Origin of the sequence: Albidovulum sediminis (assembly GCF_025380365.1) — a bacterium.
Lineage (GTDB): Bacteria > Pseudomonadota > Alphaproteobacteria > Rhodobacterales > Rhodobacteraceae > Albidovulum > Albidovulum sediminis.
Window position 1 is genome coordinate 1 of sequence record NZ_JAOCQF010000003.1, and the last position, 57,098, is coordinate 57,098.

The 57,098-nt window shown below is 65.8% G+C and carries 50 protein-coding genes and 1 tRNA gene (1 of these 51 running past the window's edge); 15 read left to right on the forward strand and 36 right to left on the reverse strand.

What is annotated here, in order from left to right; genetic code table 11:
* From N5I32_RS14950 to secE, 14 genes are all read right to left on the reverse strand, one after another.
* Positions 1 to 428 (reverse strand): GTP-binding protein (locus N5I32_RS14950; protein WP_261496705.1); only part of this gene is annotated, 428 nt, incomplete at its 3' end.
* 79 nt (positions 429 to 507) lie between these two features.
* A complete protein-coding gene (gene fusA, locus N5I32_RS14955; RefSeq protein ID WP_261496706.1) occupies positions 508 to 2,625 on the reverse strand; it encodes an elongation factor G in 2,118 nt (705 codons plus the stop codon).
* Between the two features lie 24 nt (positions 2,626 to 2,649).
* Entirely contained in the window at positions 2,650 to 3,120 is a 471-nt protein-coding gene (gene rpsG, locus N5I32_RS14960; protein WP_261496707.1) for a 30S ribosomal protein S7, read from the reverse strand.
* A 12-nt stretch (positions 3,121 to 3,132) separates the two neighbouring features.
* Entirely contained in the window at positions 3,133 to 3,504 is a 372-nt protein-coding gene (gene rpsL, locus N5I32_RS14965; RefSeq protein WP_107674699.1) for a 30S ribosomal protein S12, read from the reverse strand.
* Positions 3,505 to 3,808: 304 nt separating this feature from the next.
* Complete coding sequence (locus N5I32_RS14970; protein ID WP_261496708.1) at positions 3,809 to 4,723, reverse strand: DMT family transporter; 915 nt, start codon at positions 4,721 to 4,723, stop codon at positions 3,809 to 3,811.
* A gap of 150 nt (positions 4,724 to 4,873) precedes the next feature.
* The gene (gene rpoC / locus N5I32_RS14975; RefSeq protein ID WP_261496709.1) at positions 4,874 to 9,118 is read right to left on the reverse strand and encodes a DNA-directed RNA polymerase subunit beta'; all 4,245 of its coding nucleotides are present in this window, start codon (positions 9,116 to 9,118) and stop codon (positions 4,874 to 4,876) included.
* 73 nt (positions 9,119 to 9,191) lie between these two features.
* Positions 9,192 to 13,328: a DNA-directed RNA polymerase subunit beta gene (gene rpoB, locus N5I32_RS14980; protein WP_261496710.1), complete on the reverse strand. Its 4,137-nt coding sequence runs from the start codon at positions 13,326 to 13,328 to the stop codon at positions 9,192 to 9,194.
* Between the two features lie 245 nt (positions 13,329 to 13,573).
* A complete protein-coding gene (gene rplL, locus N5I32_RS14985; RefSeq protein WP_261496711.1) occupies positions 13,574 to 13,951 on the reverse strand; it encodes a 50S ribosomal protein L7/L12 in 378 nt (125 codons plus the stop codon).
* A 67-nt stretch (positions 13,952 to 14,018) separates the two neighbouring features.
* A complete protein-coding gene (rplJ, locus tag N5I32_RS14990) occupies positions 14,019 to 14,534 on the reverse strand; it encodes a 50S ribosomal protein L10 (RefSeq protein WP_261496712.1) in 516 nt (171 codons plus the stop codon).
* 427 nt (positions 14,535 to 14,961) lie between these two features.
* Positions 14,962 to 16,116, reverse strand: coding sequence for a glycosyltransferase family 61 protein (locus N5I32_RS14995; protein WP_261496714.1), 1,155 nt, complete (start codon positions 16,114 to 16,116; stop codon positions 14,962 to 14,964).
* 253 nt (positions 16,117 to 16,369) lie between these two features.
* Positions 16,370 to 17,071, reverse strand: a complete 702-nt coding sequence (rplA, locus tag N5I32_RS15000) for a 50S ribosomal protein L1 (RefSeq protein ID WP_261496715.1) — start codon at positions 17,069 to 17,071, stop codon at positions 16,370 to 16,372.
* Between the two features lie 3 nt (positions 17,072 to 17,074).
* Positions 17,075 to 17,527 carry a 50S ribosomal protein L11 gene (gene rplK / locus N5I32_RS15005; protein WP_261496716.1) on the reverse strand — a complete coding sequence of 151 codons (453 nt, stop codon included), beginning with the start codon at positions 17,525 to 17,527 and terminating at the stop codon, positions 17,075 to 17,077.
* Between the two features lie 97 nt (positions 17,528 to 17,624).
* Positions 17,625 to 18,158, reverse strand: a complete 534-nt coding sequence (nusG, locus tag N5I32_RS15010) for a transcription termination/antitermination protein NusG (protein WP_261496717.1) — start codon at positions 18,156 to 18,158, stop codon at positions 17,625 to 17,627.
* A 180-nt stretch (positions 18,159 to 18,338) separates the two neighbouring features.
* Positions 18,339 to 18,527, reverse strand: coding sequence for a preprotein translocase subunit SecE (gene secE, locus N5I32_RS15015; RefSeq protein ID WP_261496718.1), 189 nt, complete (start codon positions 18,525 to 18,527; stop codon positions 18,339 to 18,341).
* Positions 18,528 to 18,699: 172 nt separating this feature from the next.
* On the opposite strand from secE, the gene N5I32_RS15020 reads away from it, so the two are divergent.
* From N5I32_RS15020 to recR, 3 genes are read left to right on the forward strand one after another with little or no spacing between them, the layout of a single operon-like run.
* Positions 18,700 to 20,436, forward strand: coding sequence for a DNA polymerase III subunit gamma/tau (locus N5I32_RS15020; RefSeq protein WP_439648206.1), 1,737 nt, complete (start codon positions 18,700 to 18,702; stop codon positions 20,434 to 20,436).
* A gap of 10 nt (positions 20,437 to 20,446) precedes the next feature.
* Positions 20,447 to 20,791, forward strand: a complete 345-nt coding sequence (locus N5I32_RS15025; protein WP_261496720.1) for a YbaB/EbfC family nucleoid-associated protein — start codon at positions 20,447 to 20,449, stop codon at positions 20,789 to 20,791.
* A 1-nt stretch (position 20,792) separates the two neighbouring features.
* A complete protein-coding gene (gene recR / locus N5I32_RS15030) occupies positions 20,793 to 21,395 on the forward strand; it encodes a recombination mediator RecR (RefSeq protein ID WP_261496721.1) in 603 nt (200 codons plus the stop codon).
* 9 nt (positions 21,396 to 21,404) lie between these two features.
* Here recR and N5I32_RS15035 read toward each other — a convergent pair whose 3' ends face one another.
* Positions 21,405 to 22,172, reverse strand: a complete 768-nt coding sequence (locus N5I32_RS15035) for a hypothetical protein (RefSeq protein WP_261496722.1) — start codon at positions 22,170 to 22,172, stop codon at positions 21,405 to 21,407.
* Positions 22,173 to 22,256: 84 nt separating this feature from the next.
* On the reverse strand, positions 22,257 to 23,018 hold the full coding sequence (locus N5I32_RS15040; RefSeq protein ID WP_261496723.1) for a DUF1013 domain-containing protein: 762 nt from the start codon (positions 23,016 to 23,018) through the stop codon (positions 22,257 to 22,259).
* A 150-nt stretch (positions 23,019 to 23,168) separates the two neighbouring features.
* On the opposite strand from N5I32_RS15040, the gene N5I32_RS15045 reads away from it, so the two are divergent.
* Together N5I32_RS15045 and N5I32_RS15050 are read left to right on the forward strand one after the other, a co-directional pair.
* Positions 23,169 to 23,798 (forward strand): ribonuclease T2 family protein, encoded by a 630-nt coding sequence (locus N5I32_RS15045; RefSeq protein ID WP_261496724.1) that lies wholly within the window; start codon positions 23,169 to 23,171, stop codon positions 23,796 to 23,798.
* 88 nt (positions 23,799 to 23,886) lie between these two features.
* A complete protein-coding gene (locus N5I32_RS15050) occupies positions 23,887 to 24,234 on the forward strand; it encodes a DUF2794 domain-containing protein (RefSeq protein WP_261496726.1) in 348 nt (115 codons plus the stop codon).
* A gap of 7 nt (positions 24,235 to 24,241) precedes the next feature.
* On the opposite strand, the gene N5I32_RS15055 is transcribed toward N5I32_RS15050, so the two are convergent.
* The 3 genes from N5I32_RS15055 to N5I32_RS15065 all read right to left on the reverse strand — a co-directional run bounded on the left by N5I32_RS15055 (position 24,242) and on the right by N5I32_RS15065 (position 26,903).
* Positions 24,242 to 25,078: a C40 family peptidase gene (locus N5I32_RS15055; RefSeq protein ID WP_261496728.1), complete on the reverse strand. Its 837-nt coding sequence runs from the start codon at positions 25,076 to 25,078 to the stop codon at positions 24,242 to 24,244.
* Positions 25,075 to 26,460 (reverse strand): leucyl aminopeptidase family protein, encoded by a 1,386-nt coding sequence (locus N5I32_RS15060; RefSeq protein ID WP_261496730.1) that lies wholly within the window; start codon positions 26,458 to 26,460, stop codon positions 25,075 to 25,077. The genes N5I32_RS15055 and N5I32_RS15060 overlap by 4 nt, the downstream gene beginning before the upstream one ends.
* Before the next feature lie 62 nt (positions 26,461 to 26,522).
* On the reverse strand, positions 26,523 to 26,903 hold the full coding sequence (locus tag N5I32_RS15065) for a hypothetical protein (protein WP_261496732.1): 381 nt from the start codon (positions 26,901 to 26,903) through the stop codon (positions 26,523 to 26,525).
* 146 nt (positions 26,904 to 27,049) lie between these two features.
* Between N5I32_RS15065 and N5I32_RS15070 the strand changes: the two genes are divergently transcribed.
* The 4 genes from N5I32_RS15070 (at position 27,050) to N5I32_RS15085 (ending at position 30,382) form a co-directional block, all read left to right on the forward strand.
* Positions 27,050 to 27,697: a carbonic anhydrase gene (locus N5I32_RS15070; protein WP_261496734.1), complete on the forward strand. Its 648-nt coding sequence runs from the start codon at positions 27,050 to 27,052 to the stop codon at positions 27,695 to 27,697.
* A 74-nt stretch (positions 27,698 to 27,771) separates the two neighbouring features.
* Positions 27,772 to 28,749, forward strand: a complete 978-nt coding sequence (locus N5I32_RS15075) for a sodium-dependent bicarbonate transport family permease (RefSeq protein ID WP_261496735.1) — start codon at positions 27,772 to 27,774, stop codon at positions 28,747 to 28,749.
* Positions 28,750 to 28,751: 2 nt separating this feature from the next.
* Positions 28,752 to 29,063, forward strand: coding sequence for a DUF3240 family protein (locus tag N5I32_RS15080; RefSeq protein WP_261496736.1), 312 nt, complete (start codon positions 28,752 to 28,754; stop codon positions 29,061 to 29,063).
* 65 nt (positions 29,064 to 29,128) lie between these two features.
* On the forward strand, positions 29,129 to 30,382 hold the full coding sequence (locus N5I32_RS15085; RefSeq protein ID WP_261496738.1) for a DNA polymerase IV: 1,254 nt from the start codon (positions 29,129 to 29,131) through the stop codon (positions 30,380 to 30,382).
* Here N5I32_RS15085 and N5I32_RS15090 read toward each other — a convergent pair whose 3' ends face one another.
* Together N5I32_RS15090 and N5I32_RS15095 are read right to left on the reverse strand one after the other, a co-directional pair.
* Positions 30,383 to 31,216: an alpha/beta fold hydrolase gene (locus N5I32_RS15090; RefSeq protein WP_261496739.1), complete on the reverse strand. Its 834-nt coding sequence runs from the start codon at positions 31,214 to 31,216 to the stop codon at positions 30,383 to 30,385.
* 66 nt (positions 31,217 to 31,282) lie between these two features.
* Entirely contained in the window at positions 31,283 to 32,143 is an 861-nt protein-coding gene (locus N5I32_RS15095; protein WP_261496740.1) for an N-formylglutamate amidohydrolase, read from the reverse strand.
* Positions 32,144 to 32,293: 150 nt separating this feature from the next.
* Here N5I32_RS15095 and N5I32_RS15100 point away from each other — a divergent pair.
* The 3 genes from N5I32_RS15100 (at position 32,294) to N5I32_RS15110 (ending at position 33,042) form a co-directional block, all read left to right on the forward strand.
* Positions 32,294 to 32,368: transfer RNA gene (locus tag N5I32_RS15100), tRNA-Val, on the forward strand.
* Positions 32,369 to 32,440: 72 nt separating this feature from the next.
* Positions 32,441 to 32,566, forward strand: coding sequence for a type B 50S ribosomal protein L36 (gene ykgO / locus N5I32_RS15105; RefSeq protein WP_261496741.1), 126 nt, complete (start codon positions 32,441 to 32,443; stop codon positions 32,564 to 32,566).
* Between the two features lie 155 nt (positions 32,567 to 32,721).
* Complete coding sequence (locus N5I32_RS15110) at positions 32,722 to 33,042, forward strand: DMT family transporter (protein ID WP_261496742.1); 321 nt, start codon at positions 32,722 to 32,724, stop codon at positions 33,040 to 33,042.
* A gap of 37 nt (positions 33,043 to 33,079) precedes the next feature.
* On the opposite strand, the gene N5I32_RS15115 is transcribed toward N5I32_RS15110, so the two are convergent.
* From N5I32_RS15115 to N5I32_RS15160, 10 genes are all read right to left on the reverse strand, one after another.
* On the reverse strand, positions 33,080 to 34,708 hold the full coding sequence (locus N5I32_RS15115) for a peptidoglycan-binding protein (protein ID WP_261496743.1): 1,629 nt from the start codon (positions 34,706 to 34,708) through the stop codon (positions 33,080 to 33,082).
* Between the two features lie 96 nt (positions 34,709 to 34,804).
* Positions 34,805 to 35,983, reverse strand: a complete 1,179-nt coding sequence (locus tag N5I32_RS15120; RefSeq protein WP_261496744.1) for a phenylacetate--CoA ligase family protein — start codon at positions 35,981 to 35,983, stop codon at positions 34,805 to 34,807.
* Between the two features lie 72 nt (positions 35,984 to 36,055).
* Positions 36,056 to 36,871 (reverse strand): ABC transporter ATP-binding protein, encoded by an 816-nt coding sequence (locus tag N5I32_RS15125; RefSeq protein ID WP_261496746.1) that lies wholly within the window; start codon positions 36,869 to 36,871, stop codon positions 36,056 to 36,058.
* A gap of 67 nt (positions 36,872 to 36,938) precedes the next feature.
* Positions 36,939 to 38,219, reverse strand: a complete 1,281-nt coding sequence (locus tag N5I32_RS15130; RefSeq protein WP_261496747.1) for an ABC transporter substrate-binding protein — start codon at positions 38,217 to 38,219, stop codon at positions 36,939 to 36,941.
* Between the two features lie 70 nt (positions 38,220 to 38,289).
* Positions 38,290 to 39,366: a branched-chain amino acid ABC transporter permease gene (locus tag N5I32_RS15135; protein WP_261496749.1), complete on the reverse strand. Its 1,077-nt coding sequence runs from the start codon at positions 39,364 to 39,366 to the stop codon at positions 38,290 to 38,292.
* 155 nt (positions 39,367 to 39,521) lie between these two features.
* Complete coding sequence (locus N5I32_RS15140) at positions 39,522 to 40,508, reverse strand: branched-chain amino acid ABC transporter permease (protein ID WP_261496751.1); 987 nt, start codon at positions 40,506 to 40,508, stop codon at positions 39,522 to 39,524.
* A 56-nt stretch (positions 40,509 to 40,564) separates the two neighbouring features.
* A complete protein-coding gene (locus N5I32_RS15145; RefSeq protein ID WP_261496753.1) occupies positions 40,565 to 41,383 on the reverse strand; it encodes an ABC transporter ATP-binding protein in 819 nt (272 codons plus the stop codon).
* A 139-nt stretch (positions 41,384 to 41,522) separates the two neighbouring features.
* A complete protein-coding gene (locus N5I32_RS15150) occupies positions 41,523 to 43,493 on the reverse strand; it encodes a long-chain fatty acid--CoA ligase (protein WP_261496755.1) in 1,971 nt (656 codons plus the stop codon).
* 208 nt (positions 43,494 to 43,701) lie between these two features.
* The gene (locus N5I32_RS15155; protein ID WP_261496758.1) at positions 43,702 to 44,922 is read right to left on the reverse strand and encodes an MFS transporter; all 1,221 of its coding nucleotides are present in this window, start codon (positions 44,920 to 44,922) and stop codon (positions 43,702 to 43,704) included.
* 130 nt (positions 44,923 to 45,052) lie between these two features.
* Positions 45,053 to 45,943: a hydrogen peroxide-inducible genes activator gene (locus tag N5I32_RS15160; protein ID WP_261496759.1), complete on the reverse strand. Its 891-nt coding sequence runs from the start codon at positions 45,941 to 45,943 to the stop codon at positions 45,053 to 45,055.
* 151 nt (positions 45,944 to 46,094) lie between these two features.
* Between N5I32_RS15160 and katG the strand changes: the two genes are divergently transcribed.
* From katG to N5I32_RS15175, 3 genes are all read left to right on the forward strand, one after another.
* On the forward strand, positions 46,095 to 48,257 hold the full coding sequence (gene katG / locus N5I32_RS15165; RefSeq protein ID WP_261496760.1) for a catalase/peroxidase HPI: 2,163 nt from the start codon (positions 46,095 to 46,097) through the stop codon (positions 48,255 to 48,257).
* A 149-nt stretch (positions 48,258 to 48,406) separates the two neighbouring features.
* Positions 48,407 to 50,332: a PAS-domain containing protein gene (locus N5I32_RS15170; protein ID WP_261496761.1), complete on the forward strand. Its 1,926-nt coding sequence runs from the start codon at positions 48,407 to 48,409 to the stop codon at positions 50,330 to 50,332.
* Positions 50,329 to 51,033 carry a response regulator transcription factor gene (locus N5I32_RS15175; RefSeq protein WP_261496762.1) on the forward strand — a complete coding sequence of 235 codons (705 nt, stop codon included), beginning with the start codon at positions 50,329 to 50,331 and terminating at the stop codon, positions 51,031 to 51,033. The genes N5I32_RS15170 and N5I32_RS15175 overlap by 4 nt, the downstream gene beginning before the upstream one ends.
* A gap of 18 nt (positions 51,034 to 51,051) precedes the next feature.
* Here N5I32_RS15175 and N5I32_RS15180 read toward each other — a convergent pair whose 3' ends face one another.
* The 5 genes from N5I32_RS15180 to N5I32_RS15200 form a co-directional block, all read right to left on the reverse strand.
* On the reverse strand, positions 51,052 to 52,218 hold the full coding sequence (locus N5I32_RS15180) for a DNA recombination protein RmuC (protein WP_261496764.1): 1,167 nt from the start codon (positions 52,216 to 52,218) through the stop codon (positions 51,052 to 51,054).
* The gene (mutL, locus tag N5I32_RS15185; RefSeq protein WP_261496765.1) at positions 52,215 to 54,059 is read right to left on the reverse strand and encodes a DNA mismatch repair endonuclease MutL; all 1,845 of its coding nucleotides are present in this window, start codon (positions 54,057 to 54,059) and stop codon (positions 52,215 to 52,217) included. The genes N5I32_RS15180 and mutL overlap by 4 nt, the downstream gene beginning before the upstream one ends.
* A 42-nt stretch (positions 54,060 to 54,101) precedes the next feature.
* Positions 54,102 to 55,415, reverse strand: a complete 1,314-nt coding sequence (locus N5I32_RS15190) for a M16 family metallopeptidase (RefSeq protein ID WP_261496766.1) — start codon at positions 55,413 to 55,415, stop codon at positions 54,102 to 54,104.
* Entirely contained in the window at positions 55,412 to 56,752 is a 1,341-nt protein-coding gene (locus N5I32_RS15195; RefSeq protein ID WP_261496767.1) for a M16 family metallopeptidase, read from the reverse strand. The genes N5I32_RS15190 and N5I32_RS15195 overlap by 4 nt, the downstream gene beginning before the upstream one ends.
* An 83-nt stretch (positions 56,753 to 56,835) precedes the next feature.
* Positions 56,836 to 57,098, reverse strand: partial view of a DUF3035 domain-containing protein gene (locus N5I32_RS15200; RefSeq protein WP_261496768.1) — the 3' portion only. Its footprint extends 259 nt past the window's final position; the window shows 263 of its 522 coding nt (coding positions 260-522); its start codon lies off the right edge, out of view; its stop codon occupies positions 56,836 to 56,838.

Below are 57,098 nucleotides of genomic sequence, written 5' to 3' on the forward strand. Positions count from 1 at the left end.
TCGATCAGCTCCTCGTCGTCGACAAGGTCGATCTTGTTCATGTAGACCACCAGCGCCGGAACGCCCACCTGGCGCGCCAGAAGGATGTGTTCCCGCGTCTGCGGCATCGGGCCGTCAGAGGCCGCGCAAACCAGGATCGCGCCGTCCATCTGCGCCGCACCCGTGATCATGTTCTTCACGTAGTCCGCGTGGCCCGGGCAGTCCACGTGCGCATAGTGCCGAGCAGGCGTCTCGTACTCCACGTGCGCCGTCGAGATCGTGATCCCGCGCGCACGCTCTTCCGGCGCCGCGTCGATCTGGTCATAGGCCTTGAATTCGCCAAAATACTTCGTGATCGCCGCCGTCAGCGTCGTCTTCCCGTGGTCAACGTGGCCAATCGTCCCCACGTTCACATGCGGTTTCGTCCGTTCAAACTTTGCCTTTGCCATCGTGGCCTCCTGTTTCGGGTGGCAGGGTGGCCCCTGCCCTACGGGTTATGGGCAGGGCGGGGTTCACCCCGCCTTCCCGTCATGCGTACTTCTTCTGGATCTCGTCCGAGATGTTCTGCGGAACGGCGTCGTAGTGGTCGAACAGCATCGTGAAGACCGCGCGGCCCGAGGACATCGAGCGCAGGTTGTTGATGTAGCCGAACATGTTGGCCAGCGGCACCATCGCGTTGATGACGTTGGCGTTGCCGCGCGTGTCCTGGCCCTGCACCATGCCCCGGCGCGAGGTCAGGTCGCCGATGATCGAGCCGGTGTATTCCTCCGGCGTCACGACCTCGACCTTCATGATCGGTTCGAGCAGCTTGGCGCCGGCCTTCTTCAGGCCATCGCGCATCGCCGCACGCGCCGCGATCTCGAAGGCGAGAACCGAGGAGTCGACATCGTGGAAGGCACCGTCGATCAGCGCCACCTTGAAGTCGATCACCGGGAAGCCGGCGAGGGGGCCCGAGTCCATGACCGACTTGATGCCCTTCTCGACGCCGGGGATGTATTCCTTCGGCACCGCGCCACCGACGATCTTCGATTCGAACGAATAGCCTTCGCCCGGCTCGGTCGGGGTGATGACAAGCTTGACGCGGGCGAACTGGCCCGTGCCGCCGGTCTGCTTCTTGTGGGTGTAGTCGATCTCCGCCTCGCGCGAGATCGTCTCACGGTAGGCCACCTGCGGCGCGCCGATGTTCGCCTCGACCTTGAACTCGCGCCGCATGCGGTCGACGAGGATGTCGAGGTGAAGTTCGCCCATGCCCTTCATGATCGTCTGGCCCGATTCCAGGTCGGTCTCGACGCGGAACGACGGGTCCTCGGCGGCCAGGCGAGCGAGCGCAAGGCCCATCTTCTCCTGGTCGGCCTTCGACTTCGGTTCCACGGCGATCTCGATCACCGGTTCCGGGAAGGTCATGGTTTCAAGGACGACCTGGTTCGACGGATCGCAGAGCGTGTCGCCGGTGGTGGTTTCCTTCAGGCCCGCCAGCGCGATAATGTCGCCCGCAAAGGCTTCGTCGATTTCCTCGCGGTTGATGGCGTGCATCATCATCATCCGGCCGACGCGTTCCTTGCGGCCCTTGGTCGAGTTGACCATCTGGTCGCCCTTCTTGAGCTGACCCGAATAGATGCGCGTGAACGTGAGCGAGCCCACGAAGGGGTCGTTCATGATCTTGAAGGCCAGCGCCGCGAAGGGTTGCGCGTCATCGGCCGACCGCGGGATGTCGCGGGTTTCGCTTTCGTCACCGGGTTTGAAGCCCATGTAGGCGGGCACGTCGAGCGGCGACGGCAGATAGTCGATGACCGAGTTCAGGACCGGCTGAACGCCCTTGTTCTTGAAGGCGGAGCCGGCAGTCACGGGCACGAAGGCCATGGCGAGCGTGCCCTTGCGGATCAGCGCGCGGAGCTGGTCGACCTCGGGCTCCTGGCCTTCGAGGTAGGCCATCATCGCCTCGTCGTCCTGCTCGACGGCGAGTTCAATGAGCTTGCCGCGCCATTCCTCGGCTTCCGCCTTCAGGCTGTCGCGGATGTCGCGGATTTCCCACGAGGCGCCGAGGTCTTCGCCCTGGTAGACCCATTCCTGCATGGTCACAAGGTCGATGATGCCTTCCAGCTTGTCCTCGGCCCCGATCGGCAGCGCGATCGGCGCGGGGGTCGCACCGGTGCGGTCCTTGATCATGCGCACGCACTTGAAGAAGTCGGCGCCGATCTTGTCCATCTTGTTGACGAAGACGATCCGCGGAACCTTGTAGCGGTCGGCCTGGCGCCAGACGGTTTCGGTCTGCGGTTCGACGCCGGCGTTGGCATCAAGCAGGCAGACGGCGCCGTCGAGCACGGCGAGCGAACGCTCGACCTCGATGGTGAAGTCCACGTGGCCGGGCGTGTCGATGATGTTGAAGCGGTGCTTCGGCGACTGGGCCGTGCTGCCGTCCTCGGTGCGTTCCCAGAAGGTGGTGGTGGCAGCCGAGGTGATCGTGATGCCACGCTCCTGCTCCTGCTCCATCCAGTCCATCGTCGCGGCGCCGTCATGCACCTCGCCGATCTTGTGGGACTTGCCGGTGTAGTAGAGAATCCGTTCGGTCGTCGTGGTCTTGCCCGCGTCAATGTGGGCCATGATCCCGAAGTTGCGATACAGATTCAGCGGATACTCGCGTGCCATTTTTCTGATCCTCGGCTGGCCGGATTACCAGCGGTAATGGCTGAACGCCTTGTTCGCGTCGGCCATCTTGTGGGTGTCTTCGCGCTTCTTCACCGCAGTGCCGCGGCCGTTGCAGGCATCGGACAGTTCGGCGGCAAGACGCTCTTCCATCGTGTTCTCGTTGCGGTTCTTCGCGGCCGTGATCAGCCAGCGGATCGCCAGCGCCTCGCGGCGCTCGGGGCGAACCTCGACAGGAACCTGGTAGGTCGCACCGCCCACACGGCGGGAACGCACCTCGAGCGAGGGCTTCACGTTGTCGAGCGCTTCGTGGAACGCCTCGACCGGCGGGCGCTTGAGGCGGGTTTCGACCCGGTCGAGCGCGTTGTAGACGATGCGTTCGGCAACCGATTTCTTGCCGTCGACCATCAGGTTGTTCATGAACTTCGTGATCACCCGGTCGCCGAATTTGGCATCGGGCAGAACTTCGCGCTTCTCAGCGGCGTGACGACGCGACATGGCGCTCTCTCCTTATTTCGGACGCTTCGCGCCGTACTTCGAACGGCGCTGACGACGATCTTTGACGCCCTGGGTATCCAGAACGCCGCGCAGGATGTGGTAGCGCACACCCGGAAGGTCCTTCACCCGGCCGCCACGGATCAGGACCACGGAGTGTTCCTGAAGGTTGTGCTTTTCGCCGGGGATGTAGCTGATCACCTCGAAGCCGTTGGTCAGACGGACTTTCGCCACCTTCCGCATCGCCGAGTTCGGCTTCTTCGGGGTCGTTGTGTAGACCCGCGTGCAGACGCCGCGCTTCTGCGGGCAGCTTTCCAAGTGCTGCGACTTGGACTTTCTTGCGTTGGCTTCCCGGGGCTTCCGGATCAGCTGTTGAATCGTCGGCATTAATCTCGCCCTATGTTGCGACCCGATCGACGTTCGCCCGTCAGCGACGTTCCCGGGGGCATTTCACCGTTGCCGTGCCCTGCGCGTCCGCAAAACACCAAAACCGCATGCGCCCCCTTTGCGCGGGGACGACGCGGTGGAATTCCAGAGGATCGGGGCCGTTCGATGACCCGGATCGTGACCACTTCAGTTGTTGATACCGGCGCGGACAGGGATTCCCGACCGCACAGGTGCGCGCCGTATAGGGGGAGTCGCGGGGGTTGTCAACATCGCCCGCCGTCCCGCTTCGGACGTGCCCCGCCGGTCAGGACGGCGTGCGACGGAGAGGATGGGCCGCGGCAATCGGATCGCGCGTGCCTGCCGTGCGCTCCCGGTGGAAGGTGTAAAGACCGGTCGCGACGATGACGCCCGCGCCGGTCAGGGTCAGCGCGTCGGGGATCTCGGCAAACACGAGCCATCCGAGGATGAGCGCGGCGACCAGCGCGGTGTAGCGGAACGGCGCCACGAAGGCGATCTCGCCCACGCGCATGGCCATGACCACGAAGAGGTATCCGGCGATGAGACAGATCGAGGCCATGGCGATCAGCGCCCACTGATGCAGCGTGACCGGCTGCCAGCCCGTGAAGGGAACGACCGCGGCACCGGTCAGCGCGACCGAAAGCGCGGCGAGGAAGGCAACCGTGACCGAGGAGACCTCGGTCGACAGGCGGCGGGTGGCCAGATCGCGTACCACGACGCAGATCACCGATAGGAGTCCCAGGAGCGACCAGACATCGAACCCCGACAGGCCCGGCCGGACGATCAGCATCACGCCGCCGAACCCCACCGCGATGGCCGTCAGTCGCCGCCACCCGATCGGGGCGCCGAACGCCAGCGCCGCTCCCAGCGTCACCGCCAGCGGCAGTGCCTGCATGATTGCCGAAAGGTTGGCAAAGGGCATCTTCGTCAGCGCGGTCAGGAAGAACACCGTTCCGAGAATCTCGCCGGCCGTCCGCCACCAGAGCGCGGCGCGATCCCCGCGGGCAAAGCGCAGCTTCAGCCCGCCAAGTCGCGGGGCAATGACGACAAGCGCGGCGAGCGTCAGCAGCCCACGCAGCATGATCGTCTGGTAAAGCGGCAATCCGACCGTGACGGCCTTCATGCAGGCATCGTTCAGCGTGAAGGCACACATTGCCGTGGCCATCATCACCGATCCGCGCAGGTTGTCCGAAACGCCCATGCGCGACGGGTATCAGTGCGCCAAATCCTCCGCCAGAGCCTTTGCGCCGTCGCCCGCAAATTCCCGCAAGCGCACCTGCATGGCAGTGGATGGGATGAAAGCGGAACGGCCCCGGGGGTGCCGGGGCCGTTCCTGAATCTGTTCAGTCCGTCAATCGCGGCTTTCGGGCGTATCGACAAGACCGAGTTCGTCATCGGCCACCATGTCGTCGATCGGGGCAGCCAGGGCCGCGGCGTGTTCCGCCTCGTTCCTGCGCGCCTCGATCACCTCCAGGTCGCGTTCGTGGGCGATGCGGCGTACGCGCTGGGTGGCGCCACCCGTGCCCGCCGGAATCAGGCGGCCGACGATGACGTTTTCCTTCAACCCGACCAACCGGTCGCGCTTGCCCTGCACGGCCGCCTCAGTCAGCACGCGCGTGGTTTCCTGGAACGACGCCGCCGAGATGAACGACCGGGTCTGGAGCGAGGCCTTGGTAATGCCGAGCAGCACCGGCTCGCCCACAGCCGGGCGTCCGCCACGGCCGATGACCTTCTCGTTCTCCTCGTCGAACTCCGACTTGTCGACGTGCTCTCCCTTCAGCAGGGTCGTCTCGCCGGAGTCGAGGATCTCGATCTTCTGCAGCATCTGGCGAACGATCACCTCGATGTGCTTGTCGTTGATCTTCACGCCCTGAAGCCGGTAGACGTCCTGCACCTCGTCGATGAGGTAGTCGGCCAGCGCCTCGATCCCCATGATCCGCAGGATGTCGTGCGGCGCCGGGTTGCCGTCCATGATGTAGTCGCCCTTCTGGACGAAGTCACCTTCCTGGACCGGAATGTGCTTGCCCTTCGGCACCATGTATTCGACCGATTGCAGGGAATCGTCGGTCGGCTCGATCGTGATCCGGCGCTTGTTCTTGTAGTCCTTGCCAAAGCGGACGTAGCCGTCGATCTCGGCGATGATGGCGTGGTCCTTCGGACGGCGGGCTTCGAAAAGTTCCGCCACGCGGGGAAGACCCCCGGTGATGTCCTTGGTCTTCGCACCTTCGCGCGGGATACGGGCGATCACGTCGCCGGCGCGGATTTCCTGGCCGTCCTCGACCGAAAGGATCGCGTCGACCGACATCTGGTAGCTGACCGGGTTGCCCTGGTCGTTGCGCACCGGTTCGCCCGAGGCCGGGTCCATCACGATGATCTCGGGCTTGAGGTCGTTGCCGCGCGGCGCGCTGCGCCAGTCGGTCACGATCTTCTGGGTCATGCCGGTCGCATCGTCGGTATCCTCGCGCACCGAGATGCCCGAGATAAGGTCGACGAACCGGGCCTGGCCCGCCTTCTCGGCGATGATCGGCAGCGTGTACGGGTCCCACTCGAACAGCTTCGCGCCCCGCTTGACCGCCTGGCCGTCCTTGGCGTGGACCTTGGCGCCGTAGCTGACCTTGTAGCTTGCCCGTTCCTGGCCCGCCTCGTCGATGATGGCGATCTGCATGGACCGCCCCATGACGATCTGTTCGCCGCTCGCGTTTTCCAGCAGCATCGCGTTGCGGAACTCGACCTTGCCCTCGTGGCTGGCCTCCTGGAAGGACTGCTGGCCACCCTGGGCAATGCCGCCGATGTGGAATGTCCGCATCGTCAGCTGCGTGCCAGGCTCCCCGATCGACTGCGCGGCGATGATGCCGACAGCCTCGCCGATGTTGACCATGGTGCCGCGGGCAAGATCGCGACCGTAGCACATGGCGCAGACGCCCTCTTCGGCCTCGCAGGTCAGGGCCGAGCGGATGCGGACGGACACGACACCGGCGGTCTCGACCGCGTCGGCCTTGCGCTCGTCGATCAGCTCGTTCTTGCGAACGATGACCTCGTCGGTTCCCGGCACCATCACGTCATCCGCGGCGACGCGGCCAAGGATGCGCTCGGACAGAGGCGACACGACCTCGCCGTCGTTGACCGCGGCCGAGGCCGTGATCGCGCGTTCGGTGCCGCAGTCCCTGGTCCGCACGATGCAGTCCTGCGCCACGTCGACAAGGCGGCGGGTCAGGTAGCCCGAGTTCGCGGTCTTGAGCGCGGTGTCGGCCAGACCCTTCCGTGCGCCGTGGGTCGAGTTGAAGTACTCGAGCACGGTCAGGCCTTCCTTGAAGTTCGAGATGATCGGCGTCTCGATGATCTCGCCCGACGGCTTGGCCATCAGGCCGCGCATCCCGCCAAGCTGCTTCATCTGCGCGGGCGAGCCCCGCGCACCGGAGTGCGACATCATGTAGACCGAGTTCGGCTCGAACTCCGCCCCGGCGTCGTCCTTCCGGACGGCCGAGATTTCCGACATCATCGCCGCGGCGACCGCATCGGAGCACTTCGACCAGGCATCGACCACCTTGTTGTACTTTTCGCCCTGGGTGATCAGGCCGTCCATGTACTGCTGTTCGAACTCCTTGACCTGCTCGCGCACGTCATTGACGATCGTCCACTTCTTGTCCGGGATCACCATGTCGTCCTTGCCGAACGAGATGCCGGCCTTGAACGCCTCGCGGAAGCCCATGGTCATGATCTGGTCGCAGAAGATCACCGATTCCTTCTGGCCGCAGTAGCGGTAGACGGTGTCGATGACGGTCTGCACGTCCTTCTTGCGCAGAAGCCGGTTGACCAGTTCGAACGGCGCCTTCGCGTTCTTCGGCAGAAGCGCGCCAAGCCGCACGCGGCCCGGCGTCGTCTCGAAGCGGCGGAAGACCTCGTTGCCCTCTTCGTCGATCTGCGACACGCGGCACTGAATCTTCGCGTGCAGGTGCACGGCGCCGGCTTCCAGCGCGTGCTGCACCTCCTCGACCGAGGAGAAGATCATGCCTTCGCCCTGCATGCCGTCGCGCGCCATCGAGACGTAGTAGAGGCCAAGGACCATGTCCTGCGACGGAACGATGATCGGTGCGCCGTTGGCGGGTGACAGGACGTTGTTCGTCGACATCATCAGGACGCGGGCCTCAAGCTGGGCTTCCAGCGAGAGGGGGACGTGCACGGCCATCTGGTCGCCGTCGAAGTCGGCGTTGAAGGCCGAGCAGACCAGCGGGTGAAGCTGGATCGCCTTGCCCTCGATCAGGATCGGCTCGAACGCCTGGATGCCCAGGCGGTGCAGCGTCGGCGCGCGGTTCAGAAGGACCGGATGCTCGCGGATCACCTCGTCGAGGATGTCCCAGACCTCCGGGCGTTCCTTCTCGACCAGCTTCTTCGCCTGCTTGACGGTCGAGGACAGACCCTTCGCCTCAAGCCGCGAGTAGATGAACGGCTTGAACAGTTCGAGCGCCATCTTCTTCGGCAGGCCGCACTGGTGGAGCTTCAGCTCCGGCCCGGTCACGATCACCGAGCGGCCCGAGAAGTCCACCCGCTTGCCGAGCAGGTTCTGCCGGAACCGGCCCTGCTTGCCCTTCAGCATGTCGGAGAGCGATTTCAGCGGCCGCTTGTTGGCCCCCGTGATGACGCGGCCGCGGCGGCCGTTGTCAAACAGCGCATCGACCGATTCCTGCAGCATCCGCTTTTCGTTGCGCACGATGATGTCGGGCGCGCGCAGCTCGATCAGCCGCTTCAGGCGGTTGTTCCGGTTGATGACCCGGCGGTAAAGGTCGTTCAGGTCGGACGTCGCGAAGCGGCCGCCGTCAAGGGGGACCAGCGGACGCAGTTCCGGCGGGATGACCGGAACGACGGTCAGGACCATCCATTCCGGACGGTTGCCGGATTCCAGGAAGTTCTCGACGATCTTCAGCCGCTTGATGATCTTCTTCGGCTTCAGTTCGCCAGTGGCTTCCTTCAGCTCCTCGCGCAGCTGTTCCGCGGTCGCCTCGAGGTCGATCGCGGCAAGCATTTCGCGGATCGCCTCGGCACCGATATTGGCGGTGAAGGCGTCGGCGCCGTACTGGTCCTGCGCGTCAAGGAATTCCTCTTCGGTCAGAAGCTGGCCGTAGGAGAGGTCGGTCAGGCCCGGTTCGATGACGACGTAGTTCTCGAAGTAGAGGATGCGTTCCAGGTCGCGCAGCGTCATGTCGAGCATCAGGCCGATCCGGCTCGGCAGCGACTTGAGGAACCAGATGTGCGCGACCGGCGCGGCCAGTTCGATATGGCCCATCCGCTCACGCCGCACTTTCTGGAGCGTGACTTCAACGCCGCATTTCTCGCAGACAACGCCGCGATACTTCATGCGCTTGTACTTGCCGCAAAGGCATTCGTAGTCCTTGATCGGCCCGAAGATGCGCGCACAGAACAGGCCGTCGCGCTCCGGCTTGAAGGTCCGGTAGTTGATCGTCTCGGGCTTCTTGATCTCCCCGTAGGACCACGACAGGATCCGCTCCGGCGAGGCGAGCGAGATCTTGATCTCGTCGAACTGCTTCGGTGCGGCCAGCGGGTTGAACGGGTTGTGGCTGTGGGCGATTTCCTGGTTCATTTCCAAATCCTTGAAAGGGGGCGTCGGGGTGCGGGACGGGTGTTGAGACCCATCCCGCGGTGTGGAGTGGAGCTCACTCCTCACCCTCCGCATCCAGGAGTTCCATGTTGAGGCCGAGGCCCCGCACTTCCTTGACGAGCACATTGAACGATTCCGGCACGCCGGCCTCGAAGTTGTCCTCGCCCTTGACGATCGACTCGTAGACCTTGGTCCGGCCCGCCACGTCGTCCGACTTCACCGTCAGCATTTCCTGCAAGGTGTAGGCGGCGCCGTAGGCTTCGAGCGCCCAGACCTCCATCTCGCCCAGACGCTGGCCACCGAACTGCGCCTTGCCGCCCAGCGGTTGCTGGGTGACGAGGCTGTAGGGGCCGGTCGAGCGGGCGTGGAGCTTGTCGTCGACAAGGTGGTGGAGCTTCAGCATGTACTTCACGCCGACCGTGACCTTGCGCTGGAACTTCTCGCCCGTGCGGCCGTCGAACACGTCGGACTGGCCCGAGGTGTCAAAGCCCGCACGACGCAGCGCGTCGTTCACGTCCGCTTCCTTGGCGCCGTCGAAGACCGGGGTCGCGATCGGCACGCCGCCGGTCACCAGCCCGGCCTTCTCGACCAGCTCGCCCTCGTCCATGCCGACGAAGATACCCTCATAGGTGTCGTCGCCGTAGCCGTGGCGCATGGCGTCGCGCACCGGCGTCAGGTCGCCGGACCGGCGGTATTCCCGCAGCGCCTCGTCGATCTTGATGCCAAGCGCGCGGGCCGCCCATCCCATGTGCGTCTCGAGGATCTGGCCGACGTTCATCCGCGACGGCACGCCGAGCGGGTTCAGCACCATGTCGACGGGGGTGCCGTCGGCCAGGAACGGCATGTCCTCGACCGGAACGACCTTGGAGATGACGCCCTTGTTGCCGTGACGGCCAGCCATCTTGTCGCCCGGCTGAAGCTTGCGCTTAACCGCGACGAAGACCTTGACCATCTTCATCACGCCCGGCGGCAGGTCGTCGCCACGGCGCACCTTCTCAACCTTGTCATCGAACCGATGCTCGAGCGCGCGCTTCTGCGCGTCGAACTGGGCGTTCAGCGCCTCGACCTCCTGCGCGTCCTTCTCCTCGGCCAGCGCAAGCTGCCACCACTGGCCACGCGACAGCGAGCTCAGCAGTTCCTCGTCGATGACCGCGTTCGGCTTGATCCCCTTCGGGCCCTTCACCGCGGTCTTGCCCATGATCAGGGTCTTGAGGCGCGCGTAGATGTTGCGCTCGAGAATCGCCTGTTCGTCGTCGCGGTCGCGCGCGAGCCGTTCGATCTCCTCACGCTCGATCTGCAGCGCACGTTCGTCCTTGTCGACGCCGTAGCGGTTGAAAACCCGCACTTCCACCACCGTGCCATAGGCCCCCGGCGGCAGGCGGAGCGAGGTGTCGCGCACGTCGGACGCCTTTTCCCCGAAGATGGCGCGGAGAAGCTTTTCCTCCGGCGTCATCGGGCTTTCGCCCTTGGGCGTGATCTTGCCCACGAGGATGTCGCCCGGCCCCACTTCGGCGCCGATGTAGACGATGCCTGCCTCGTCGAGGTTGCGCAGCGCTTCCTCGCCCACGTTCGGGATGTCGCGGGTGATCTCCTCGGGCCCGAGCTTGGTGTCGCGGGCGGCGACTTCATATTCCTCGATGTGGATCGAGGTGAAGACGTCGTCGCGCAGGATGCGCTCGGAAATCACAATGGAGTCTTCGTAGTTGTAGCCGTTCCACGGCATGAAGGCCACGACCACGTTCCGGCCGAGCGCCAGTTCGCCCTGATCGGTGCAGGGGCCGTCGGCCACCACCTCGCCGCGCCGGACCACGTCGCCCACCTTCACCAGCGGGCGTTGGTTGATGCAGGACGACTGGTTCGACCGCTTGAACTTGCGCAGCCTGTAGATGTCCACGCCGGCATCGCCGATCTCCAGGCTTTCGGTCGCGCGGATAACGATCCGGGTCGCGTCCACCTGGTCGATCACGCCGCCGCGCCGCGCAACGATCGCAGCGCCGGAATCGAGCGCCACCTTCTCCTCGATGCCGGTGCCGACGAAGGGCGCATCGGCCTGCAGGAGCGGCACCGCCTGACGCTGCATGTTCGAGCCCATCAGCGCGCGGTTGGCGTCGTCGTTCTCAAGGAACGGGATCAGCGCGGCAGCGACAGACACAAGCTGCTTCGGCGACACGTCGATCAGGTCCACGGCGTCAGGCGGGTTCAGCATGAACTCGCCCGACTGGCGGGTGGAGACGAGGTCGTTGCGGAACCGGCCGTCTTCGTCAAGCTGCGCGTTGGCCTGCGCAACCGTGTGGCGCATCTCCTCGGTCGCCGACATGTAGACGACCTCGTCGGTCACCTGGCCGTCGCTGACCTTGCGGTAGGGGGTTTCGATGAAGCCGTACTTGTTCACGCGGGCGAAGGTCGCCAGCGAGTTGATCAGGCCGATGTTCTGGCCTTCCGGCGTCTCGATCGGGCACATCCGGCCATAGTGGGTCGGGTGCACGTCGCGCACCTCGAAGCCCGCGCGTTCGCGGGTCAGACCGCCCGGCCCCAGGGCCGAGAGACGCCGCTTGTGCGTCACTTCCGACAGCGGGTTGGTCTGGTCCATGAACTGCGACAGCTGCGAGGACCCGAAGAACTCGCGCACCGCGGCCGCCGCGGGTTTAGCGTTGATCAGGTCCTGCGGCATCACCGTGTCGATCTCGACCGAGGACATGCGTTCCTTGATCGCCCGCTCCATCCGCAGAAGGCCGACGCGGTACTGGTTCTCCATCAGCTCGCCGACGGACCGCACCCGGCGGTTGCCGAGGTGGTCGATGTCGTCGATCTCGCCCTTGCCGTCGCGCAGTTCGCACAGCGCCTTGATGCAGGCGACGATATCCCCGCGATCGAGCGTGCGCTGGGTATCCGGCCGGCCAAGGTCGAGCCGCATGTTCATCTTGACCCGGCCGACGGCCGAAAGGTCATAGCGTTCCTTGTCGAAGAACAGCGTGTCGAAGAGCGCCGATGCGGCCTCGACGGTGGGCGGCTCGCCCGGACGCATGACGCGGTAGATGTCCATCAGCGCCGAGTCGCGGTTCCAGTTCTTGTCCGCGGCCATGGTGTTGCGGATGTAGGGGCCGACGTTGACGTTGTCGATGTCGAGCACCGGAATCGTGGTGATTCCGTTGTCGAGAAGCACCTTCAGCGTGCCGCCCGAAACCTCGCCGTCGCGGTCGAGCGTCTGGGTGATCTCGTCCCCTGCCTCGACATAGATGGCGCCGGTCTGTTCGTTGATGATGTCCTTGGCGACGAAGCGGCCGAGGATGTGGTCGAACGGAACCAGAAGTTCCGTCACCTTGCCCTCGTCGATCAGCTTCTTGACCATCCGCGGCGTGACCTTGTCGCCCGCCTTGCAGATCACCTCGCCGGTGGCCGCGTCGACGAGGTCATAGGTCGGACGCGTGCCGCGCACGCGCTCGGGGAAGAACCGGGTCACCCAGCCCTTGTTCTTGACCAGCTTGAAGTCGACCGTGTTGTAGTAGGCATCCATGATGCCTTCCTGATCGAGGCCGAGCGCATAGAGCAGCGTCGTCACCGGCAGCTTCCGGCGACGGTCGATGCGGGCAAAAACGATGTCCTTTGCGTCGAACTCGAAATCGAGCCAGGAGCCGCGATAGGGAATGATCCGGCAGGCAAACAGCAGCTTGCCCGAGGAATGGGTCTTGCCCTTGTCGTGGTCGAAGAACACGCCGGGGGAGCGGTGCATCTGCGAGACGATGACCCGCTCCGTCCCGTTGACGATGAAGGTGCCGTTCGGCGTCATCAGGGGCATGTCGCCCATGTAGACGTCCTGTTCCTTGATGTCCTTCACCGACCGGGCGCCGGTATCCTCGTCGACATCGAACACGATCAGGCGCAGCGTGACCTTCAGCGGCGCTGCATAGGTCATGTCGCGCGACTGGCATTCGTCCACGTCGTACTTCGGCTTTTCAAGCTCGTACTTCACGAACTCGAGGATCGCATGCTCGTTGAAGTCCTTGATCGGGAAAACCGACTGGAACACGCCCTGGATGCCCTCGCCATCCGCAGGCTTGGGACCGTCTCCCGATTTCAGGAAAAGGTCGTAGGAGGATTTCTGAACCTCGATGAGGTTCGGCATCTCCAGGACTTCGCGGATCTTGCCGTAGTATCTGCGGATGCGCTTCTGGCCAACGGTCGCTTGCGACATGCTCGTCGTCACCTTTCGTCTCTTCGCGCGGGTCGCGTCGCGTCGGGGTCACGCGTGCGTCCGCTTGCGAGTAGGGGGTCGGTTCCATTCATGCCTGCCGTCCCACCGGCGGGCTCCCGAACCGAACCCGGCCTGGGAAGGGACAGCTTCGTGCCGATGCCCCTTCCAAGACGGGTTCGGCTGGGCCCGGCTTTCGCCGGACCCAGCCTGATATTCTGGGGGAGCCTGAGTGGCCCCCGACCGGATTACTTGAGCTCGACCTTCGCGCCAGCGGCTTCGAGCTTCTTCTTGATTTCCTCGGCTTCGGCCTTCGGCGCGGCTTCCTTCACCTTGCCGCCGGCTTCCACGAGGTCCTTGGCTTCCTTCAGGCCAAGGCCGGTGATCGCGCGGACTTCCTTGATCACGTTGATCTTGTTCGCGCCGGCATCAACCAGAACGACGTCGAAGTCGGTCTTTTCTTCCGCGGCTTCGGCAGCAGCGCCCGCAGCGGGGCCAGCCATCATGACGGCGCCGCCGGCGGCGGGCTCGATGCCGTATTCGTCCTTGAGGATTTGCTTCAGTTCCTGGGCCTGGAGCAGCGTGAGGTTCACGATCTCTTCGGCGAGTTTTTTCAGATCAGCCATTTCTCTCATCCGTTCATAAGTTGGGTTCCAACGTCAGGGCAAGCGACCCCACGAAGGCACTGATTGCTCACGCGGCTTCCCGCTCTTCGAGAGTGGAAAGGATGCCCGCGATGTTCGAAGCAGGTGCGCCAATGGCCCCGGCGATGTTCGAAGCAGGCGCGCCGATGCAGGACACGATCTGAGCGATCAGCTCTTCACGCGACGGCATCGAGGCGACGGCTTTCACACCGGCCGGATCCAGGGCCGTGTTGCCCATCGCGCCACCAAGGATCACGAACTTGTCGTTCTTCTTGGCATAGGCGTCCGCGACCTTGGCTGCAGCCACAGGGTCTTCGGAGTAGGCGAGCACGGTCATGCCCGTCAGGAGAGAGCCGATGCTTGCGCAGGGCTTGTCCTCAAGGGCGATCTTGGCGAGCCTGTTCTTGGCGACGCGGACGGACCCGCCGGCGGAACGCATGTCCGCACGAAGATCCTGCATCTGAGCAACCGTCATGCCTTCGTAGTGGGCAACCACCACGACGCCAGAGCTTTCGAAGATCTGGCCGAGTTCCTCGACCACTTTCTCTTTCTGGGCTCTATCCACGGTTTAACTCCAAGATTGGGGGTTTCCCCCCGGCTCACTTGTGTCCCGGACTGGGGTCCGGAACGTTCGGGTCCGTGATGGTCCCGAGGCCAGATCGCCCGAGGTAGCCCCCGGAAACTGTCTCGTTTCCCATCTCAGGAAGGATTTATGGGGTCGCCCCCGCCCTCCGTCTCGGACAGAATCCGACCACAGATCGACGAATCGACCTGCAAGCCGGAGCCCCCCACCTAGTCCGGTTTCGTCCGGTTGCCAAGTGAGGAAGCCACTTCACGCCGCAAGAACTGGGAAATGCCGAGCGATCGGCCCATCGGCGCCAAGCGGAAAGCCGAATTCTTTTGACAAGGTCACACCCGCCGCTCCACCGATGGCCAAAGCCCGACCGCTCAAGAAACAAGCCGTTGAAGGTCGGGCATCTCGCCGGATCACATCACGCCACATCGCTGAACCGGAAGTCCACAAACTCATAGCCCGCGCCAATCCGGATCGCGGCCTCATCAAGTTGCGACTGTATTTCTTCGCTGCTTGGAAAATGCAGTTCAGAAGTGGTGTCAAGAAAACCACCGGCGACAAGACCTTGGTAAACCTTCTCAAAATCCAGGACAGCGATGTGCGGGCTGGCCTTTGCAGTCTCAACCGGACGCCATTCTCCGTTTATGCAGTCGATATCGGTCGGGGCGGTTCCCGTAGCCGCCTCGAACTGCCCTGCAAAGTCAACCCCATCGAGGTTCTGGCTCTTTGCGAAGCGTCGCCTGATGATGGCAATCTTCGCGTCCGTCGGGCAGACAGAAGGAATAAGATGGAAGGGAGTCCCATCCAATCCTACGATAGCATCTGCCGTCTGGTATTTTGCGATTTGTTCAGACAAAGGGAGCTTCTCGGGCGCGACGACCTCGTATCCCGCAGCGGCAAAGGTGCGGTCGATCGCCGCCTCACCCACAATCCCTCGTCGTTGCACTTGAAGCTGGGAGCGAGTGATATAGAGTTTCGTACGGGCCTTCTTGCCAAGTTCTTCGTCCGACAACGAGAGTCGTTGACGCATAAATCGATGATAATAGGACGATCCACGGGCCAATTTGTAAGAGCCAATGCCTTTTTCAGCCAATATGAGCCGATCAACCTGGGTTGGCTGTCGAACTGTGAATATCGGCAAATGAATACCCAAACTTCTAAGGATCTCCGCAACCGCCGCCTCATTTCTATCTTCGACTTGGCGGGGTGAGGCCGTAATCCTGAAAGAAACTATCCCGTCGATCTGCCCTTCCAACTGGGACAGCGGCCAAAGCGAAGAGATCGTCCCCACCAGACAATGTCCAAGATGAGCGGAGAGGTATCCGGCAAGAATATAGGTCCCGCGCAGCCGTTCGCGCGGTCCATTCAGGCTTCTGGCCGCGTATTCGTTTTGTGGCAGATCACACAGGTTGATGTGCCGGAAGATAAGCCTGCCTGTCTTTGGGTCCGTGACATGACAGATCTGTTGATCCCGATCATCGCCCCATGGAACAAGTAAAGCGTCTTCACAAGATACAATCTGCCCTTTGTAGCCAATCGCCAGATCCATGTCCGTGGGCGCGGGAAACTGCATCAACAAACTCGGTCCAAGCTGCACTTGTCTGCTGGTACATGACCAACGCGATCGTTTCAAGATACTTGGGGTTGACCTGCTCATCACCGGCCGGTCACGACCGACCAAGTTGTCTGAATTGAATTTTTCTTCCTTAATGGCCTGAACAAGAAGAGTTGAACTATGGCAAGACTAGAGACAAAGAAGCGGTCTAAGCGAAAAAAATCCGCCGCAAATTTCTTCGCGGCGGAGAATATCGCAACTGCGCCGGAAATTAGCCGTGCGCAGACGCAGACGCCACGTCGACCGAGACGCCAGGCCCCATGGTCGAGGAGAGCGACACCTTCTTGAGGTAGGCGCCCTTGGCGCCCGATGGCTTCGCCTTCGACACTGCATCGACGAAGGCGCGGACGTTCTCGGCCAGCTTCGCCTCGTCGAACGACACCTTGCCGACGCCCGCGTGGATCACGCCGGCCTTCTCGACCTTGAACTGGACCTCGCCGCCCTTCGCCGCTTCGACGGCCGCTTTCACGTCCATCGTCACGGTGCCGACCTTCGGGTTCGGCATCAGGTTCCGGGGCCCGAGGATCTTGCCGAGGCGACCGACGAGCGGCATCATGTCCGGCGTCGCGATGCAACGGTCGAACTCGATCTTGCCCGACTGGATCGTCTCCATCAGGTCTTCGGCGCCGACGATGTCGGCCCCGGCAGCCTTGGCCTCGTCGGCCTTGGCGGCACGGGCAAAGACCGCGACGCGCACGGTCTTGCCGGTCCCGTTCGGCAGCGTCACGACGCCGCGGACCATCTGGTCGGCGTGGCGCGGATCGACGCCGAGGTTCATGGCGATCTCCACCGTCTCGTCGAATTTCGCCGAGGCGGCACCCTTGATGAGCTTGACGGCGTCCTCGACCGTGAGGTTCGACTTGCCATCGAAGGCGGCGCGGGCTGCCCGGCTGCGTTTACCGATCTTGGCCATGGCTTATCCCTTCACCTCGATGCCGCAGGACTTCGCCGAGCCGAGGATGATCTGCATCGCGGCTTCGACGTCGTTGGCGGACAGGTCCTTCATCTTGGCTTCGGCGATCTGGCGCACCTGGGCGACCGTCACCGTGCCCGCGACTTCGCGGCCCGGCTTCGTCGAACCCTTCGCGCGGTTGCGCTTGCCCACCGGCTTCAGGCCCGCCGCCTTCTTCAGGAAGAAGGACGCCGGCGGCGTCTTCATCTCGAAGGTGAAGGACTTGTCGGCGTAGTAGGTGATGACGACCGGAACGGGCGAACCGGGCTCCATCTCCTGGGTCTTCGCGTTGAAGGCCTTGCAGAATTCCATGATGTTGATCCCGCGCTGACCGAGCGCCGGACCGATGGGGGGAGAGGGGTTGGCCTGTCCCGCCTTCACTTGCAGCTTGAGGCTGCCCATTACCTTCTTGGCCATCTGGCCTGCTCCTTTTCACATACGCTTTCCGAACCATTCGGAAAGGCTGCTTAGTGGTCCGGCCGCGGATCGCGCCGCAGCCTCCCACGGGTTCACGTCAGGCGACTTTCTGCACCTGGGTGAATTCCAGCTCGACCGGCGTCGGCCGGCCGAAGATCGAGACCGTCACCTTCAGACGGTTCGAATGTTCGTCCACTTCCTCGACCATGCCCGAGAAGCCGTCGAAGGGTCCGTCGGTCACCTTCACCTGCTCGCCGATCTCGAAGCGGATCAGGTTGCGCGGCTGGGCCTCGCCCTCTTCGGCGCGCTTGAGGATGCCGTTCACCTCGGCGTCGCGCATCGGCATCGGCTTGCCCTGGGGGCCAAGGAAACCCGTCACCCGGTTGATCGAGGTGATGAGGTGATAGCCGCGGTCGGTCATGTCCATGTGCACAAGCACGTAGCCCGGCATGAAGCGGCGCTCGGAGGTGACTTTCTTGCCGCGGCGGATCTCGATGACTTCTTCAGTCGGAACGAGAACCTCGTCGATCTCGCCCTCAAGGCCCTTCTCGGCCACGGCGTGCCTGATCTGCTCGGCGACCTTCTTCTCGAAGTTCGAGAGAACGCTCACCGAATACCACCGCTTCGCCATTTGCCTCAGACCTCGCTCAACCGGCGGCGAGCCACCGGAAATTCCATGATTTCAGCAGGTTGCCCCACCATACTCCTAACACAAAGCAGCGCGCATACCGAATCGATGCACGCCGGTGTCGGGAAAGTGCGCCCCAACTACAGGCGAAAGACCGTGATTTCAAGGCCGAATGGCCCGCGCTCAGACCCCGAGGACCGCGCCGAGACCCAGCTGGATGATCTTGTCGATCAGAAAGAAGAAGGTGGCGGTCAGGGTCGCCATGATGAAGACCATGACGGTGGTCAGCATCACTTCGCGCCGCGTGGGCCAATGGACCTTGCCCACTTCCGACCGGACTTGCTGGATGAACTGGACGGGGTTGGTGGCCATGTCTGCCTCGGCTTGCCTTGCGCTACCCGGGCCAGATACGCCGCATGGCCTCTGAATTCAAGCCCGAGGCTGCTTTGACGGCGCGCATGCCTGCGGCCGACCTGCCGGGTGGACGCGCCGCGCCGCCACCCCTAGTCTGATCACTGACCGCGAATCCCGTGCCCGAGGCGCCATGACCGACGCTAGCCCCCCCGCCTACCGCGTGCTTGCCCGCAAATACCGGCCTGAGACCTTTGCCGACCTGGTCGGTCAGGACGCGATGGTCCGCACGCTGAAGAACGCCTTCGCCGCAGGACGGATCGCGCAGGCCTTCATCATGACGGGCATCCGGGGTACCGGCAAGACGACGACGGCGCGGATCATCGCCAAGGGCATGAACTGCATCGGACCGGACGGCACCGGGGGCCCCACGACCGACCCGTGCGGGGTCTGCGAACACTGCGTCGCGATCATGGAGGGCCGCCACGTCGACGTGATGGAGATGGACGCGGCATCCCGGACCGGGGTCAATGACATCCGCGAGATCATCGAAAGCGTCCACTATCGCGCCGCCTCGGCCCGCTACAAGATCTACATCATCGACGAAGTCCACATGCTCTCGACCAGCGCTTTCAACGCGCTCCTGAAGACGCTGGAGGAGCCGCCCGCGCACGTGAAGTTCATCTTCGCCACGACCGAGATCCGAAAGGTTCCGGTCACGGTCCTCAGCCGCTGCCAGCGTTTCGACCTGCGCCGGATCGAACCGGAGGTGATGATCGGCCTTCTGAAGAAGATCGCCGCGGCCGAGGGGGCGCAGATCTCGGAAGAGGCGCTCGCGCTCATCACCCGTGCGGCGGAAGGGTCGGCGCGCGACGCCACGTCGCTTCTCGATCAGGCGATATCCCATGGTGCCGGGGAAACCACGGCGGACCAGGTGCGCGCGATGCTGGGTCTTGCCGATCGCGGCCGCGTCATGGACCTGTTCGACCTCATCATGAAGGGGGATGCGGCGACCGCGCTGCACGAGCTTGCGGCGCAGTATTCCGACGGCGCCGACCCGATGGCCGTGCTGCGCGATCTGGCAGAGATCACCCATTGGGTCAGCGTCATCAAGATCACGCCCGAGGCGGCAGAGGATCCGACCGTCACCCCCGACGAACGCGCGCGCGGCCGCGCCCTCGCGGATCGGCTGCCGATGCGGGTTCTCGGCCGGATGTGGCAGATGCTGCTGAAGGCGCTGGAAGAGGTCGCGGCCGCCCCGAACGCGATGATGGCGGCCGAAATGGCGGTGATCCGCCTGACCCACGTGGCAGACCTGCCCGATCCCGAACAGCTTCTGCGACGGATGAAGGATGCCCCGGTCAGCGCGCCCCAGGCCGGCGGGTCCGTGCCCGGCGGCGGGTTGGCCCATGCCGCGCCGCGCGCCATGGCCGGCGTGTCGCCGACCGCTTCGGGCGCGGCGACCGCGCTGGCCCAGGCGCCCGAAGTGGCGCTGGCCCGCTACGCGACCTTTGCCGCGGTGGTGGAACTGATCCGCGCCAATCGGGACGTGAAGCTGCTGATCGAGGTGGAGAACCACCTGCGCCTCGTCCACTACGCGCCGGGGCGGATCGAGTTCGAGCCGGCCGCCGACGCCCCGCGCGATCTGGCCGCCACGCTGGCGCAGCGCCTGCAAGGCTGGACCGGCGCGCGTTGGGGCGTCTCGGTCGTCGGCACCGGGGGCGGCAGGACCATCGCCGAGGACCGCGATGCCGAGCGGCTGGCTGCCGAGGCCGAGATGCGGACGCATCCCGTCGTGCAGGCGGTTTTTGCCGCCTTTCCCGATGCCCGGATCAAGGATATCAGGACCCCAGGCGACACCCGGACCGAGGCGGCCACCGCCGCCCTGCCCGAGGTCGAGGACGAATGGGATCCCTTCGAGGACAACTGAGGAGAGCGGAATGCTGAAAGGATTGGGCGGGCTTGGCGACATGGCCAAGATGATGAAGGCCGCGCAGGACATGCAGGCGAAGATGGCCGAGCTTCAGGAAAGCCTGTCGCGCATGAATGTCGTGGGCGAGTCGGGCGCCGGGCTTGTCACCGCGACCTGCAGCGCCAAGGGCGAACTCCGGGCGCTCGACATCAACCCCTCGATCTTCGATCCGACCCAGAAGGAAGTGGTCGAGGATCTGATCGTCGCCGCGATCAAGGACGCCCAGAAGAAGGCCGCCGACCGTGGCCAGGACGAGATGAAGCGGCTTTACGAAAGCCTCGGCCTGCCGGCCGACATGAAGCTGCCGTTCTGACGTGTCCGATGCCACGCGCGACATCGAGGCTCTGATCGACCTCATGGCCCGCCTGCCGGGCCTTGGCCCGCGCTCGGCGCGGCGCGCGGTGCTGCACCTGATCAAGAAGCGCGGCCAGGTGATGGCGCCGCTCGCGCGCGCCATGGCCGATGTCGCGGCCAGCGCGCGCGAATGCGCCACCTGCGGCAACATCGGCACCGCAGACCTGTGCGACATCTGCCGCGACCCGCGCCGCGCGACCGGCGAGATCTGCGTGGTCGAGGACGTGGCCGACCTCTGGGCGATGGAACGCGGCCAGGCCTTCCGCGGCCGCTATCACGTCTTGGGTGGCACGCTGTCGGCGCTGGACGCCATCGGGCCCGAGGAGCTGCGCATTCCCGCACTTGTCGCCCGCATCCGCGACGAAGGCGTTCGGGAAGTGATCCTGGCGCTGAATGCCACCATCGACGGCCAGACCACCGCCCATTACATCGCCGACGCGCTGGAAGGGACCGGGGTCACGGTTACCTCGCTTGCGCAAGGGGTGCCGATCGGGGGCGAACTGGATTATCTGGACGACGGCACGATCCAGGCGGCGCTGCGCGCGCGCAAGGCCGTGCAGTAGCCGCGGCGGTCAGCCGCCGAACACGGCGGCTTCGGGCACGATGTAGTATTCCCGGCCGCCGATCCCGACATACCAGTTGTCGCCATCCTTGGCCCAGGTCAGTTCGTCGGTTCCCTGCGCCGTGATGCTGCCTTCGGAAAACTCCAGCACCCGTTCGGTCCCGTCAGGCGCCACGACGCGGATGGTCGCCTCTCCCGGCGCGCCGCGCAGGATGGCGGCAGGGCAGGACTGGTCCTGGGTCGGCTCGTCAAGCGAGCAGGGCAGGAAGGCCGTCGCGTCGTACGCATCCGTCGCGTAGGGCATCGCGGCATCTTCGGCAGCGGCCGGTTGCGGATCCGCTGGCCTCACGCTCAGGAAGCGGTCGCCACTCCAGTTCAGTGCCTCGAAGCAGACCTCCGCGCCGGCGCCGCCGCACCAGCCACCATCGCGCCCGACAAGCAGGATGCGCGCCCCGCCCCAGTCGATCGTGCGCCAGCCGGTTGCCTGCCAGCTTGTCACGCTGTCGCCGACCACGGCGTGCAGCATGCAGCCGCCCGATCCGCAATACATCGACGCCGCGCTGCTGCAGGAAAATCGGCCTTCATCGACAAGATGATCGGCCTGCCCGTCCCCGGTCAGGTCCACCTCGGTCACGGCGTCCCCCGGCTCGAACCTCCCACCCTCGAAGCTTTCGCAGGCAGCGCGGGCCTCGGCAAGGATGCCGTCCGTCGCCGTCTGCGCCCCCGCATGCGGCGGCGTCAGGAAAAGAACCGCGACCGCAAACAAGACCCGCTGCATTGCACCCTCCGACCGTGCCCTCCGACGAAAGTTACAACCGAAGGTCGCAAACGAAAACCCCGGCGCGTGGCCGGGGTCTTGCGATCAGTTGTCGTCCTCGTCGTCTTCGTCGTCGTCGCCCTGCGGCAGGTTGAAGAAGCTTTCCGCGTCCGAATAGTCACGCGGCGACTTCCGCTCTTCCTCCTCCTCGGGCTTGGTCAGCGAGAAGTTTTCGAGGCCCGCGATGTTCGAAGGCATGCGCGGCTCGGTCGTCATGCCGAGCGACTGCTCGGTCGAGACGAGCTTGCGGCGTTCGTCGTCCGACATCACCGCACCGTCGACGGCCTTCTTCTTCGCCGCTTTCTGCACCGCGGCGTCGAGTTCGGACTGCCGGCACAGGCCCAGCGCGACCGGGTCGATCGGCGTGATGTTCGAGATGTTCCAGTGCGTCCGCTCGCGGATCGTCGCGATGGTGGGCTTCGTCGTTCCCACCAGCTTGCCGATCTGGGCATCCGTCAGTTCGGGGTGGAACTTCACCAGCCAGAGGATGGCGGCCGGGCGATCCTGGCGCTTCGACAGCGGCGTGTAGCGCGGCCCGCGGCGCTTTTCCTCGCCCTGCGCGGCGGCGTTGTGCTTGAGCTTCAGCTTGTGCAGCGGATCCTTTTCCGCCTTCCCGATCTCGGCGGCGTCAAGCTGGTTGTTGGCGACAGGATCGAAGCCCTTCACCCCGGTTGCGACATCGCCGTCGGCGATACCCTGCACCTCCAGCTCATGCAGCCCGCAGAAATCGGCGATCTGCTTGAAGCTGATCGTGGTGTTGTCGATCAGCCAGACGGCGGTGGCCTTGGCCATCAGGGGTTTCGTCATCGGATCTCTCCTTCGCTTGTCCCCTCGGGGACCGGATAATTCTTTCCCGTGCCGGGAAAACGGCTGCGGCCTTTCCGGGGTCCGCCATTCCACGTTTTCGGGGAAGTCAGCGCGCTATATAGTCGCCCCGGATCGCCAAGGAAAGAGAAAATGCGCCTTCTTGCCGCCGTTCTCCTTGTCGCGACCCCCGCACTGGCCGAGGGGGAGCGTGCGGGGGACTTCGACTACTATATCCTGTCGCTCAGCTGGTCGCCCGGCTGGTGCGCGCGCGAAGGCGACGAACGGCAGGCGCTGGAATGCCGGATCGGCGCGGATCATGGCTTCACGCTGCACGGTCTCTGGCCACAGTACGAATTCGGCTGGCCCAGCCGGTGCGCGGGCGGCGGCGACGGGCCTGACCGCCAGGAGATTGCCCTGATGACCGACATCATGGGCTCGGCGGGGCTTGCCCGTCATGAATGGGAAAAGCACGGCACCTGTTCCGGCCTCGATGCGGCGGACTATTTCGACCTGTCGCGCCGGGCCTTCGACAGCATCATGCGGCCCGATGTGCTTGAGGCGCTTGACCGCGATGTGCGCCTGCCCGCCTCGGTCGTCGAAGACGCCTTCATCGAGGCGAACCCGGGCCTTGAGCGCAACGCCATCACCATCACCTGCAAGGGCGAGATGATCGAGGAAGCGCGCATCTGCCTGACCCGCGACCTTGAACCGCGCCCCTGCGGCCTCGACGCGGCGCGCGACTGCAGGATGCGCGATGCCCTGATGCCGGCGGTACGATGACACCTGCGTCACCGCGAATTGACCCCTTGCGCACCTCCGTTTGAGCGACGGGCTTGATTTGCGGGCTGCCCGGGCTAAGATTCATACCATGACGGTGCAGACGCCGACCCAGTTCACATCTTCCCTGTCCGCGGACGATCAGGTCGCGTTCAACCGCGCCGAGCTTTCGGCAATTCTCGCGCTTTACGGTCGCATGGTCGCCGCCGGCGAATGGCGCGACTACGCGATGTCCTTCCTGCGCGAGATGGCGGTGTTCTCGGTCTTCCGCCGCGCGGCGGAGTTCCCCCTTTATCGGATCGAGAAGCGGCCGAAGCTGCGCGCGCGGCAGGGGATGTATGCCGTCGTCGGCATGGACGGCCAGATCCTGCGGCGCGGGCACGACCTGCCGACCGTGCTTCGGGTGCTGGAACGAAAGCTGATTCGGCCGGTGGACTGAAGCGGCCTCAGGCTGCGCCGATCCGCTTGACGCGCAGCACCGGCCCGCCACCCTGCGCCTCGATGCGCCCGATGGCCTCACTGATGCCCTCGATCACCACCGCCATGAAGTGCCCGGTCGCGTGGATCATCCGTTCGGGGCCCAGCGCGATGGCGACATGGCCTTTCCAGAACAGCAGGTCATTGCGGCGGAAGGGGCCGGAGGTCGCGACATCAACGCCCACCTCGCGCGCCTGCATGTCGCTGTCGCCTGGGCAGGCGATGCCCCCGGCAAGAAGTGCTGCCTGTGCCAGGCCGGAACAATCAATCCCGTCCCGGCTGTTTCCGCCCCAAAGATAAGGCGTGCCCAGGAACAGTTCGGCGACGGAGGCAGGGTCCGCGGCGCGCTCGCCCACGGGGAGAAGGTGGCGTGCGATCACATGCTCGCCCCGCGTGGTGCGGGCAAAGCGTTCGCCGGTCTCGGCGATCGCAAGCCGCGCGCCCAGGGTCAGCAGCGCCTGTTCCTTCGTCTTGATGTCCGGTGCTGCGTAAAGATGCGTGGCAGGTGCTGCGACCCAGTGCGTGGGGGTTTCGGCAGGGCCCAGCGCCGCCTCGTCGAGATAGCCGCAGTAGCCGTCCTTGTCGGACCGGACAAAGGCGAAGCCGCCCTGCCGCTCCAGGACGCAGACCCCGTCGCCGCGCAGAAGCTGCCGGTCCCGCGCGCCACCCGGCGCGGCCAGCAGATCGGCCAGCGGATCCGCGACGCAGGCGGCCTCGCCCTCGACAAAGCGGTCGGCCACCACCTGCCCCCTCAGCGAGGCATGCGCCACGCGGCCGTTCGCGGGGGTCAGGCGCCGGTCGGTCATGGCTTCAGAACCTCGGGCAGGGCCGCCAGCAGCGCGCGGGCACCCTGCCCCACCCCGCCCTTCGGGCGACCGGGCGCGGCCGTGGGTTGCCAGCCATAGATGTCGAAATGGACGTAGCGCGGCGTTTCGGTCACGAAGCGGCGCAGGAAGAGCGCGGCCGTGATCGACCCCGCCATGCCGCCCGATGGAGCATTGTCCAGATCGGCGATCCCGGGTTCGATCAAGGGTTCGTAGCCGTCCCAGAACGGCATCCGCCAGAGCGGGTCGGAAACGCTTCGACCTGCCGCGAACAGCGACTGCGCCACGGCGTCGTCATCGCAGTAGAAGGGCGCGAGGTCCGGCCCCACCGCGACGCGCGCCGCCCCGGTGAGGGTGGCCATGGACACCAGAAGGTCGGGTCGCTCCTCGTCGGCAAGCGCCAGAGCATCGGCCAGGACAAGCCGCCCCTCCGCGTCCGTGTTGTTGATCTCCACCGTCAGTCCCTTGCGGCTTTTCAGGATGTCCTGCGGGCGCATGGCGTTGCCTGACACCGCGTTCTCGACGGCCGGCACCAGGACCCGAAGCTGCACCTTGAGCCCAAGCGCCATGATCATGCGCGCAAGCCCCATCACGGTGGCAGCTCCGCCCAGATCCTTCTTCATCAACCCCATCGAGGATGCCGGCTTGATGTCAAGCCCGCCGGTGTCGAAGCAGACGCCCTTGCCGACCAGCGAAAGACGTGGCCCCTCGGTTCCCCAGCGCAGTTCCAGAAGTCGCGGCGCACGGCTCGAGGCGCGCCCGACGGCGTGGATCATGGGGAAATTGCCCTCCAGAAGATCGTCGCCGCGGATCACCTTGGCCTTTGCCCCGAACTCGGCGGCAAGTGCCAGGAATGCCGTCTCCAGCTCCTCGGGCCCCATGTCGGAGGCGGGCGTGTTGATCAGGTCGCGGGTCAGGTATTCCCCCGCGGCGATCGCGGCGACGCGGTCGGCTTCCACGCCTGCCGGCAGGACCAGTCGCGCCTTCTGCACGCCATCCGCCTTGTAGCGGGTGAAGCGATAGGCCGAAAGGTACCAGCCCAGCGCTGCCTCCTCTGCCTCGGACGCGCTCAGCGGCGTGGCGATCGTCCAGTCGCCCTCGGGCAGCGACGCCGCCGCACGGGCAACGTGAAAGCGACCCCTTCGCCGCTTGGCCGCCGTTCCCATGCCGAAAAGCGCCCCCGCGGGACGCCCGTCTTCGCCCGGCAGGACGCAGACCTGCCCCGGCGCGCCGGTGAAGCCGGTTGCGGCAGCCCAGGCGGACTGGCTGTCGGTCAGAGAACCGGCAAGACCAGGCAGGCCACCCTCCTCGACCAGATGGAGGGGAAGCGCGGATGCGCCGGGTTCGGCGAGGATGGATGTCATGGCGGGTCCGGATCATGGCGTTCGGCGCCAGCCTAGTGGCTTCGGCGCCCGCCGCAAGCCCCTCAGACCGTCATGTCGTGCAGATCCCAGACCGCGGTCAGCGACCTCTGGCCGATCCGCTCAAGCCGCGCCAGGATCGCGGCCTGCCCGGTCGCGTCCCCCGCTTCCGTCGCGCGGATCAGGTCACGCGCCACCCGCGCCACGCTGGTCATGCCGACCTGCGCACCGACCTGCGCCAGCATTCGCGCCGCCCGCACAAGGTCCGTGGCGCGCCCTTCGGCCAGGCTTTGCCGCAGGTCCTGCAACCGCCCGGCCAGATCCTCGGTCGCGCGGCCGATCAGCTTTTCGGCCCCGCGTTCCCCCAACTCGGCATAGATCGCGGACAACGCATCCGGATCCAGCCGCACGCCTTCGTCATGGCGCAACCTGGCAAGCTCTGCCACCCCTTCACCCTCCTTGCCGCACCCCTGCGGATGGGGGAGTCATGAGACCTTGATGTCAAGAAAACCTTGATGCCCGTCGCAGAAACATCTCGAATTCGCACGATCCGATCTGTATGCAGGCGCAGAAACCAACGCGAGGCGACCCCATGAACCACATCCGGCCGCTGCCCTCCTATCTTGTCCACCGTTACCATGGCTGGAAGGCCACCACGTGGACGGAAAACCGCGCCTGGTACCGCCGACTTGCCGACGAAGGCCAGCGCCCGCGCGCGATGGTGATTTCCTGCTGCGACTCGCGCGTTCACGTCACCTCGATCTTCGGTGCGGATTCGGGCGAGTTCTTCATCCACCGCAACATTGCCAACCTGGTTCCGCCCTACAATCCCGACGGTGAGCATCACGGCACCTCGGCCACTGTGGAATACGCGGTCACGACGCTGAAGGTCGCGCATATCATCATCGTCGGCCATTCGCTCTGCGGCGGGGTCAAGGGCTGCCACGACATGTGCACCGGCCACGCGCCGGAACTGGAGGAGAAGTCGAGCTTCGTGGGCCGCTGGATGGACCTTCTGCGCCCCGGCTTTGACCGGGTGAAGGACCGACCCGAGGATCAGCGACTGCGCGCGCTGGAAAAGGAAGCCGTGCTCATCAGCCTCGAGAACCTGATGACCTTCCCGTTCGTCCGCGCGGCGGTCGAGGCGGATGAGATGACGCTGCACGGTCTCTGGACCGACATCGGCGCGGGCGGGCTGGAACAGTACGACCCGGCCAGCGGAACCTTCGTGCCGCTGTGACGGGCCGTTGCCCGACGCGCGGACGGCGTGACAACCTGACGACCTGAAAACCGTCGCAAGCGGATTCGAGGGACATGGACACGATCTTCTCTGTAATGGCGCAGAATCTGGTTTCGCCCATCGTGCTCAGCTTCGCCCTGGGGCTTCTGGCTGCCATGGCGCGGTCAAGCCTTTCGGTGCCCGAAGCGGCAGCCAAGGCGCTGTCGATCTACCTTCTGTTCGCCATCGGCTTCAAAGGCGGCGCAAGCGTCGCCGCGCACGGCTTTGACGGTTCACTGGGGGCGGCGCTCGTATCAGGCGTCGCGCTGAGCCTCGCGATCCCGTTCATCGCGTTCGGGCTCTTGCGCGCGATGACCCGACTTTCGGCCGTCGATGCGGCGGCGGTGGCCGGGCACTACGGCTCGATCTCGATCGTCACCTTCGTCTCGGCCACCGCGATTCTCGCCACCCGTGGCGTAGAATACGAAGGCTACATGGTCGCCGTGGCCGCAGCGATGGAGGCGCCCGCGATCATCGCCGCACTCTGGCTGGCTGCGCGCGCGGGGGCCGGCGCGCGAATGGACCGGGAACTTTGGCGCGAGGTCCTTCTGAACGGGTCGATCGTCCTTCTGATCGGCGCGTTCCTGATCGGCGCCCTCACCGGGGAACGCGGCCTGAAGGAGATCGAGAGCTTCATCGTCTCGCCCTTCAAGGGTGTCCTGTGTCTGTTCCTTCTGGACATGGGGCTGGTGGCGGGACGCGGACTGCGGCAGGCGCGGTCCGTCCTGTCGGCCGGTGCCTTCGCCTTCGCCGTACTCATGCCGCTTGCCGGCGCGGCACTGGCGTTGCCGGTCGCCATCCTTCTTGGCCTGAGCACGGGGGGAGTTGCGCTCCTGATGGTGCTGTCCGCCTCGGCCTCATACATCGCGGTGCCGGCGGCAATGCGCGTCGCGCTGCCCGAAGCCAACCCGTCGATCTACCTAACCCTGTCGCTGGGGGTCACATTCCCGTTCAACCTGGCGCTGGGTATTCCCATCTATGTCGCGCTTGCGGAATTCCTGGGCGGAGCCTGATCATGCAGACGAACGACGCAAAACGCGTGGAAATCATCATCGAAGCGCCCCTTGAAGGCAGACTTCTGGACACGATTTCGCAAGCCGGCGTCACCGGGTTCACGGTGCTTCCCGTGCTGGGCGGGTCCGGCCGGTCTGGTCGCTGGAGCCGGGAAGGCCAGGTCTCTGCTGCGGGGGGGATGGTCGCGGTGGTGTGCATCGTCCGCCCCGAACGGGTCGATCGGTTGCTGGAGGCGGCCTTCGCGGTCGTGGAGCGTCACATCGGAGTCGTTTCGGTCACCGACTGCCAGGTCGTGCGGGCCGAACGGTTCTGAAGCGGACACCGGCGCGCGCGAACAAGCCCCTTGGGACGCCCATGCGCGTACTGTAATCTCGCGTCATGCCCTCCCTTTGCCGCGACTGCCTGACGCAATTCGAGACCGGCACCCGCTGCCCGGCGTGCCGCAGTCCGCGCATCCTGTCGCACCCCGAGTTGTTCAGCCTCTCCATCGCGCACATGGACTGCGACGCCTTCTATGCCTCGGTCGAGAAGCGTGACAATCCGGACCTTCGCGACAAGCCGGTGATCGTGGGCGGCGCGCATCGCGGGGTCGTCTCCACCTGCTGCTATCTCGCGCGGATCAAGGGCGTCAGGTCCGCCATGCCGATGTTCCAGGCGCTGAAACTCTGCCCCGAGGCGGTGGTGGTCAAGCCGCGGGGGGCGCATTACGCCGCCGTTTCCCGCCAGATCCGCGCGCTCATGGACGAGTTGACGCCTGTCATCGAGCCGCTGTCGCTGGACGAGGCGTTCCTCGACCTGACCGGGACGGAGCGTCTGCACCACGCGCCGCCCGCCGTCACGCTCGCCCGGTTGCTGAAGCGGATGGAGGACGACCTGGGCCTGACCGGCTCGATCGGCCTGTCGCACAACAAGTTCCTGGCCAAGATCGCCTCCGACCTCGACAAGCCGCGCGGATTCTCGGTGATCGGGCGCGCCGAAACCGCCGACTTCCTGAAGGGCAAGCCGGTGCGGATGATCTGGGGCGTCGGGCTGGCGACGCAGACGACGCTCGAGGCCGCGGGTATCCGGACCTTCGACGACCTTCTGCGCTGGGACCGCAAGGACCTGACCGGGCGCTTCGGCTCGATCGGCGACAGGCTCTGGCACCTCGCGCGGGGGGAGGACTTCCGCCGCGTGAACCCGAACGAGCCGATGCGCTCGATTTCGGCCGAGACGACCTTCGACGAAGACACAGCGGACCGCGAGTTGCTCGACGGCCACGTCTGGCGGCTCGCGGAACGGGTCGCCGACCGCGCCAAGGCAAAGGATCTGGCCGGGCGCACGGTCACGCTGAAGCTCAAACGCGCCGACTTTACCGCGATCACGCGGCGCCACGCGCTGCGCGAGCCTACACAGACCGCCGACCGCATCTATCGCGAGGCGGCCGACCTGCTGATGCAGGTGCGCGAACCCGGCCCCTACCGGCTGATCGGGGTGGGCATTTCCGATCTGTCGGACGACAGCGGCGCGGACCTGACCGGCGACCTGCTCGACCCGCAGGCCGCGCGCCGGGCGGGGGCGGAACGTGCCGCCGACACGATCCGCGCCCGTTTCGGCAAGGATGCCATCATCAAGGGCCGAAGCCTGCGCTGATCAGCGGTCGATGAAGGCCCGCACCGCGGCGGTGTATTCTTCAGGCGCCTGTAGCATGGCGAAATGGCTGGCATCCGGCAGGATCACCAACTCGGCGCCGGGGATGAGTGCGGCCATCTTCTCGGTATGGGCGCGCAGGATCGCCTCGTCATGGTCGCCCGAGACGATCGCGGTCGGCACCGTGATCGCGGCAACAGCCTCGTCCGTCCAGTTCGGCTGGCTGGCCCACATGCCGGAAATCTGCTCGACGAAGGCGCCGAACTGGTCGGGCGTCGGCGACTTGGCCGCGTATTCCGCGCTCATCCAGTCGATGTAGCTGCCGAAGACCGCGTCGGTCTCGACCGCCGGATCGACGCCATCGGTGGTGATGTTGGCGGCCTGCGCGAACAGGTGCCCCAACCGCTCCGGATGGTTCATAGCGATGTCGAGCCCGATGATCCCGCCATCCGACCAGCCGACGAGATCGGTCTTGTCGATCTTGAGGTGATCAAGCAGCGCCAGGTAGTCCGAGGCCATCAGGTCGTAGCCGAACGGCTCCGCCGTCCGCGTCGACCGTCCATGGCCGCGACTGTCCGCAACGATGACAAGGTGGTCCTTCATCAGGTCGATGACCTGGTTGGCCCAGATGTCGGCATTGCCGAGCCCGCCGTGAATCAGAAGAACCGGATCGCCCGCGCCGAAGGTCGCGTAGTACATCTCGATCCCGTTCACCGGCGCCATGCCGGAACTTGCCGCCTCGGGCATGGCAGGCGGTTTCGGAATGGTCATCCAGCGATCCTCGGCCTGCGCCGACAACCCGACGAGCGAAAACAGAACTGCAAGCACCAGACGCATCACCGCCTCCCTTTGCGACTGCGCGCAGCCTACGATCTTCCATAAGTGGATCAACAGATTCGGCGGCTATTCGGCAGCAAGCCGGTCCTTCGCCTGTCCGATGGCGGCGATCTCGGCCAGGATGCCCGACAGGATGCGCTGGAACCCGGCGAAGTTTCCATTGGGCCGGATCTCGGCCTCGTTCATGTAAAGGGACCGGTCGATCTCGACCTGCACGACATGCTGCCCGCGGGCCGGACGACCGTAGGTCTGCGCGATATAGGCCCCCGCGAAGGGCGCGTTGCGCACGGTCCTGAGCCCTGCGCGGGCGAAGGCCGCGTCCACCGCCTCCACCACCGCGGCAGAGGCCGAGGCGCCGTAGCGATCGCCCAGAACCACTTCGGGCCGCGGCCGCCCCGGCACGGTGACGCTGTCCATCGCCTCGTGCGGCATCGAATGCACGTCGATGAGGATCGCCTGCCCGAAGCGCATCCGCGATTCATCCAGCAGGATCTGAAGCCGGTCGTGATAGGGGTGCCACCAGTCCGAGATGCGGGACCGCACCTCGTGCAGCGGCAACTTGCCGGAATAGATCGCCCGCCCGCCCGAGACGACGCGCGGCACGACGCCAAGCCCGGAGGCCACCCGCGGATTGTGCGCGGGCGCGCGGAAACCTTCGACCAGCGCGGGGTCAAGCTCATCGGAGGCGCGGTTGAGGTCCACGAAGGCGCGCGGGGCCACCGCCGCCAGAAGCGGCGCACCGAAGCCGGGCACGCGTTCCAGAAGCACATCCACGAAGGCATCCTCGGAACTGCGGATCGCCTTTTCGGACAGGACGGACCGGGCCAGGAAATCGCGTGGGTAATGGCTGCCGCTGTGCGGAGAAGCGAATACGACGCCGGTCGTGCGGCGTTCCGGCAAGGTCAGTCGGTAGGGGCCGGGCGTCATGTCTACTCCGTGGCGTCGGGTCGACTATACCGTCAAAACCCGGCCTGTCGAAACCCCTTGAAAGGCCCCGCGACTCCTTCTATAGACCCCGGGACCGACGCGATGCCGACCGCGACCCGGGTGACCGGGGTGGCGGCAGCGTATTCGGACGGGCGCGTAGCTCAGCGGTAGAGCACTACGTTGACATCGTAGTGGCCACAGGTTCGATCCCTGTCGCGCCCACCATCACCGCCCCCGGCAGAACTGCGGGGGCATTCGTATTCGCCGGCGCAGACGCGCCATACTGGGAGAAGACCGATGAAGGTCCGGAACTCGCTCCGCTCGCTCAAGAGCCGGCACCGCGATTGTCAGATCGTGCGCCGCAAGGGCCGCGTCTACGTGATCAACAAGACGCAAAAGCGCTACAAGGCCCGCCAGGGCTGAGACGCGCCGCCTGTTGAAGGCAACCGAACAGGGGCCGCCGGACTTCCGGTGGCCCTTTCGGTTTTGGGGCGCCCCCCGCACCCCGGCAGAGGACGACCTCGAGCCCGACGTGAATTCATCCGGGACGACCCGGCCACTTGCGGGAATCATCAAAAATGGCCTGGACCTGTCTACTGCTTGCCGGCGTTCTCGAAATCGTCTGGGCGGCGGCGATGAAGAAGTCGGACGGCTTCACCGCCCTCACGCCGACGGTCGTTACCCTTGTGGCGATGGTCGCCAGTTTCTCGTTGCTGGCCTTCGCGATGCGGACGCTGCCGCTCGGCGCCGCCTATTCGATCTGGACCGGCATCGGCGCGGCCGGCGCCTTCGTGTTCGGCGTGCTGTTCCTTGGCGAGGCGCTGACCCCCATCCGCGCCCTGGCGGCCATCCTGATCGTCGCCGGCATCCTCCTGATGAAGCTGTCGAGCGGGCATTGACCGCGCCGCGCGGCCTGTGCCGGCCCGGTGCCTCCGATCAAAGCCCCTCGGCCAGAAGCCGGACCACGGCAGCCTGCGTCAGATAGCCCGTGACCTCCATCCCCCGCGCCTCCTGGTAGCGGCGGATCGCGCGCCGGGTGTCGTCGTCGAAGGTTCCATCCACCCGGCCGGGCTTCAGCCCGAGATCGGCAAGCCGCCGTTCGATCGCCCGCCGGAAGAAGTCGTTGAGCCCGAGCGCGTTTTCAGCGGCCTCTGCCTGCGCCCGAGAGGCCTCGGCGGCCTCCGCCGCCTCGGCCGCCTCAAGCGCGGCCCGCGCATCCTCGGCGAAGACCCCGTCGGGGAAAGCGCGCAGGTAGTCGCGATAGCCCTCGGCCGTGTCGGCCGCGGCGGCCTGATCCCAAGCCAGCCGGTCCTCGCCCTGTGCGTCCTGCCGGCGCTCCTCCTCGAAGACGGCAAGCCGTTCCTTCGCCAGGTCGGCGAACAGGCCATCGGGATAGCGCTTGAGATAAGCCCTCAGGCCCGCCTCGTCGCCGGCCGCGCCGGTCTGGTCCCAGTAAAGCCGGTCCTGCCGGTCCAGTTCGGCCTGACGCGCCCGCGCCTCGGCCTCAAGCTCGGCGGCTCGGCGGTCGGCCTGCGCCTGCAGCCGCGTGATCTGGTCGGCATCGAGAAAGCCGGTCGGCTCGATCCGGTTCGCCTTTTGCCAGGCCGCGATGGCCCGGCGCGACCCGGGACCGAACAGCCCGTCGATGCCGCGCGGATCGAAGTCGAGAAGGCTAAGCGCGCGCTGGATCTCCCGCCTGCGGTCGCGGCTGAGGTTCAGCGCCTCCTCGGCCTTCTGCGCCTGAAGCAGAGGCTCGGCGCGGATCGTGGCGATCGCCGCGCGCGCTTCGGCCGCGCGGCGCCCGTCGGGATACTGGCGCAGGAAGCCCTCGTAGGCCGCGATGGTGTCAAGCCGGCGAACGACCTGCCAGGCGGCCTCCTCGCCCGCGCCGTCGCCGGGCACTTCGGTTTCGGCCAGCGGCAGGAAGACCCCGACATCGCCCAGATACCCCGAGACCGCCAGACCCTCCGCCTGTCCGGCAAGCGCGGCAAGCGACTGGCCGCGGTCAACCAGTACATCGGTGACAAACTCCGCAAGCGTCCCGGCATCGCCGGAAACCACCATCACCCCCTGCGGCACGGCCTCCGTGCCGATCCCGGTGGCCAGCCCGTCGCCAAGGGTCAGGGGTTGCGGTTCGGTTCCCAGCAGAACCATCGCGCCCCCCGGACGCTCTGCCGCCACGGCAAACAGCGTGCCGAGCGGCAAGCCCATCGCATCCACAGACCCGAGAGAGGGCACATCCGCCCCGGTCCCCAGAAGCCAGCTTTCCGTGCCCGCATGGACGAAGTGCCCGGCGACCAGGATGACGAGGCGATCGGCGTCCTGCGCATCCTCGTAAAACGCAGCCAACGCCTGGCGAAGCCCCGCCACGTCCAGGTCGCGCCCCTCGTGCACCTCAAACCCCGCGGCCTCCAGCGCGGCGCCTGCGTCCGCGACATCCTCGGCCGAGGAAATGTCCGGCGCGCGACGGTAGTTTTCATTCCCGATGACCAGCGCGAGGTCGCGTGCCGAGGCAGGAACGGCGGCGCAGGTCAGGACAAGGGCGCTTGGCAGCAGTCGGAACATGACGATCCCTCCTTTGGCAACGGAAGGAATGGTAACGCCGGCCACCGTGTTATCCTATGACAAGCGCCCGGCGCCGGCGGATCGCCGCCCGCCGGTTCAGCCGTAGCTGCGCTGGTCGTCGATCACCTTGCCGTCATTGGGCAAGCTGCCGAAAGGCACGATCTCTACCCGGCCCCTCAGCTTGAGCGTCTGTATGATCGAGTCCTCGTAGCCCGCGCCGGCCCCCTCCGGCGCCTCGACCCGAACCGTCATCACGTCCATCTCGCCCTCGCGCGTGGCGATGACACGGGCGCGGAGGATCTCCGAGTGGCGCGCGACGAAGGCCGCGACCTGTTCGGGTCGGACGAACATGCCCTTGATCTTCGTCGTCTGGTCGGCACGCCCCATCCAGCCCCTGATCCGGATGTTGGTGCGCCCGCAAGGGCTTTGCCCCGGCATGATGGTTGAAAGATCGCCAGTGGCGAACCGGATCAGCGGATAGTCGGGGTTGAGCGTCGTCACCACGACCTCTCCCACCTCGCCCTCCGGTACCGGGTCGCCGGTGCCGGGGCGGACGATCTCGACGATCACGCCCTCGTCGACGATCATCCCCTCCATCGCGGCGCTTTCATAGGCGATGCTGCCAAGGTCGGCGGTGGCGTAGCACTGCAGGCAGGTGATCCCCCGGTCCGCGTATTCCCGCCGCAGGCTCGGGAACAGCGCACCACCCCCGACCGCCGCCTTCGCGATCCTCAGCCGCTCGCCCATCTCGTCGGCCTTGTCTAGGATCACCTTCAGGAAATCGGGCGTGCCGGCATAAGCGGTCGTGCCGATGTCGGCGGCGGCACGGACCTGAAGCTCGGTCTGCCCGGTTCCAGCGGGAAGCACCACCGCGCCCACCGCCCTTGCGCCGCTTTCGAAGATCATGCCCGCCGGGGTGAGGTGGTAGCCGAAGCAGTTCTGCACGATGTCGCCGCGCCCGATCCCGGCCGCATGCAGGAAGCGGCCCATGCGCCACCAGTCGTGGCTGACGCCGCCCGGCTCATAGATCGGGCCGGGTGACTGGAAGATGTGGGCGACATTGTTCACGGCGATCCCGCCGAAGGGCGGAGACTTCCGCTGCCGGTCCGACAGGTCAGATTTCCGCAGGACAGGAAGCGCCGCCAGCGCCGCGATGTCTACAACTGGCTCCGATCCGATACGCCGAAGCTGCGCGTTCAGCGCGCTCAATTGCGCGGCGGCGCGTTCGTCCGCCGATCGGGTTTCGAGGCTGTCGTAATGGGTCGTCTCTTGCATGGGGCAGCCCCCCTCTCCCTTCCCCGGGCACATGGCCGGGGATCACTGTCCTTGTCGCGGGTTCCTGTCGCATCACGCCAGCCAGCGTTTCCTGCGGCGATAGCTGCGCACGTCGCGAAAGCTCTTGCGGCCCTTGTCCGACATGCCGAGGTAGAATTCCTTCACGTCCGGGTTTTCACGCAGGTCGGCGGCCGGGCCGTCCATCACGACGCGGCCGTTTTCCAGGATGTAACCGTAATGCGCGTAGCGCAGCGCAACGTTGGTGTTCTGTTCGGCCAGAAGGAAGGTCACGCCTTCCTTCTCGTTCACGGCCCTTACGATCTCGAAGATCTGCTCGACCAGTTGCGGCGCAAGCCCCATAGAGGGCTCATCGAGCAGGATCGTCTCCGGCCGGGACATCAGCGCGCGACCGATGGCGACCATCTGCTGCTCGCCGCCCGAGGTATAGCCGGCCTGGCTTTTCCGCCGCTCCTTCAGGCGCGGGAAATAGTGGTAGACCATTTCCAGATCCTTCGCGACCTCGCGGTCCGTGCGGGTGTAGGCGCCGGTGAGCAGGTTGTCCTCCACCGTCAGGTGTCCGAAGCAGTGGCGCCCCTCCATCACCTGGATCACGCCCTTCTTCACCAGATCGGCCGGGCTCATGTCCTGCACCCGTTCGCCGCGATAGATGATGGAGCCCTTGGTCACCTCGCCGCGTTCGGAGTGCAGCAGGTTCGATATCGCCTTGAGCGTCGTGGTCTTGCCCGCCCCGTTGCCGCCCAGAAGCGCGGTGATCCCGCCCTTGGGCACGGAAAGGCTGACGCCCTTGAGGACAAGGATGACGTGATTGTAGATCACCTCGATGTTGTTGACCTCGAGAAGGCTTTCGGTCTTTGCGGCGTCGAGCATGGGGTGCCCCGCGGGGAAAGTGTGGGGTGCCCCGGCCCGTCATGGGCCGGGGCCGTCGTGATGATGATCAGTTGCAGCGTTCGGCGATGGCGTTTTCCGCCGCGAACGCCGCCGAGTCTTCCATCACCAGGGGAGTCAGAACCTCGTCATCGGGCGCGATGAAGCCGGTGATCAGGTTCCATTTCTTCGCCGCGGCGTCCCATTGCTGGATCAGGGCATGGCCGGGGCCGCCGTGGTCCGCGCAGGACGCGGCGAAGGGCTGGCCGAAGTTCGGCAGGCCGAGTTCGGCCATGCGCGCCTCGGTGATCTCCAGCGCCTCGAACCCGTTGCGCAATTCCGCAGCCGTGATCGCGGAATGGCCGGCCAGTTCCTGCGCCTTGCGGATCGCCTCGGAGATGACGAGCGCGGCATACATGCCCCGCGAGTACAGCACCGAACCCACCTGATCGCCCGCGCCCGACGCCTTGCCGGTATCGTAGACATAGGTCTTGAGATCGCCGTAAACCGGATAGTCCATGCCCGTTCCGTGCATGGCCAGCGACTTGTAGCCGTTGGCGCCATCGCCCACAGGCAGCACGTCATTCTCGGAGCCCGACCACCAGATGCCGATGAAGTTCTCCATCGGATAGCGGATGTTGGCGGCTTCCTGGATCGCCACCGCGTTCATCACGCCCCAGCCCCACATCAGCACATAGTCCGGCTTGTCGCGGCGGATCTGGAGCCACTGGCTTTTCTGCTCCTGCCCCGGATGGTCGACCGGGATCTCGATCAGTTCATAGCCGTGCTTCTTGGACAGTTCCTGCAGCGTCCGGATTGGTTCCTTGCCATAGGCGGAGTTGTGATAGACAAGCGCGATCCTCTTGCCCGACAGATCGCCGCCGTTCTGGTCGAGCAGGTACTTGATCGCCACGCTCGCGCCGTCCCAGTAGTTGGCCGGATAGTTGAAGACCCATTCGAAGATCTTGCCGTTGGCCGCCGAAGTCCGCCCGTAGCCCGGGGTGTAGAGCGGAATGCCGTCGGCGGAGACCTTCGGGATCAGCTGATAGGTGATCCCGGTCGACAGCGGGTTATAGACCAGTGCGCCGGACCCTTTGGTCGCCTCGTAGCACTCCACGCCCTTCTCGGTATTGTAGGCGGTTTCGCATTCCGGGTTCACCACCTTTTCCCCGCCGATGCCGCCGTCACGCTCGTTCAGAAGCGTGAAGTAGTCGTTGAACCCGTCGGCATAGGGAATGCCGCCCGGCGCATAGGGACCGGTCCGGTAGCTGAGGTTCGGCACCACCAGATCGGCCATCGCGGGTGTCGCGACAGCCATGGCCAGTGCAATCGCGGTGATCGTCTTTCTCATATGGGTCTCCTCCCAGGGGTTAATGACTGTGTCAGCCGGCCTTCACCGGTCTTGTCGATTGGGCGGCCCGTCAGTGCGGGAAGGGCCAAAGCCGGAGTTTTTCCTTCGCCAACCGCCACAGCTGCGCCATCCCGTGCGGCTCTGCGATGAGGAAGATCACGATCAGCGCGCCGACGATCATGAGCTCCACATGCGCTGCCAGATCGGTCGCCCAGCCGAACTGGCCGACCAGGATGTTCTTCAGCAGGACCGGCATCAGCACCATGAACGCCGCGCCCGCGAAGCTCCCGAAGATCGAGCCGAGGCCGCCGATGATGATCATGAAGAGGATCAGGAATGACTTCTGGATGCCGAAGGCCTCCCCCACCTCGGCCGCACCGAGGTAGACCGCGAAGAAGAGCGCACCCGCAACCCCGATGTAGAAGGACGAGATCGCGAAGGCCGAAAGCTTGGTCGTCAGGGGATTGACGCCGATGATCTCGGCCGCGATGTCCATGTCCCGGATCGCCATCCATTTCCGCCCGACCGTGCCGCGCGTAAGGTTCCGTGCGAGCCAGGCCAGAGCGAAAAGGATGACCAGACAGAACAGGTACTTGGCAGAGGCCGTCGTCGCCGCGCCGGTGACCGGATGGCCAAGGATCGTGCGTTCCGGCGCCGAGATCTGACCGGAGGCGGAGTAGTTGTAGAACCACGGCACCTTGTTGAAGAGCCAGACAAGGAAGAACTGCGCGGCAAGCGTCGCGACGGCAAGGTAGAAGCCCTTGATCCGGAGCGACGGCAACCCGAAAAGCACCCCGACCATCGCCGTGATGCCGCCCGCAAGCAGGACATGGATCAGGATCGAGACCTCGGGGAAGGCGGTCATCAGCTTGTAGCAGGCATAGGCACCCACCGCCATGAATCCCCCGGTGCCGAGGCTCACCTGCCCGCAGTAACCAGTCAGGATGTTCAACCCGATCGCGGCGATGGCATAGATCAGGAACGGAACGAACACGGCATTCGCCCAGTAGTCGTTGATGACGAAGGGGATGACCCCGAAGGCCACGGCGACGACCGCGTAGTAGCGCAGCCGGTCGAACCGGATCGGGAAGGTCTGGCTGTCGTCGGCGTAGCTTGTCTTGAAGTCGCCGGCCTCGCGATAGAACATCAGGCCCTCCCCCCTGTCGTGGTGCCCCGTCGCGAGCGCCGGGGGCGCTGCCCCCGGACCCCCGGAGTATTTCCCCCAGAATGAAAGGCAGAAGTCTTCATTCTGGCCCAAATACTCCCGCCGGAGGCTTCCGAAGCTTCAACCCTTGCCACGCGTCAGACCCTTTCGATGATCTTCTCGCCGAACAGGCCCTGCGGCCGGAAGACGAGGAAAAGGAGCGCCAGGACATAGGCAAACCAGTTTTCGGTCGCACCTCCGATCATCGGGCCGATGAAAAACTCGAAAAGCTTCTCTCCCATGCCGATGATGAGGCCGCCGACGATGGCGCCGGGGATCGAGGTGAAGCCGCCCAGCATGAGGACCGGCAGCGCCTTGAGCGCGATCAGCGAGAGCGAGAACTGCACCCCGGATTTCGAGCCCCACATGATCCCGGCGACAAGCGCCACGAAACCGGCGATCGACCAGACCAGCACCCAGATGAAGCGGAGCGAGATGCCGACGGAAAGCGCCGCCTGGTGGTCGTCGGCCACGGCACGAAGCGCCCGGCCCTGCTTTGAATACTGCGAGAAGAGCGTGAGCGAGATGACGAGGAGGGCGGCCACGACCGAGGCCACGATGTCGAGATTGTCGATGAAGAAACCGTAGCCGAAGGCCTCGAAGGTGACCGCGTCGATGGTTTCGTTGAGACCCTGAGGGAGCCCGACGTCAAGCTTCTTGATGTCGGCGCCCCACATGATGTCGCCGAAGCCTTCGAGGAAATAGGCCATGCCGATCGTCGCCATGAAGAGGATGATGGGCGGCTGGTTGACGAGGTGCTTGAGGACGTAGCGTTCGATCACGATTGCCAGAGCCACCATCACCCCGGCGGTCAGCACGATCGCCACCAGAGCGGGAAGCTGCCAGCCGAAGTGGTGCAGGTCGGTGCCGAAGACGGCGTTGATGAGATGGGCGAAGGGCACCTGGCCGTTCTGGAAGCCCACAAGCGTCAGCGCCGCGAAGAGCGCGAGCACGCCCTGGGCATAGTTGAATATCCCGCTGGCCTTGAAGATCAGGACGAAGCCCAGCGCCACGAGGGAATAGAGCACCCCGGCCATCAGGCCGTTCAGGGCCGCCTCGGTTGCGTAGAGAAGCTGGTCAGGCATGGCGTGCCTCCGTTCCGCTGCAGCCGGCGTCGAAGAGGCAGCACAGGCGCCAAGTGTCAGTCATGGGCCACCCCCAGGTAGGCGTTGATGACGTCGGGATTGCTGCGTACCTCGTCGGGCGTGCCGTCGCCGATCTTCTTGCCGTAGTCCATCACGACAACCCGGTCAGACAGGTCCATGACCACGCCCATGTCATGTTCGATGAGCACGATGGTGGTGCCGAACTCGTCGTTGACGTCGAGGATGAAGCGGCTCATGTCCTCCTTCTCCTCGACGTTCATGCCGGCCATCGGTTCGTCGAGAAGCAGGAGCTTCGGTTCCGCCGCCAGCGCGCGGGCAAGCTCCACCCGCTTCTTCAGGCCGTAGGGCAGGCGGCCGACGGGTGTCTTGCGGATCGCCTGGATCTCGAGGAAATCGATGATCTTCTCGACCTTTTCGCGATGTTCGGTTTCCTCACGCTCAGCCCGGCCCCACCAGAGCGCCTGGTTCAGCAGCCCCGACTTCATCAGCGTGAGGCGGCCGGTCATGATGTTGTCCAGAACGCTCATCCCGTCGAACAGCGCGATGTTCTGGAACGTCCGCGAGATGCCGAGCCGGGCGACCTGATAGGGCCGCATCGGCCCGCGCCGGTAGCCCTTGAACCAGACCTCGCCCTCCTGCGGGACGTAGAAGCCCGAGATGACGTTGAGCATGGAGGACTTGCCCGCCCCGTTCGGCCCGATGATGGCGCGGATCTCGCCCTCGCGGATGTCGAACGAAATGTCGGTGATCGCCTTCACGCCACCGAAGCGCAGCGTGATGTTCTTCATCTCCATCAGGACGGGGCCGATCCTGCGGCCGTCGGCGGTGGTGTAGCCTTCGGTCATGTCCTTCATGGCTTTGCCTCCGGCATGAGCGGACAGGCCCCCCCTCCCATCCTCCCCCAAGAGGGGAGAGGCGTGGCAGGACAGGGGCGTTCAGCGCTTCCCATAGCCCTGGTGGGGAGGGGATAGGGGTGGGGGGCGACCGTCACGCTCATTCCGCCGCCATCCTCTGCTCGTCCGCCACGACCGCCGCGTCGCGGATGGTGAGCGTGGCCTTGATGAAGCCCTTGCGGCCGTCCTCGTAGGTCACCTCGGTCTCGGTGTAGATCTGGTCCTTGCCGGTGTAGAGCGCCTCGATCAGGTCGGCGAACTTTTCGGCGATGATGTTGCGGCGGACCTTGCGGGTGCGGGTCAGTTCGCCGTCGTCGGCGTCAAGTTCCTTGTGCAGGATCAGGAAGCGGTGGATCTGGCAGCCCGCCAGCATCGGGTCGGCGGCGACGGAGCGGTTCACCTCCTCGACGTGGCCCTGGATCATCTCGTAGACCTTCGGGTGCCCCGCCAGTTCCTGGTAGCTGGCGTAGGCGATGTTGTTCCGTTCTGCCCAGTTGCCGACCGCGGCAAGGTCTATGTTGATGAAGGCCGTGCACATGTCGCGGCCCGAACCGAAGACCACCGCCTCGAGGATGTTGGGGTAGAACTTCAGCTTGTTCTCGACATACTTGGGCGCGAACAGGCGGCCGTCGGCCATGCGGCCCACGTCCTTGGCCCGGTCGATGATGCGCAGATGCCCGGTGCCTTCTTCGAAGAAGCCCGCGTCGCCGGTGGCGACCCAGCCCTCCGCATCCTTGGTCGATGCGGTGGACTCCGGGTTCTTGAAGTATTCGACGAAGGTTCCGGGGGAGCGGTAGAACACCTCCCCGCTTTCGGCGATGCGGACCTCCACGCCCGGCGAGGGGACGCCCACCGTGTCCGATCGGACCTCGCCGTCGGGTTGCTGCGTGATGAAGACGCTCGCCTCGGTCTGGCCGTAGAGCTGCTTGAGGTTGATCCCGAGCGCGCGGTAGAAATCGAAGATCTCCGGCCCGATCGCCTCGCCGGCTGTGTAGCCCACGCGGATGCGGGAATAGCCGAGCGTGTTCTTGAGCGGTCCGTAGACCATGATGTCGCCCAGCCGGTAGCGGAGCCGGTCGACCCAGGACACCGGCTTGCCGTCCAGGATGGCGGGGCCGACGCGGCGGGCGACGGCCATGAAATGGTCGAACATCCGCTTCTTGATCCGGCCGGCGTCCTCCATCCGGATCATGACGTTGGTCAACTGCCCCTCGAACACGCGCGGCGGCGCGAAGAAGTAGGTGGGGCCGATCTCGCGCAGGTCGGTCATCATGGTCGCGGCGTTCTCGGGGCAGTTGACGGTGAAGCCCGTCCACATCGCCTGCCCGATGGAGAAGATGAAATCGCCGACCCAGGCCATCGGCAGATAGGCCAGAACCTCGTCGGAATGGGTCAGACGGTCGAACTCGGAAGAGTTCTTCGAGGTGACGATGATGTTGCGGTTCGATAGGACCACGCCCTTGGGCTTGCCCGTCGTGCCCGAGGTATAAAGCATCACGCAGGGGTGGTCGAAGGTCAGTTCGCCGATGCGCCGGTCAAGCTCCGCACCGACGCGGTGATGCGCCGCGCGTCCCTCCGCGGCGACGTCGGCCAGCGCGTTCATGCGCGAATGGTCGTATTTGCGCATCCCGCGCTTGTCGAGGTAGACGATGTGCCGGATGCCGGGCAGGCGGTCCTGCACCTCGAGCACCTTGTCCACCTGTTCCTGGTCGCCGGTCACGACGAAGCGCGCGCCGCAGTGGTCGAGGACATAAGCCATCTCCTCGGCCACGGCGTCCTGGTAGAGCGGCACGGGCACGGCGCCGCACATCTGCGCGGCGATCATCGACCAGTAGAGCGAAGGGCGGTTGCGGCCGATGATGGCGACGTGATCGCCGCGTTCCATCCCCAGCGTGAGAAAGCCGAGCGCCATGGCTCGGACCTCGGCCTGCGTTTCGGCCCAGGTCCAGCTTTGCCAGATGCCGAACTCCTTCTCGCGGTAGGCCGGCAGCGCCCCCCATGTCGCGGCATTGCGCGCAAGCAGGGCCGGAATGGACTGCAAGTCAGCGCCCGCCGCTGTCTGTCGCTCCAATGTCGTCCTCCCGCGCCGTGTCCGGCGCCCGTTGTTCGCAGGGGTTGATTCCCCCGTGCCCAAGCGTCCCGCGACAAGAAGTGGTCGTCAAAGTTTTCCTGACTTTTTCGGGAATCTTACGAATTGTAACACCGCGCCGCTGCACGGGGATGGAACTCGCGGCAGGCGGACGGGCCGGAAATGAGTGTCCGGCGGGCGGCCCCTGCACCTAGCCCCGCAGAAGCCCGCGCGCACCCCTGCTGCCGATCGCCGCCATCACCGCGGCAACCGCGAAGTAGGCGGCAATCCCCAGCGCCTGATCTGGCATCGGGATGCCGCGGTCGATCAGCCAGCCGCACAGCCCCGGCCCGATGGCGGAACCCAGCACCATGATTGCCCCGATCATGGCCCGGATGCGGCCAAGGTTCGCGGTCCCATAGACCTCGGCCCAGAGCGATGCGCCGACGGTGGATTGCGCCCCGTTGGCCAACCCCATGAGCACGAAGCCAAGGGCCGCAAACGGCAGGCCCTGCGCCACTCCGATCAGGCCGTAGCCCGCGGCCATGGGAAGCAGATGCAGCCCGGTGATCCGGGTGGACCCCAGCCGGTCGACAAGCCAGCCGGCGGCCAGCATGCTTCCCACCCCGGTTGCGGTGTAGACCGGGAACAGCGCGACAAGGTCGATATGGGCCCAGCCCTTCACTTCGGCGAAATGGACCTGGTGAAAGAAGAACGCCGTGTTCCAGGCGCCGGGGCCAAGGATCGCGGGCAGCATCAGCCAGAACAGGCGGTGGCGAACGGCATCCTTGCGACCCCAGGTGCGGCCCAGCATACCGGCGGACCGGGTCTCCTCGGCGAAGGACTGCGGCGTCCGCTCGCGCCGGAGAAGGGCCAGCAGGACGGCCGTGAGCACCAGAAGGGTGACAGACGCGACAAGCCAGAGCGTGCGCCAGCCGATCCAGCCCTTCAGCGCGACGAACAGGATGGGCAGGGCCGCCTCGCCCAGCGCGACACCGAGGCCCGCGAAGGCGATCGCGCGGCCGCGGGTAGCCACGAACCAGCGCGCCATCGCCACCGTCGCGGTATGCCCCATCATCCCCTGCCCGGTGAAGCGCAGCAGGAAGATCGTCAGCCCGAGCGCCCAGACCGCCGATGCCAGGGACATCATCACCGCCGCCGCCGCCAGCCCCAGAAGCACGGCCGATCCGACCAGCCGCACCCGGAAGCTGTCGGTCAGTCCCCCGGCGAACACCATGACGGCCGCCGATGTCATCGTTGCCAAGGCATAGACCCCGCCCCAGCCGGCATGGCTCAGGCCGTATTCGCCGCGGATGTCGCCGGCAAAGATGGCGATGAAGAAGGTCTGCCCGAAGCTAGATGCAAAGGTCAGCAGGAAACCGGCCATGAGCCAGGGCGCGTTGCGGCGGAAGAACTCGATCTGCTGGCGCATGACGCGCGTGACTCTCGGGGATGGGATCGGGTCAGCGGGCCGGACTGACACCCCCTCGGCGCGGCCACGCCCGACGCTTAGCAGAGCGGAACCGGAAGGAAAACCGCCCTTCCCTTCGCCCTCCGCCCGGTCAGGTCATCGCCGTGTCGCGCAGGATGTCGCCCAGGTCTTCGAACCTGCTGCTGAGGGGATTGGTCTTGCGCCAAACAAGCCCGATCGTCCGAGACGGCCGCGGCACGGGAAGGCGCGCGACCGCGACCGGCGCGGTCCGGGTTTCGACCGGAACCGCCATCTGGGGGATTAGCGTGACGCCAATCCCCGCGCCGACCATCTGCACCAGCGTCGACAGCGAGCTGCCTTCCATCAGGTCGCGCGGCACCGAAGAGGACAGCCTGCAGAACGACAACGCCTGGTCACGGAAGCAATGCCCCTCCTCCAGCAGCAGCAGCCGCATGGTGCCGAGCGTTTCGGGATTGGGAACCGGCATGTCCGCATCCGAAGCCGCGCGGACAAGCATGAATTCCTCGCTGAACAGTGGGTGTTCGGTCAGCGACGGCTCCGACACCGGCAGCGCGACGATGGCAACGTCAAGCCGGCCCTCGATCAGGTCGTCGACCAGCTTCTGGGTCACCGCCTCGCGCGGGCGCAGGTCAAGATCGGGGAAACGGGCCGACAGCGACTGGATCACGCCGGGCAGAAGGTAGGGGGCGACTGTCGGGATCACGCCGATCCTGAGTTCGCCCGTCAGCGTGTCCATGGACGCGCGCGCCAGATTGGCAAGTTCATCCACCGCGCGCAGCACGTCGCGCGCCCGCGCCGCGAAATCCTTGCCAAGCGCGGTCAGCCGGATCTGTCGGCTGCCCCGCTCGATCAGCGGCGAGCCGAGGATCTGCTCCAGTTCCTTCATCTGCAACGACAGCGCCGGCTGCGAGATCGCGCAGGCCTCGGCCGCGCGTCCGAAGTGGCCTTGCTGGGCCAGTGCCTCGAAATAGCGAAGATGCCGGATGGTGATCTGATTCATAACCTTAGCATATGGCAGTGATTAGAAAATGAAAATTCCATTAATGACATTGCTGTGCTAACCAAGCCGTGGTTCGAGCCGCCGGGGCCTGCGCAAGCCGCAGGCCTTCGGCGGGATGTTGACGCCACGTGGCCGGAGTTTGGAGGATTAGATGGACGGAAACGACGTGAAATCGGCGGGCAAGTGCCCCGTCATGCATGGTGCGATCACCAGCGTGGGCAGCAACGTCATGGAATGGTGGCCGAATGCGCTGAACCTCGACATCCTGCACCAACACGACAGAAAGACCAACCCGCTCAAGGGCTTCAACTACCGTGAGGAAGTGAAGAAGCTGGACGTGGCGGCGCTGAAGCGCGACCTCGTCGCACTGATGACCGACAGCCAGGACTGGTGGCCGGCCGACTGGGGCCATTACGGCGGCCTGATGATCCGCATGGCCTGGCATTCGGCGGGGTCTTACCGGACCGCCGACGGGCGGGGTGGCGGCAACACGGGCAACCAGCGGTTCGCGCCGCTGAACTCCTGGCCGGACAACGCCAACCTCGACAAGGCGCGCCGGCTTCTGTGGCCGATCAAGCGGAAATACGGCAACCGGATCAGCTGGGCCGACCTGATGCTTCTGGCCGGCAACGTGGCCTACGAGTCGATGGGTCTGAAGACCTTCGGCTTCGCCTTCGGCCGCGAGGACGTTTGGCACCCCGAAAAGGACGTCTACTGGGGTTCGGAAAAGGAGTGGCTGAAGTCGAGCCGCTATGACGGCGACGATCGCGAAAGCCTGGAAAACCCGCTGGCGGCGGTGGTGATGGGGCTCATCTATGTGAACCCCGAAGGGGTGAATGCCCAGCCCGACCCGCTGAAGACCGCGCAGGACATGCGCGTCACCTTCGGCCGCATGGGCATGGACGATGCCGAGACGGTGGCCCTGACCGCGGGCGGGCATACCGTCGGCAAGGCCCACGGCAACGGCAGCGCCGCGAACCTTGGTCCCGAACCGGAGGGCGCGGGGATCGAGGAGCAGGGCTTCGGCTGGGTCAACAACACCAGCCGCGGCATCGGCAACGACACCGTCACCTCTGGCATCGAGGGTGCATGGACGACAAACCCGACCCGCTGGGACGGCGGCTATTTCCAGATGCTGCTTGGCCACGATTGGGAATTGCGCCGCTCGCCCGCAGGTGCCCAGCAGTGGGAACCGGTGAACCTGAAGCCGGAAGAGGCGCCTTCGGATGTCGAGAAGACCGGCGGCAAGACCCGCATCGTGATGACCGATGCCGACATGGCGTTGAAGGTGGATCCGGGCTTCCGCGCGATTTCGGAGAAATTCGCGAAGGACCAGGCGGCCTTCGACGATGCCTTTGCGCGGGCGTGGTTCAAGCTCCTGCACCGCGACATGGGGCCGAAGGCGCGTTACATCGGCCCCGAGGCGCCCGCGGAAGAGCTGATCTGGCAGGATCCGGTTCCGGCCGGCGCTACCGGCTGGGACGTGGCGGCGACGAAGGCAAAGATCGCCGCATCCGGCCTGTCGGTCGCGGAGATGGTCGCCACGGCATGGGATTCGGCCCGCACCTTCCGCCAGTCGGACTATCGCGGCGGCGCGAACGGCGCGCGCATCCGTCTTGCGCCGCAGAAGGACTGGGAAGGCAACGAACCGGCCCGGCTGCAGAAGGTGCTTTCGGTGCTTGAACCCATCGCGTCGGCGGCGGGCGCCTCGGTGGCCGACGTGATCGTGCTGGCGGGCTGCGTCGGCGTGGAACAGGCGGCCAAGGCCGCGGGCTTCGACGTCACGGTTCCCTTCGCACCGGGCCGCGGCGACGCGACCGACGCGATGACCGACGCCGCCTCCTTCGCCGTCCTCGAACCGGTCGCCGACGGCTTCCGCAACTGGCAAAAGAAGGACTATGCCGTCTCGGCCGAGGAACTGATGCTCGACCGCGCGCAACTCATGGGCCTGACCGGCTGCGAGATGACCTGCCTCGTCGGCGGGATGCGGGCGATGGGCACCAACCACGGCGGAACCCGGCATGGCGTCTTCACCGACCGCGAGGGCGCCCTGACCACCGACTTCTTCGTCAACCTGACCGACATGGCGTGGAAATGGGTGCCGACCGGATCGAACACCTATGAGATCGTCGATCGCAAGTCCGGCGCGAAGAAGTGGACGGCGACGCGCGCCGATCTTGTCTTCGGGTCGAACTCGGTCCTGCGCGCCTATGCCGAGGTCTATGCCCAGGACGACAACGCCGGGAAGTTCGTGACCGACTTCGTCGCAGCCTGGACAAAGGTGATGAACGCGGACCGCTACGACCTGGCCTGACCACCGGCCTCCGGCACATCCCGATTGCAACGGCACGGCCCCCCTCCGCGGGGGCCGCATGCATCTGCGGCCACTGTCCCCGGGGCCTTGCATCGCACCGCGCCCCAAGCGACAAGCGGAGGTGGGAACACCGGAACCCGAGGGGAGCTATGCCGGCACCGAACGCCCAGGAAAGGATGCTGCAGGCGGGCCTGAACCTGATCCAGCAGGCGCTCTCGATCTTCGACAGCAACCTTCGGCTGGTGGTGTGCAACCGCAAGTACCAGCAGATGTTCGACCTGCCCGACGACCTCGTGCTTCCGGGCGCGACCTTCGAAGACACGATCCGCCATCTGGTGATGAGGGGCGAGTATGGCGAGGCCGGCGACACGGCCGAAGCGGTGCGGCAGCGTGTCGACCAGGCCCGAACCTTCCAGCCGCACTACATGGAACGCGTCCGATCGAACGGCCGCACCATCAGCGTCGAGGGCGCGCCACTTGCGCAGGGCGGCTGGGTCACCGTCTATACCGACATCACCGAGATCAAGCATCAGGAAGCGCTTCTGCGCGTCCGGTCCGCGGAGCTTTCCGATCAGCTTCTGACCCACGCGGAACGGCTGGCCCAGGCCAACCGCGCCCTCGCCGCAACCAACGCGGCACTTGAGGAGGCCAAGCGGGAACTGACTGAAACCGAGGCGCGCACCCGGCTGGTAACGGGAATGGTTCCCGCGCACATCGCCCACGTGACACCCGATTTCCGCTACACCTTCTCCAACCGCAAGCTGAGCCAGCTGTTTCCCGGCAGCCCGAGCGAGATCATCGGCCTGTCGGTGCCCGAGGCGCTGGGCGAGGCTACCTTCGCCCGGATCGAACCCGGCCTGCGCCGGGCCCTTGCCGGTGAGGCCAACGTGTTCGAGACGACGCACGAAGGCTCCGGCCACCGCATCCGCATCGCGCTGACACCCGATCACGACATCGAGGGGCGCGTGCAGGGCGTCTATGTCCTGTCCGCCGACGTGACCGAAGAAACGCAGGCGCGCGCGGCGCTGGCGCAGACCGCGAAGCGGGAACTGGCGGCGCAACTGACTTCGGGCCTTGCGCATGACTTCGCCAATCTTCTGACGATCATCATGGGGCTTCAGGGGCGGCTGGAGCGTATCGACGGCCTTTCCGAAGAGGCCGCCGGGATCGCCCGCGCCACGCTGGCCGCAGCGCGGCGGGGGGGCACGCTTCTGGATCGCATCGCGCGAATCTCGGGGCCCTCGGCCCTGCATCCCGCGCCGACGGATCTTGTCGCCTGTCTCGCGGACCTCAAGACGATGGCCGGGCCGATCCTGCCCCAGGCCATCGCACTCGATGTGACGGTGCACACGCTGCCCGAACAGGTGCTTCTCGATCCGGGCGCCCTGCAGGATTCGCTGCTCAATCTCATCCTCAATGCCCGCGATGCGATCGGCTCCCGCGTCGGGTGCATCACGTTGTCCGCCCGGCCCGTCCGCGACACCTGGCTCGAGATCGCCGTGACCGACACCGGCCCCGGCTTTTCACCAGAGGCGCTTCAACGCGCGCTTGACCCGTTCTTCTCGACCAAGGGCGGCGAGGGGTCGGGCCTTGGCCTGTCGATGGTTTATGACCAGACCAAACTTGCCGGCGGCAACGTCAAGTTGTCCAACTCCCCCGAGGGTGGCGCGTCGGTGACGCTGCGCCTGCCGCTGCGCCCGGTCAACGCGCGGGCCGCACCCGCACTTGTGCTGCTGGTCGAAGACAACGAGGTGATCCGGACCGACGTGCGGGAGATGCTGCGCGCCATGGGCCACACCGTTGCCGAGGCGGGCAGCGTGGCCGAGGCTCTGGAACTGGCCGACCTGCCGGGACTGGGGCTGGTCCTGTCCGACATCGGCCTGCCCGGGGGCGCGAACGGGGTCGACCTGATGGCGGAGATCGCGAAGCGCAAGCCGGAGCTCAGGCGTGCGCTGATGACATCGCTGCCGCTGGGCGACACGCTGCGGGAAAGCGCCGCCGGGATTCCGGTTCTGACGAAACCCTTTACCTTCGAGGAACTTTCGGCCTTTCTTGCGCAATCGGAGGTTGGATGACGCAGGCCCATGTCGCGATCCTGGACGACGAGCCGGAGATTCGCCGGATGCTGTCCGATGCGCTCGAGGAGGCCGGCTTCCGGACCACCTGCTATGCCCGCGCGACCGAGTTCGAGGCCGCGCTGAAACGAACCGCGCCCGATGTCTGCCTGGTCGACCTGGGCCTTCCCGACCGCGACGGGCTGGCCATCGTGCACCGTCTGGCGCTGGAATCCGGCGCCGCGATCATCATCATCTCGGGCCGTGCGCAGGTGCAGGACCGGGTGACGGGACTTGAACTTGGCGCGGACGACTACATCATCAAGCCCTTCGACCCGGCCGAGGTCGTGGCGCGCATCCGCGCGCGGCTGCGCAAGGCACGGGCCGAGGGCGACAGGTCGACGCAGGTCGCACGCTTTGCCGGCTGGACGGCCGAGTTCGACCGCTATGTGCTGATCGACATGAACGGGAACGAGGTGCCCTTCAGCCACGCCGAGGGCGAGGTGCTGCGCCTTTTTCTCGAAAGCCCCAAGCGGCTCATTTCCCGCGCACAGATGCAGGAAACGCTGGGCGGCGCGGCGGGCGACAGCTTCGACCGGGCGATGGATGTGCGGATATCGCGGCTGCGCACGAAGCTGGGCGAAGACCCCAAGAACCCCCGCCTGATAAAGACGATCTACGGGGCGGGCTACATCTTTCTGGGTGACGTTATCTGGGGCTGAGCGGGTGGTCGGCCGCCCCTAGTCGCGCGTCAGCGGGACCACGCGCGGCACGTCGCTGTCCGGCGCCAGTTCCTCGAAATCGAAATTGTCGAGCCGCTTGGCCCGCCTGCCGGCCTTGTCGGCGGAAATCTTGATGTCCTCGATATCCTTGGCGGCCTGGTGGAAATGCCGGTCCAGGTTCTCGACACGGTTGCCGAGCCGGTCCACGTCGGCGTGCAAGAGCGCCAGTTCCTTGCGGATCGCGCCGGCCTGTTCGCGCATCCGCGCATCCTTCATCACCGCGCGCATCGTGTTCAGCGTCGCCATGCAGGTGGTCGGCGACACGATCCAGACCTTGGCGGCAAACCCCTCGCGCACGATCTCGGGGAAATTCGCGTGGAGTTCGGCGTAGACCGCCTCCGAAGGCAGGAACATCAGCGCCCCGTCCGCGGTTTCGCCTTCGATGATGTAGCGTTCGCCGATCGCCTTGATATGGCCGCGCACCGCGATGCGAAGCATGCGCTGCGCCTCGATCATCTCGGCGTTGTTCGATGCGCGGCGCAGCGCCTCGTAGGCTTCCAGCGGGAACTTGGAGTCGATGACGATGGGGCCCGGCGGGTTCGGAAGCCGAATCAGGCAGTCGGCGCGGCGACCGTTGGACAGGGTCGCCTGCATGGTGAAGGCATCCGCGGGCAAGGCCTTGCGCACGATGTCGTTCAACTGGATTTCCCCGAACGCGCCGCGTGTCTGCTTGTTGGACAGGATGTCCTGAAGCGACAGAACGTCGCCCGACAGCTTTTCGATCTTGGCCTGCGCCTTGTCGATCGTCTCCAGCCGCTGTTGCAGTTCGCCCAGCGACCGGGCCGTGCGGGTGGCACTGCCCTGAAGGCTTTCGCTCATGCCCTTGGCCACCTCGGCCAGGCGGTTTTCCATCAGCGTCAGAAGACGCGCCTGCTGGGCTGCCTGCGCCTCGGACACATGCATGAGGCCACCGGAAAGCTGCTGCTGGCCGTCTGACAGCGACTGCACGCGCGAATCCAGCGCCTGCATCTGCCGCAGCATCGGCTCGGCCATGCGGCCGGACCGCCCGACCGCCCGCAGGGTGACAAGGATCAGGATGACCAGAAGGCCGACCGCCATCGCGCCCAGAACCGCAAGGACGGACGGATCGTCAAGCGCATAGGTCTGGCCGCCAATGGTGATCATGTCCGCCCGAAAAGCCGCTCTATATCGGCAAGCTTCAGCTCCACATAGGTGGGCCGGCCGTGGTTGCACTGGCCCGAAAGCGGCGTCGCCTCCATCTCGCGCAGAAGCGCGTTCATCTCCTCCACCCGCATCCGCCGACCCGAACGGACCGACCCGTGGCAGGCCATACGGCTGAGAACCGCGTCGATCCGCGATTGCAGCGCAAGGCTGGCGCCCTGATCGTGGAGTTCGTCGAGGATGTCGCGCAGGAGCGCCGCCGCATCGACCTCCCCCAGGATCGCGGGGGTTTCGCGCACGGCGACTGCGCTTCCGCCGAAGGGTTCGACGACAAGGCCAAGCCCGGCGAGCGTGGCCGTGTGTTCCAGCAGGAACGCGGCATCCGTGGGCGAAAGATCCACGATCTCGGGGATCAGCAGCGCCTGCGCCGGAATGGGGGCCGCATCGCGCAGACGCTTGAGCCGTTCGTAGACCAGCCGCTCATGCGCGGCATGCTGGTCGACGATGACCATGCCGGTTTCGGTCTGGGCGATGATGTAGTTCTCATGCACCTGCGCGCGCGCCGCGCCGAGCGGGTTGCGCGTGGCGTCATCGTCGCTCAGCGGACTTCGACTGTCAGCCGGGGAATCGAAGCGGGCGGACGCCTCGCCAAAGGCGGGGGAGAGAGGCGCCTGGAATGCCGCCGCCTGCCGCAGGATCAACGGCGCGGGCCTGTCCATCTGATAGACGCGCGGCACCGTCGGTTCCGGTCGGAACGCGCCGAGCGTGGCGCCCGCGACGGTCGTTGCTGCGCGATGCCCGGCCTCGGCCAGCGCATGGCGCAGGGCCGAGACGACAAGCCCGCGCGCCAGCCCCGGTTCGCGGAACCTGACCTCGGCCTTCGCGGGATGGACGTTCACGTCCACGCGTTCGGGCGCGCATGTCAGGAACAAGGCCGCCGCCGGATGCCGGTCGCGCGACAGGACGTCGGCGTAGGCCGCGCGCAGGGCCCCGATCAGCAGCTTGTCGCGGACGGGCCTGCCGTTGACGAACAGGAACTGTTCGACTGCGGCACCGCGCGAATAGGTGGGCAGCGCGGCATAGCCCGTCAGGCCAAGCCCGTCCCTTTCCGCGTCGATGCGGATCGCGTTTTCGGCGAACTCGGCCCCCAGAAGCGTGGACAGCCGGGCAATCGTGGCGTCGAACAGATCGCCCTGACAGCCGTCCGCGCGCAGGATGACGCGCCCGTCGCCACCGCCCGACAGGTCGCGCAGCGTGAAGGACACGTAGGGCTCCGCCATCGCGAGGCGCCGAACCACATCGGCGATCGCCTGCGCCTCGGCCCGGTCGGAGCGCAGGAACTTGAGCCGCGCCGGGGTTGCATGGAACAGGTCACGCAGTTCGACCACCGTGCCGCCGCTGAGCGCGGCAGGTTTCGGCGGGGCCATCCGCCCGCCCGAGACCGAGATCTGCGACGCCTCCGTCCCGGCCGCGCGCGAGGTGATCGTCAGCCGCCCGACCGCGCCGAGCGAGGGCAGCGCCTCGCCCCGGAAACCGAAGCTGCGGATGTCGAGCAGGTCGGACCCGTCAATCTTCGACGTGGCATGGCGGGCAAGCGCCAGCGGCAGATCCCCTGCCGTCATGCCGCAACCGTCGTCGATGACGCGGATCAGCGTCTTGCCACCATCGGCATAGGCCACGTCGATCCGCCGCGCGCCCGCATCAAGCGCGTTTTCCACCAGTTCCTTGACCGCGGAAGCGGGGCGTTCCACCACCTCGCCGGCCGCGATCCGGTTGATCGCGGCTTCATCCAACTGGCGGATGACCGGCCGTTCGGAGCGTATGTTGGGACTTTGGGCGTTCATCCCACAACAGTTAGCACGCGACGACAGATTCGACCATGCCGATCAGTCGCCCTGATCAAGTCCCTGCGGTTGCCCGACGACGACAAACCGCAGGTCGTCCGCGTTCAGGAGTCCGCCTGCAACCCGCTTGATGTCCTCGGCCGTCACCGCCTCGACATAGGAATTGCGGTTGACCAGGTAATCGACCGGCAGCCCGTCAAGCTGCATGCCGACAAGGATATCCGCGATCGGGCCGTTGCCGTCGAAGCGCAACGGGTAGGAGCCGGTCAGATAGGTCTTGGCGGCCTGAAGTTCCGCATCGCTGACGCCTTCGGCCGCGATCCTTGCCCATTCCGTGCGCACCACCCCGATGGCTTCGGCAACCTTTTCGTTGGCCGAAGCGAAGGAACCCTGCCAGGTCTCCGCCAGGTCCATCGGCGCAAGATAGGTGCCGATCCCGTAGGTCAGGCCGCGCTTCTCGCGCACCTCCTCCATCAGGCGGGAGGCAAAGCCCTGCCCGCCGAGGATGTGGTTCAGCACGAACGCCGCGAAGAAATCGGGGTCGTCGCGCCGGATGCCCTCTTGGCCGAACACCACGACCGACTGAGGCGAGTCATAACCGACAACGCTGACGCCGGGCGGCAGCAATAGCTCCGCGCGCGGTGGGATGAGGCCGCCGATTTCCGGCAGTTCGCCCAAGAGGTCGTCCATCAGCGCACCCAGTTCCGCGGCCGTGATGTCGCCGACGGCCGACACATAGACCCGGTCGCGCGCCATGACGCGGTCCTGCGCGTCAAACATGTCCTCACGCGTCAGGGCGGAGACGCTTTCGACCGTTCCATTGCGCGAGGAGCCGTAGGGGTGGTCACCGAAGGCCAGTTCGTCGAACACCCTGCCGGCGATGGCGTCGGGGTCCTTGTCCTCACTCTGGATGATGGAGACGACCTGCGCCCTGACCCGGTCGACCGCATCCTGGTCGAACCGCGTCCGCGTCAGGGCCGATTTCAGAAGCTTCACGGAGGCATCGCGGTTTTCCGTCAGGAACCGGGCCGAGACGGAGAGCGCGTCATCCCAGGCGTCGAAGCTGAATTCGGCGGCCAACGCCTCGCGCGCTTCGGCGAAGGCCTGGGCGTCGAGGTCGCCCGCGCCTTCCTCGATCAGCGCCGCCATCAGGCGCGTTTCGCCGCGCTTGCCGGGCCGGTCAAGGCTGGTGCCGCCGCGAAAGCGGATTTCGAGCGCGGTGAACGGCAGCGCGTGTTCCTCCACCAGCCAGGCATGCAGACCGCGCGGAGAGGTGACCTGCTGAACCTTCACTTCGGCCAGCGCCGGCACGGCGAGAAGAACCACGGCCAGACCTGCGAGGATGGCACGGATCATTGCATCGTCTCCTCTTGCCCGTCGCGCATCAGCCAGCCGGTCACGGCGCGTCGGCGGTCGAAAACCTCGCGCGCGGCGGCCAGGACGTCCTGCGCGGTGACCGCGTCGAGGATCCTTGGCCAGTCCTGCACATCCCCGACCGTCAGCCCGGTCGTCAGCGCCTGGCCATATTCGTTGGCAAGGCCGCGGGTATCGTCTCGCGCATAGATGAGGTCGGCGTGAATCTGCGTCTTGATCCGCTCGAACTGCGCCGCATCGACGCCCGTGTCGAGAAACTCCGCCAGCGCGTCGTCCAGCGCCTTTTCCGCCGCGGCCAGCGTCACGCCCTCTGCCGGGACGACATAAAGGCCGAAGGTCGTATCGTCGAGCGAGGTGCCATCGTAGAAGGCGCCGGCCTGTATCGCCTGGCGGGTGTCGAACAGAAGCTTGCGCCCCAGGACCGAGGTCTGGGAGTTGCCGCCGAGCAGAGCCGCGAGCATCGTCAGCGCCGCCGCCTTGTCCTGCGCGCCCGGATCGCGTTCGGGCGCCAGATAGGTACGCATGAGGACAGGCTGCGACACGCGCGGGTCAGCAAGACTCAGCCGCCGTTCGGCCAGTTGTGGCGGCTCGCTCACGCGCTTGCGTTCCGCGATGCCCGCACTCGGCTCCAGCGGGCCGTAGTGCTTTTCGGCGAGCGCCCTGACTGCGTCGGGCTGCACGTCCCCCGCGACGATCAGCGTCGCGTTGTTCGGGGCATAGAACCTGCGATACCAGTCGAGCGCGTCCTGCCGCGTCAGCCCCTCCATCTCGTGGCGCCAGCCGATCACGGGGATGCCGTAGGGATGGTTGAGATACTGGGCCGCGCGGCGCTGCTCTCCGAAGATGGCGGACGGGTCGCTGTCGGTCCGCTGGTTGCGTTCCTCGATGATGACCTCGCGCTCGGTCTTCCAGTCGTCCTCCGAGAGGATCAGGTTGCGCATCCGGTCCGCCTCCATCTCCATCACCAGATCGAGGCGGTCGGCGGCGACGCGCTGATAATAGGCGGTGTAGTCCCACGAGGTGAAGGCGTTGTCCGATCCGCCATTCGCCTCGACGGTCTTGGAGAACTCCCCCGGGGCGAGCTTGTCCGTCCCCTTGAACATCAGATGCTCGAGGAAATGGGCAACACCGGATACACCCCTCGGCTCGTCCGCCGCCCCGGCCCGGTACCAGACCATCTGAACGACGACAGGGGCGCGGTGATCCTCGATCACCACGATGTCGAGCCCGTTGGGTAGCTTGAAGGTCGAGACCTCCTGGGCATGGGCAGGCAGGCTGAAGGCCAAGGCAACGGCGGCCCAACGCAGAAGATCGATCATGTATTCCGGTCCCGGATTTCGTGTCGCCCCGCAGACTTGCGCAGGACGCCCCCGCCTTCAAGCGCGGACATGCCGCGCGGCGTTCAATTCTCGTAGAGTTCGGCCGGCGGCGCGCCGACGTTGCGAACCCCGCGCTTGCGCCAGAATTCCAGCTCCGCGTACTGGTCCAGCGACATCTCCGCATAGGCCTTGTAGTAGACGTTGACGCTGAAAAGACGCTCCAGCAGGCGGCCATCATGTTCGCGCCGCCATTCCAGATCTTCCGCAGCAAGCTGGCTGCGGATGGCCGCGCTGGTGCCGAAGCGGCCGACATGCGCCATCAGGCCGCCATCACCGCCGGCACCGC

Excerpts from the sequence above, each read along its gene's own strand:
- fusA (WP_261496706.1), bottom strand. The coding sequence starts at position 2,625 with ATGGCACGCGAGTATCCGCTGAATCTGTATCGCAACTTCGGGATCATG.
- rpsG (WP_261496707.1), bottom strand. The coding sequence starts at position 3,120 with ATGTCGCGTCGTCACGCCGCTGAGAAGCGCGAAGTTCTGCCCGATGCC.
- rpsL (WP_107674699.1), bottom strand. The coding sequence starts at position 3,504 with ATGCCGACGATTCAACAGCTGATCCGGAAGCCCCGGGAAGCCAACGCA.
- N5I32_RS14970 (WP_261496708.1), bottom strand. The coding sequence starts at position 4,723 with ATGGGCGTTTCGGACAACCTGCGCGGATCGGTGATGATGGCCACGGCA.
- rpoC (WP_261496709.1), bottom strand. The coding sequence starts at position 9,118 with ATGAACCAGGAAATCGCCCACAGCCACAACCCGTTCAACCCGCTGGCC.
- rpoB (WP_261496710.1), bottom strand. The coding sequence starts at position 13,328 with ATGTCGCAAGCGACCGTTGGCCAGAAGCGCATCCGCAGATACTACGGC.
- rplL (WP_261496711.1), bottom strand. The coding sequence starts at position 13,951 with ATGGCTGATCTGAAAAAACTCGCCGAAGAGATCGTGAACCTCACGCTG.
- N5I32_RS14995 (WP_261496714.1), bottom strand. The coding sequence starts at position 16,116 with ATGCAGTTTCCCGCGCCCACGGACATGGATCTGGCGATTGGCTACAAA.
- rplA (WP_261496715.1), bottom strand. The coding sequence starts at position 17,071 with ATGGCCAAGATCGGTAAACGCAGCCGGGCAGCCCGCGCCGCCTTCGAT.
- rplK (WP_261496716.1), bottom strand. The coding sequence starts at position 17,527 with ATGGCCAAGAAGGTAATGGGCAGCCTCAAGCTGCAAGTGAAGGCGGGA.
- nusG (WP_261496717.1), bottom strand. The coding sequence starts at position 18,158 with ATGGCGAAGCGGTGGTATTCGGTGAGCGTTCTCTCGAACTTCGAGAAG.
- secE (WP_261496718.1), bottom strand. The coding sequence starts at position 18,527 with ATGGCCACCAACCCCGTCCAGTTCATCCAGCAAGTCCGGTCGGAAGTG.
- N5I32_RS15020 (WP_439648206.1), top strand. The coding sequence starts at position 18,700 with ATGACCGACGCTAGCCCCCCCGCCTACCGCGTGCTTGCCCGCAAATAC.
- N5I32_RS15025 (WP_261496720.1), top strand. The coding sequence starts at position 20,447 with ATGCTGAAAGGATTGGGCGGGCTTGGCGACATGGCCAAGATGATGAAG.
- N5I32_RS15035 (WP_261496722.1), bottom strand. The coding sequence starts at position 22,172 with ATGCAGCGGGTCTTGTTTGCGGTCGCGGTTCTTTTCCTGACGCCGCCG.
- N5I32_RS15040 (WP_261496723.1), bottom strand. The coding sequence starts at position 23,018 with ATGACGAAACCCCTGATGGCCAAGGCCACCGCCGTCTGGCTGATCGAC.
- N5I32_RS15045 (WP_261496724.1), top strand. The coding sequence starts at position 23,169 with ATGCGCCTTCTTGCCGCCGTTCTCCTTGTCGCGACCCCCGCACTGGCC.
- N5I32_RS15050 (WP_261496726.1), top strand. The coding sequence starts at position 23,887 with ATGACGGTGCAGACGCCGACCCAGTTCACATCTTCCCTGTCCGCGGAC.
- N5I32_RS15055 (WP_261496728.1), bottom strand. The coding sequence starts at position 25,078 with ATGACCGACCGGCGCCTGACCCCCGCGAACGGCCGCGTGGCGCATGCC.
- N5I32_RS15060 (WP_261496730.1), bottom strand. The coding sequence starts at position 26,460 with ATGACATCCATCCTCGCCGAACCCGGCGCATCCGCGCTTCCCCTCCAT.
- N5I32_RS15070 (WP_261496734.1), top strand. The coding sequence starts at position 27,050 with ATGAACCACATCCGGCCGCTGCCCTCCTATCTTGTCCACCGTTACCAT.
- N5I32_RS15075 (WP_261496735.1), top strand. The coding sequence starts at position 27,772 with ATGGACACGATCTTCTCTGTAATGGCGCAGAATCTGGTTTCGCCCATC.
- N5I32_RS15080 (WP_261496736.1), top strand. The coding sequence starts at position 28,752 with ATGCAGACGAACGACGCAAAACGCGTGGAAATCATCATCGAAGCGCCC.
- N5I32_RS15085 (WP_261496738.1), top strand. The coding sequence starts at position 29,129 with ATGCCCTCCCTTTGCCGCGACTGCCTGACGCAATTCGAGACCGGCACC.
- N5I32_RS15090 (WP_261496739.1), bottom strand. The coding sequence starts at position 31,216 with ATGCGTCTGGTGCTTGCAGTTCTGTTTTCGCTCGTCGGGTTGTCGGCG.
- N5I32_RS15095 (WP_261496740.1), bottom strand. The coding sequence starts at position 32,143 with ATGACGCCCGGCCCCTACCGACTGACCTTGCCGGAACGCCGCACGACC.
- ykgO (WP_261496741.1), top strand. The coding sequence starts at position 32,441 with ATGAAGGTCCGGAACTCGCTCCGCTCGCTCAAGAGCCGGCACCGCGAT.
- N5I32_RS15110 (WP_261496742.1), top strand. The coding sequence starts at position 32,722 with ATGGCCTGGACCTGTCTACTGCTTGCCGGCGTTCTCGAAATCGTCTGG.
- N5I32_RS15115 (WP_261496743.1), bottom strand. The coding sequence starts at position 34,708 with ATGTTCCGACTGCTGCCAAGCGCCCTTGTCCTGACCTGCGCCGCCGTT.
- N5I32_RS15120 (WP_261496744.1), bottom strand. The coding sequence starts at position 35,983 with ATGCAAGAGACGACCCATTACGACAGCCTCGAAACCCGATCGGCGGAC.
- N5I32_RS15125 (WP_261496746.1), bottom strand. The coding sequence starts at position 36,871 with ATGCTCGACGCCGCAAAGACCGAAAGCCTTCTCGAGGTCAACAACATC.
- N5I32_RS15130 (WP_261496747.1), bottom strand. The coding sequence starts at position 38,219 with ATGAGAAAGACGATCACCGCGATTGCACTGGCCATGGCTGTCGCGACA.
- N5I32_RS15135 (WP_261496749.1), bottom strand. The coding sequence starts at position 39,366 with ATGTTCTATCGCGAGGCCGGCGACTTCAAGACAAGCTACGCCGACGAC.
- N5I32_RS15140 (WP_261496751.1), bottom strand. The coding sequence starts at position 40,508 with ATGCCTGACCAGCTTCTCTACGCAACCGAGGCGGCCCTGAACGGCCTG.
- N5I32_RS15145 (WP_261496753.1), bottom strand. The coding sequence starts at position 41,383 with ATGAAGGACATGACCGAAGGCTACACCACCGCCGACGGCCGCAGGATC.
- N5I32_RS15155 (WP_261496758.1), bottom strand. The coding sequence starts at position 44,922 with ATGCGCCAGCAGATCGAGTTCTTCCGCCGCAACGCGCCCTGGCTCATG.
- N5I32_RS15160 (WP_261496759.1), bottom strand. The coding sequence starts at position 45,943 with ATGAATCAGATCACCATCCGGCATCTTCGCTATTTCGAGGCACTGGCC.
- katG (WP_261496760.1), top strand. The coding sequence starts at position 46,095 with ATGGACGGAAACGACGTGAAATCGGCGGGCAAGTGCCCCGTCATGCAT.
- N5I32_RS15170 (WP_261496761.1), top strand. The coding sequence starts at position 48,407 with ATGCCGGCACCGAACGCCCAGGAAAGGATGCTGCAGGCGGGCCTGAAC.
- N5I32_RS15175 (WP_261496762.1), top strand. The coding sequence starts at position 50,329 with ATGACGCAGGCCCATGTCGCGATCCTGGACGACGAGCCGGAGATTCGC.
- N5I32_RS15180 (WP_261496764.1), bottom strand. The coding sequence starts at position 52,218 with ATGATCACCATTGGCGGCCAGACCTATGCGCTTGACGATCCGTCCGTC.
- mutL (WP_261496765.1), bottom strand. The coding sequence starts at position 54,059 with ATGAACGCCCAAAGTCCCAACATACGCTCCGAACGGCCGGTCATCCGC.
- N5I32_RS15190 (WP_261496766.1), bottom strand. The coding sequence starts at position 55,415 with ATGATCCGTGCCATCCTCGCAGGTCTGGCCGTGGTTCTTCTCGCCGTG.
- N5I32_RS15195 (WP_261496767.1), bottom strand. The coding sequence starts at position 56,752 with ATGATCGATCTTCTGCGTTGGGCCGCCGTTGCCTTGGCCTTCAGCCTG.